This is a genomic window from Photorhabdus heterorhabditis, assembly GCF_001280945.1.
Taxonomy (GTDB): Bacteria; Pseudomonadota; Gammaproteobacteria; order Enterobacterales; family Enterobacteriaceae; genus Photorhabdus; species Photorhabdus heterorhabditis.
Genome location: NZ_LJCS01000009.1, coordinates 57,672 through 100,310 on the forward strand (window position 1 = coordinate 57,672; position 42,639 = coordinate 100,310).

At 41.0% G+C, this 42,639-nt stretch carries 39 protein-coding genes, 1 other RNA gene and 1 pseudogene (1 of these 41 cut by a window edge); 20 read left to right on the plus strand and 21 right to left on the minus strand.

Features of this window, described 5'->3' with window-relative positions; genetic code table 11:
- Positions 1-430, minus strand: the start of a protein-coding gene (locus AM629_RS05510; protein ID WP_054476885.1) for a glycosyltransferase family 9 protein. Its footprint begins 521 nt before the window's first position; the window shows 430 of its 951 coding nt (coding positions 1-430); it begins with the start codon at positions 428-430; the stop codon falls past the left edge of the window.
- A gap of 140 nt (positions 431-570) precedes the next feature.
- Between AM629_RS05510 and AM629_RS21910 the strand changes: the two are divergent.
- A pseudogene (locus tag AM629_RS21910) lies at positions 571-773 on the plus strand (transposase); the annotation flags it as partial.
- 34 nt (positions 774-807) lie between these two features.
- On the opposite strand, the gene pilV reads toward AM629_RS21910, so the two are convergent.
- The 12 genes from pilV to AM629_RS05570 all read right to left on the minus strand — a co-directional run bounded on the left by pilV (position 808) and on the right by AM629_RS05570 (position 12,150).
- Positions 808-2,136, minus strand: a complete 1,329-nt coding sequence (gene pilV, locus AM629_RS05515) for a shufflon system plasmid conjugative transfer pilus tip adhesin PilV (RefSeq protein WP_149616017.1) — start codon at positions 2,134-2,136, stop codon at positions 808-810.
- Between the two features lie 4 nt (positions 2,137-2,140).
- On the minus strand, positions 2,141-2,815 hold the full coding sequence (locus AM629_RS05520) for a prepilin peptidase (RefSeq protein ID WP_054476888.1): 675 nt from the start codon (positions 2,813-2,815) through the stop codon (positions 2,141-2,143).
- Positions 2,812-3,282 carry a lytic transglycosylase domain-containing protein gene (locus AM629_RS05525; protein ID WP_054476890.1) on the minus strand — a complete coding sequence of 157 codons (471 nt, stop codon included), beginning with the start codon at positions 3,280-3,282 and terminating at the stop codon, positions 2,812-2,814. The genes AM629_RS05520 and AM629_RS05525 overlap by 4 nt, the downstream gene beginning before the upstream one ends.
- A gap of 73 nt (positions 3,283-3,355) precedes the next feature.
- On the minus strand, positions 3,356-3,964 hold the full coding sequence (locus AM629_RS05530) for a type 4 pilus major pilin (RefSeq protein WP_235525404.1): 609 nt from the start codon (positions 3,962-3,964) through the stop codon (positions 3,356-3,358).
- 30 nt (positions 3,965-3,994) lie between these two features.
- Positions 3,995-5,095 carry a type II secretion system F family protein gene (locus tag AM629_RS05535; protein WP_054476892.1) on the minus strand — a complete coding sequence of 367 codons (1,101 nt, stop codon included), beginning with the start codon at positions 5,093-5,095 and terminating at the stop codon, positions 3,995-3,997.
- Positions 5,095-6,609: a GspE/PulE family protein gene (locus AM629_RS05540; RefSeq protein WP_054476894.1), complete on the minus strand. Its 1,515-nt coding sequence runs from the start codon at positions 6,607-6,609 to the stop codon at positions 5,095-5,097. Before AM629_RS05540 ends, AM629_RS05535 begins: the two co-directional genes overlap by 1 nt.
- Positions 6,610-6,621: 12 nt before the next feature.
- Positions 6,622-7,119: a type IV pilus biogenesis protein PilP gene (gene pilP / locus AM629_RS05545; RefSeq protein WP_054476896.1), complete on the minus strand. Its 498-nt coding sequence runs from the start codon at positions 7,117-7,119 to the stop codon at positions 6,622-6,624.
- Complete coding sequence (pilO2, locus tag AM629_RS05550) at positions 7,106-8,401, minus strand: type 4b pilus protein PilO2 (protein WP_054476899.1); 1,296 nt, start codon at positions 8,399-8,401, stop codon at positions 7,106-7,108. Before pilO2 ends, pilP begins: the two co-directional genes overlap by 14 nt.
- Positions 8,401-10,020: a PilN family type IVB pilus formation outer membrane protein gene (pilN, locus tag AM629_RS05555; protein ID WP_054476900.1), complete on the minus strand. Its 1,620-nt coding sequence runs from the start codon at positions 10,018-10,020 to the stop codon at positions 8,401-8,403. The genes pilO2 and pilN overlap by 1 nt, the downstream gene beginning before the upstream one ends.
- 16 nt (positions 10,021-10,036) lie before the next feature.
- Positions 10,037-10,483, minus strand: a complete 447-nt coding sequence (gene pilM / locus AM629_RS05560) for a type IV pilus biogenesis protein PilM (RefSeq protein ID WP_054476902.1) — start codon at positions 10,481-10,483, stop codon at positions 10,037-10,039.
- Between the two features lie 9 nt (positions 10,484-10,492).
- On the minus strand, positions 10,493-11,155 hold the full coding sequence (locus AM629_RS05565) for a toxin co-regulated pilus biosynthesis Q family protein (protein WP_054476905.1): 663 nt from the start codon (positions 11,153-11,155) through the stop codon (positions 10,493-10,495).
- Positions 11,156-11,643: 488 nt separating this feature from the next.
- On the minus strand, positions 11,644-12,150 hold the full coding sequence (locus AM629_RS05570) for a transcription termination/antitermination NusG family protein (protein WP_072161817.1): 507 nt from the start codon (positions 12,148-12,150) through the stop codon (positions 11,644-11,646).
- Between the two features lie 159 nt (positions 12,151-12,309).
- On the opposite strand from AM629_RS05570, the gene AM629_RS05575 reads away from it, so the two are divergent.
- On the plus strand, positions 12,310-12,657 hold the full coding sequence (locus AM629_RS05575) for a helix-turn-helix transcriptional regulator (protein WP_072161818.1): 348 nt from the start codon (positions 12,310-12,312) through the stop codon (positions 12,655-12,657).
- Between the two features lie 833 nt (positions 12,658-13,490).
- Here the strand turns inward: AM629_RS05575 and AM629_RS05580 are convergent.
- Positions 13,491-13,976 carry an antirestriction protein gene (locus tag AM629_RS05580; protein WP_054476909.1) on the minus strand — a complete coding sequence of 162 codons (486 nt, stop codon included), beginning with the start codon at positions 13,974-13,976 and terminating at the stop codon, positions 13,491-13,493.
- A 737-nt stretch (positions 13,977-14,713) separates the two neighbouring features.
- On the opposite strand from AM629_RS05580, the gene clpP reads away from it, so the two are divergent.
- The 7 genes from clpP to AM629_RS05615 all read left to right on the plus strand — a co-directional run bounded on the left by clpP (position 14,714) and on the right by AM629_RS05615 (position 22,948).
- Positions 14,714-15,337: an ATP-dependent Clp endopeptidase proteolytic subunit ClpP gene (gene clpP, locus AM629_RS05585; protein WP_054476911.1), complete on the plus strand. Its 624-nt coding sequence runs from the start codon at positions 14,714-14,716 to the stop codon at positions 15,335-15,337.
- Positions 15,338-15,482: 145 nt separating this feature from the next.
- Positions 15,483-16,754 (plus strand): ATP-dependent protease ATP-binding subunit ClpX, encoded by a 1,272-nt coding sequence (gene clpX / locus AM629_RS05590; protein ID WP_054476913.1) that lies wholly within the window; start codon positions 15,483-15,485, stop codon positions 16,752-16,754.
- A 208-nt stretch (positions 16,755-16,962) separates the two neighbouring features.
- Complete coding sequence (gene lon, locus AM629_RS05595; protein WP_054476915.1) at positions 16,963-19,317, plus strand: endopeptidase La; 2,355 nt, start codon at positions 16,963-16,965, stop codon at positions 19,315-19,317.
- Positions 19,318-19,536: 219 nt separating this feature from the next.
- Entirely contained in the window at positions 19,537-19,821 is a 285-nt protein-coding gene (gene hupB, locus AM629_RS05600; protein WP_083451878.1) for a nucleoid-associated protein HU-beta, read from the plus strand.
- A gap of 166 nt (positions 19,822-19,987) precedes the next feature.
- The gene (ppiD, locus tag AM629_RS05605) at positions 19,988-21,859 is read left to right on the plus strand and encodes a peptidylprolyl isomerase (protein WP_054476920.1); all 1,872 of its coding nucleotides are present in this window, start codon (positions 19,988-19,990) and stop codon (positions 21,857-21,859) included.
- Positions 21,860-22,009: 150 nt separating this feature from the next.
- Complete coding sequence (locus tag AM629_RS05610; protein ID WP_054476922.1) at positions 22,010-22,384, plus strand: ComEA family DNA-binding protein; 375 nt, start codon at positions 22,010-22,012, stop codon at positions 22,382-22,384.
- Positions 22,385-22,540: 156 nt separating this feature from the next.
- Positions 22,541-22,948 carry an acyl-CoA thioesterase gene (locus tag AM629_RS05615; RefSeq protein WP_054476924.1) on the plus strand — a complete coding sequence of 136 codons (408 nt, stop codon included), beginning with the start codon at positions 22,541-22,543 and terminating at the stop codon, positions 22,946-22,948.
- 28 nt (positions 22,949-22,976) lie between these two features.
- On the opposite strand, the gene queC is transcribed toward AM629_RS05615, so the two are convergent.
- Both queC and AM629_RS05625 read right to left on the minus strand, forming a co-directional pair.
- Positions 22,977-23,675: a 7-cyano-7-deazaguanine synthase QueC gene (queC, locus tag AM629_RS05620; protein WP_054476927.1), complete on the minus strand. Its 699-nt coding sequence runs from the start codon at positions 23,673-23,675 to the stop codon at positions 22,977-22,979.
- Between the two features lie 32 nt (positions 23,676-23,707).
- Entirely contained in the window at positions 23,708-24,760 is a 1,053-nt protein-coding gene (locus AM629_RS05625; protein ID WP_054476929.1) for a PLP-dependent cysteine synthase family protein, read from the minus strand.
- A gap of 126 nt (positions 24,761-24,886) precedes the next feature.
- Between AM629_RS05625 and AM629_RS05630 the strand changes: the two genes are divergently transcribed.
- The 5 genes from AM629_RS05630 (at position 24,887) to amtB (ending at position 30,809) form a co-directional block, all read left to right on the plus strand.
- On the plus strand, positions 24,887-25,348 hold the full coding sequence (locus AM629_RS05630; protein WP_054476931.1) for an Lrp/AsnC family transcriptional regulator: 462 nt from the start codon (positions 24,887-24,889) through the stop codon (positions 25,346-25,348).
- A gap of 86 nt (positions 25,349-25,434) precedes the next feature.
- A complete protein-coding gene (locus AM629_RS05635) occupies positions 25,435-27,207 on the plus strand; it encodes a SmdA family multidrug ABC transporter permease/ATP-binding protein (protein WP_054476933.1) in 1,773 nt (590 codons plus the stop codon).
- On the plus strand, positions 27,200-28,984 hold the full coding sequence (locus tag AM629_RS05640; RefSeq protein WP_054476935.1) for a SmdB family multidrug efflux ABC transporter permease/ATP-binding protein: 1,785 nt from the start codon (positions 27,200-27,202) through the stop codon (positions 28,982-28,984). The genes AM629_RS05635 and AM629_RS05640 overlap by 8 nt, the downstream gene beginning before the upstream one ends.
- A 180-nt stretch (positions 28,985-29,164) precedes the next feature.
- On the plus strand, positions 29,165-29,503 hold the full coding sequence (gene glnK / locus AM629_RS05645) for a P-II family nitrogen regulator (protein ID WP_054476937.1): 339 nt from the start codon (positions 29,165-29,167) through the stop codon (positions 29,501-29,503).
- Positions 29,504-29,525: 22 nt separating this feature from the next.
- Positions 29,526-30,809 carry an ammonium transporter AmtB gene (gene amtB / locus AM629_RS05650; RefSeq protein ID WP_054476972.1) on the plus strand — a complete coding sequence of 428 codons (1,284 nt, stop codon included), beginning with the start codon at positions 29,526-29,528 and terminating at the stop codon, positions 30,807-30,809.
- 78 nt (positions 30,810-30,887) lie between these two features.
- On the opposite strand, the gene tesB is transcribed toward amtB, so the two are convergent.
- On the minus strand, positions 30,888-31,751 hold the full coding sequence (gene tesB, locus AM629_RS05655; RefSeq protein ID WP_054476942.1) for an acyl-CoA thioesterase II: 864 nt from the start codon (positions 31,749-31,751) through the stop codon (positions 30,888-30,890).
- A 250-nt stretch (positions 31,752-32,001) separates the two neighbouring features.
- Here tesB and AM629_RS05660 point away from each other — a divergent pair, with 250 nt between their 5' ends.
- Together AM629_RS05660 and ffs are read left to right on the plus strand one after the other, a co-directional pair.
- Positions 32,002-32,448 (plus strand): YbaY family lipoprotein, encoded by a 447-nt coding sequence (locus AM629_RS05660; protein WP_054476945.1) that lies wholly within the window; start codon positions 32,002-32,004, stop codon positions 32,446-32,448.
- Positions 32,449-32,578: 130 nt separating this feature from the next.
- Positions 32,579-32,675: signal recognition particle sRNA small type (ffs, locus tag AM629_RS21915), an RNA gene on the plus strand.
- A gap of 85 nt (positions 32,676-32,760) precedes the next feature.
- Here ffs and AM629_RS05665 read toward each other — a convergent pair.
- The 3 genes from AM629_RS05665 to AM629_RS05675 form a co-directional block, all read right to left on the minus strand.
- Entirely contained in the window at positions 32,761-32,964 is a 204-nt protein-coding gene (locus AM629_RS05665; protein WP_011147992.1) for an HHA domain-containing protein, read from the minus strand.
- Between the two features lie 1,042 nt (positions 32,965-34,006).
- Entirely contained in the window at positions 34,007-37,156 is a 3,150-nt protein-coding gene (locus AM629_RS05670; protein ID WP_054476948.1) for an efflux RND transporter permease subunit, read from the minus strand.
- Between the two features lie 18 nt (positions 37,157-37,174).
- Complete coding sequence (locus tag AM629_RS05675; protein WP_054476951.1) at positions 37,175-38,368, minus strand: efflux RND transporter periplasmic adaptor subunit; 1,194 nt, start codon at positions 38,366-38,368, stop codon at positions 37,175-37,177.
- A 129-nt stretch (positions 38,369-38,497) separates the two neighbouring features.
- Between AM629_RS05675 and acrR the strand changes: the two genes are divergently transcribed.
- From acrR to AM629_RS05695, 4 genes are all read left to right on the plus strand, one after another.
- On the plus strand, positions 38,498-39,139 hold the full coding sequence (acrR, locus tag AM629_RS05680) for a multidrug efflux transporter transcriptional repressor AcrR (protein WP_054476954.1): 642 nt from the start codon (positions 38,498-38,500) through the stop codon (positions 39,137-39,139).
- A gap of 455 nt (positions 39,140-39,594) precedes the next feature.
- Positions 39,595-40,269 (plus strand): energy-coupling factor ABC transporter ATP-binding protein, encoded by a 675-nt coding sequence (locus tag AM629_RS05685; protein WP_054476956.1) that lies wholly within the window; start codon positions 39,595-39,597, stop codon positions 40,267-40,269.
- Entirely contained in the window at positions 40,266-40,895 is a 630-nt protein-coding gene (locus tag AM629_RS05690) for an energy-coupling factor transporter transmembrane component T family protein (RefSeq protein WP_054476958.1), read from the plus strand. Before AM629_RS05685 ends, AM629_RS05690 begins: the two co-directional genes overlap by 4 nt.
- A 39-nt stretch (positions 40,896-40,934) precedes the next feature.
- The gene (locus AM629_RS05695) at positions 40,935-41,483 is read left to right on the plus strand and encodes a biotin transporter BioY (RefSeq protein WP_054476960.1); all 549 of its coding nucleotides are present in this window, start codon (positions 40,935-40,937) and stop codon (positions 41,481-41,483) included.
- Here AM629_RS05695 and AM629_RS05700 read toward each other — a convergent pair.
- On the minus strand, positions 41,480-42,385 hold the full coding sequence (locus AM629_RS05700) for a DMT family transporter (RefSeq protein WP_054476962.1): 906 nt from the start codon (positions 42,383-42,385) through the stop codon (positions 41,480-41,482). The genes AM629_RS05695 and AM629_RS05700 overlap by 4 nt on opposite strands.
- Between the last annotated feature and the right edge of the window lie 254 nt (positions 42,386-42,639).

The window sequence follows — 42,639 nt, forward strand, 5'->3', positions numbered from 1 at the left end:
TTTTTGGATCAAAAATCTTTAATAATTTTAGTGATTGATGGAATCCATCAATTCTTCTGAAATCCGTTGGGACATTAATTAATTTCTCATGCCATTTTTTATGGCCTGTTACAGCATAACGTTTTCTTGCATTTACAACCCATAAGAATAAATTATTTAGTTTCATAGGCGAGGTCTTTGCAGAAATCGCCATATCAAATTTTTCTTTTCTCTGTTTTAATGCTGTAGTTAAAAGAGAGGTATATTTATTTCCTTTTGGTATAGTGTGTATTATGACATCAGGACAAAGATATTTAGTCAATTCTTCATTATTGAATTCAATGAATAAATGTATTTCAGATGATGGGTGTTTTAATTTTAGGTAATTTATTAAAGGCTGCGTACATATTAAGTCTCCCAGACCATTCCTTCTCAAAATAGCAATTTTCACCGATTTCTCCTATCTTTATCTGAATAATTGTCTCAAGTTCTGCGCAAAAAATCTGTACAGAGCACACAACATCTTACACATGTTCAATATATCATTTTTAAGTTTATCACAAATAGTTCTAGAGTCTCATGAGGCGTAAGCCACCATACAGCCCAAATTTAAACCCGATAGAGCGATTATGGAAGGTCATGAATGAACATGTTCGAAATAACCGTATTTCGCTAATAAACATGAATTTCGAGACAACGTATTCAAATTTTTCACCACAACACTACCTGATATAGCGGACTCGCTGATGTCTAGAATTAACGACCATTTTCAGGTGATAAAAACTGCATCTTGAAGTTTCTTGGGTATATATGCCCTGATTTTTATCTCTAATAACCTATAGCAATCACGTAAGGTTTTATTTGTGAACCGTAATGATCACCATTTGGAATGACGGTCACACCATTTTTATCAAAATCGTAAATTTGAAAAAACATATCTCCATATGTTCGACTATTTATTCTAGCGGTAACCGATAGAGATAATGTTTTATTTGGGAATGGTATTGGAAATTTAATATATTGCCTTTCTTCTTCTCCTCCTACCCAAATACCATCAGACCATTGATAGATTAATCCCGTTCCTTCATCCTTCCACCATCCTTTTTCGGATAATTGAGCTGTTGTACCACCTGATTTACTCCATTTACCCGCTTGGCAAGCTAAAATAGCTCCTTCTTTATCTCGACTGATTAAACCCTTTGGAGAACACTGCATTCCAACAATTGCAACTTTTTCTAATAACAGATATTCTTCGGTAGTAAGACGTTCTTTTGCTTTAATTTGTCCACCTGAATAAATCCCCTTATTGTTGACGCTACGTATCCAATCTTTATCTGACATATAAAAGCCACCTTCATGGGTGCTGTTCATCCAGCCTTTATTGTTTTGTGTCACAAGCCAACCACTGTTACTTTTAATATCACCTTCTGATATCACATTTTTCGAAAATTGCCCCGTTTTTGCATTAACTTTATCAGCATTGTCCAAATTATTACCATTCATATCAATAGACGTATACATACGATTTAGCTCAGGTCTATTGTTAACATTAAAACGATAAAGGCGGTCGCTTTCCTGTAATGCTGTACCTAACACTTCCGATGAAAGTGCTATTGCAATATGTCCCTTTTTACAATCAATACCAAAATCTTTGGGCTGACTGCTCCAGCCATTATAAGCACCTGTCGCAATATTTTTTTCATCAATATATCCGCCTAACCCTGAAATTTGCGTTGATATCGCCCTTAAGCCTTTGTAGGTAATCTCTGAACCATTGACGCTGCATGTCAAAGCCTGAAGTTTGTTCTTAAGTTTACTGTTTTTAACTACGCCGGTTACATAGCCTTGACCAAAACTGTTTTTCTCCGAAAATCCTTTTTGAAGATAGCCTTCTTTTATCAGTAAGGAGGAAGTGATGCGAAATGGTAAGGGTTTAGTCAAGATTGTATCCGTGTTGTCAGCTATATATTGCTTAGCTGCTTCATTAAACGTGCTGGCGTGTGTAGCTGCTACACTCCATTCTTTTTCATTAAGATATTCACTGTACTTTTCAGCAGCATAAATTGCCCCTAACGAGATGATAGCCAAAGCGGCTAATACTTCCAGCGAGACAAAACCACGATGTGGCATCAATGTAGTAAGAGACTTTTTGTTCACGTTCTCAACCTCGGGTAATCCACGGCAACCACGTTGCCGCGACTCCACATAAGAATGGTGCAAATGGTGCAGTTCGATAAGTTGCTTGTTTCTGCCACCGCAATGGATCACGTATTTTTTTAATCAGCAGAAATAGCGTTCCTATCACCGCAGCGATCCCAATAATCCAAAATAAAAACAGTATAGAAAACCACATTCCTAATCCTGCTATTAGGTATACATCGCCAAGACCGAATAACTCCTGTTCTGCCCATTGGTTATAAGCCGCTCGTACATACCACAGCACGCCAAACAATATCAGGGAGGTGAATGTAGTGAAGAATAATGTGTCTGGATGTATTAAGGAACGATAAACGGTTCCTATCAGCCAGAATGTCACCGTAAAACACTGAGGCAAACAGCGACTGGCACTATCCAAAAAAATAAACAGTGACAGGAATCCGCTACAGATAATGAAGAATAAAAGATGAATTAAAGATATCTCATTCCAGGCCATCATCACGGAAAACAGAGTAAACATTGGAATGACATACTTCACAAAAGGCCAGACCGATGAAAGTGGAGATTCGTTATACATGGATAAAAAGCGTCTTGCTACATATGCAGCTAGCAGTTGCCACTGAATTGACAGAATGCCAGCCAGCACCATATAACCGAATGTTGTCTGCCAGTGATTCATCGCTTTTCTCCCTGCAATGCTGGTAAGTACAAGGCATATATCTTTCTGGCATAATTCATTCGCTTGCTATCATTATCTTTTTTAAATCCTGCGTTGTATGAACCAAGGCATGTCCAGTTAATGCCACATTTCTGTAGATGTTTTGCTAAAATCCAAGCGCCTATTTGTATATTCAGACACGAATTATCTAACAGATCATCTTTAGACTGAATTACTCCCAGAAGTTTTAATTCTGGAATATGCATAGAATTGATTTGCATCAGGCCATAATCGATACTAAGAACCTTGCCCTTTTTATTACGATTGATATTCATTTCTTGTGTGTTAAGGCCGCTTTCCTGTGTTGCGATCGCTTTCAGTAATAAGGGATCAATTCGGTATTTTGCCCCTGCTTCATTAAAACAGAAGGCATGAGTACGAAAACAAAAAATAATAGCTGCAATCAACAATAATGCTTTTATTTTCATCTTTCCCGCCTAAAAAATAGAAAAGGGGAACTTCCCCTTTTCTGTCGGAAAAAGGGTGAATTTTATAATTCAATTAACTGTTTGATTTAAAGATAAGCGTGTTTATGCCAACTGAGCCATTGTCAGCTTTACATTGGGTACCTGCTTTTTCGGCGCTAATAGCACCAATATTATTGGTTCCTGAGATATTCATTTCATGGATCATGGCACTACCACTCAGTTTAGTTACTATCATAGTGCAAGCTTCCTGAGGCACATTCTTATAGGTGATAGAAAACCCTTTATTGTTGGTTGAGCCTTGAACTTTTTCTGGTGAAACGATGACATCACCTCCCCAGCCATTGGCAATTTTGGCATTTCCTGAAGACTTATCCCCATTAATGGTCATGTTGCCGGGTGCTCCACCAAACTGAACCAGTGTCCCTGTCATTTTGGCCGCACTTGTAAATGGATATTCACCTTGTGTTTTCAGCATTCCTCGTGATTGTGTGACCAGCATCTGCACATTAGATATCTCGTCATTGATTGTATTTTTGTTGAACATTCCAGATACAGCCCCTACAGACAGCACAATCGCAACCGCGATAATGGCTAGTACGCCCATCATTTCTAGACTCAGGAATCCCCGGTGCAGAGACATATTTCTCTGTTGTTCAGCTGCTTTTTCTGCATCAATCATCATTATGTGATCCTTTATGTTTACACTCATTGTTTACCCCATTTGATTAACTAGATTGTTCAAATCCTTCGTTGCCAGTAACAGCAGCAACATGTACGAAAACACCAGCAAGAAGCACAGTGCCATTAAATACGCAGCCTTCTTCTTGACCTGTTTAATGGTTTGCTCCAGCCAGCGATCAGCATAATGTTCCAGAATATTTTCGGTGCCACTTTCCTCCGTTAATAACATCATTTGGTTAACACAATCCTTTGATGGAAAGTGGTAACCGGTACTCTTTAAAGCCAGTCCCAGATGTTGGCCCTGATTCATGTAATGCACGGTTTCGTTGATTCGAGTTTCTAGCCAAGGGCTGGCGGTTTCGCCCAACATTTTCACGGCATTTAATACCTGGATATTGACCCGCAATAATGCAGCAATGTTGAGCAAGAAATAGACACCCTGAACAGTTCGGTAAACAGACCAAGGTGGCAGGAGATCGGCAATTTTCCGATGCTGCCAATGTCCCAATGACCAATAAATCAGTCCTGAAAGCAGTAACAGAATGGAAATAATGACTATGCCATGATGAACAAAAAATTCCGAAATATTGGTCAGTTGTTTGAGTGGTCCTTGCCACTTCTCTCGCGGAACTAATTTCGCTAACTGAGGAATAAATTTGTCACACACCAGATTCATCATCAGTACAACAAGGAAAAGCAAAAACGCGGGATACACTACCGCGCCTGTTAACGCTGACGTCATTTCACTTTTCCCTTGTACAATGCGGCTGGCACGACGCAAAGCATCGGCAATATTACCTGCCAACACCCCAGAACCTATTAAGGTAGCTTCCTGAACCGGAATCCAGTCCATCAGCATGGTTTCCAGCGCGTCCTGACCTTTATCCAACGCTTGAATGCAGTCCGTCAGTAGCACGGCAATTGGATGCTTTTTCTTGCCAAAATCCGTTGCTACATTACGCATATCGACCAATGCCTGCCGTAGCGATTTATTGTTATCCAGCAGGAACGCCAGCATGTCGTAAAAGGCAATCCGATCTTTGGCTGAAAAAGTTTTACGGTATATCCAGCGAACAACCGCAGACACCTGAACATCTACGGATAACGCATGTTCTCGCTGTCGCTTAAACACTAGTCCTCCTTCAACAGCGTGTAGCTGTCTTCATCAAGCGGGCAGATAGCATCAGCAGCCAAGGGATCAACCTCTCCGGTATTGATATAATGTAGAACATGCTGATTACGAGTAATTCCTCCTAATGAACGATGCCAATAGGTTTTAGCCGCTGTCGGCCCATCAGTTCGGTACAGTTTGTAAAACTGGGCATCTGGAGAAATTACCTCAGCCACAACAACGCGCCCAATAATGCCTTTGTAGCAGTATTCACAACCGTCACCATGACGCATAAACACCTTTTCAGGTTGGCAGTAGCGTTCTATCAACGCCCGCTCATCGGGGGTCAATTGGGAGGCAACTGATGCATAGGAACGCTTACAGTGCGGACAGATGCGTTGAACCAGACGTTGACTGATTAATCCCATCAATAGTTGAGGGTCGGCGATCAACCGGCCTGGTACACCTTCGGTTTCCAGACGCTCAATAATGTTGATAGGGTTATTAGCATGCAGAGTGGTCATCATCAAGTGCCCAGTCATTGCAGCTTTAATCGCCGCCATCGCCGAGTCATAGTCGCGAATTTCACCGTTCAGAATGGCATCCGGATCAGAGCGTAAGGCATAGGCAATGGAGAGTAACCAGGCGCGACTGACTTCTTGTACATTCTTTTTATCCGCAATTATTGGTGTTTGAATGGCTCCAGGTATACGACCTTCTGGGGGATCTTCAATGGTCAGTAACCGTTTCACTGGTAACCGGTTGGTGTATCCGTTCATCGATAAATAGGCAGCGGATACCGTGCGTAATGTGGTGGATTTCCCTGAACCAGTGGGACCTGACAGGATAATAATTCCTTCCGGCCGACACAGAAGCCTCTTAATGGTACTTATTTGCTGCGGTAGAAATCCCAGCAATTCAAAACTCGGCACTTGAGCACCATCATCTTTAATCAGGCGCATAACGGCATATAACCCGCCGACAGCTGGCATATGTGCGTAACGAGCGCCAAATATTCCTAGCGGTTTCACAAATGCTTCAGCAATCCGACCATCTTGATGCTGGTTTGGGTAGAACTGTTTTTCAGTCACATCACACATCGACAACACGATGGTTGACGCTAGCTCCCAACCTTCCTCTTTATCAATACAATCTAGCACCAGCAATTCACCATGTACCCGTGCTTCGATATAGCAAAAATCGCTGTTATCGCGTCCTATAGTAAAATGCAAATCTGATGATCCAAGCTTAATTGCCTCTCGAAAGTAGCGCAGAACCTTGCTTTGAGTCGATGAAAGTTGTGTCCTATTATTTTGCTGAGCATCATTCAGTTGTACTACTTCATCTAACGAAACAGCTCTACAACGAGTTCGACCAGGGTTAGCTTTCTGTACACGACTAACATAGTTTTGTATCAAGAAATCCCCGCTACGATTTTCTGCGTAGCAAATATCCAGTATGTCATCCTCCTTTGGTGTGACGCAGATATAGCGGGCAATCTCCTGCGGTGGTGATTCAATGACAAAATTTGTCATACCATTCCTCTTTTAATTAAATGGTAAAGAGCGTTCATTTGAGCCGTTGGATACTCGGACTTCGAGTGCCGTGATCGCTTTAATTTTGTACGCTGTACCTGGAATAAATTGCCCTGTTGTGGCTTCAACCCAGCTGCCATCAGGCAATCCTAAGCGGGCAATTAACCGGTTACCTGTTCCGTAGATTTCTTGAATATGAGGTAACTGCTGCATTCTGGGCATGACCGATGAATGCATTTCACTGTCAGTAACAGAGGACATTGTTGTTGTTATATTTTCGCTGACATTTTCAGCAAGTTCTTTTTGCGCCCGTGCTCGTGCTGCTTGCGCTTCTAGGATCACCGTTTCAGCCTGAATTTGTTCCAGCTGATGTAAGGTATAGTTTGTCATCACTGGCGGTTTGGCCTTTTGGGGCATTTCTATTTCGTTATCTGTTGTTGATGCTTTGGCAGGTAGACATGTACTTGAGATTAGAACAACAATAAGGGATAAGTAATTACGGTTTTGCATAGAGTTTTCCTTCAATTTTGTAGTTCAGTCGTCCCTGACTTAACACCAGAGTGATTTGGTTGAGTCGGATACCGATATCATCTATCCCTGCAAACAATTGAGTTGGTGGGATAGTTGTATCGAGTGACAAACTAAATGTCCGCCAAGGCAATACCGATTCCTCTCCTGAGGGAGTCACAATGCGGTTATCCTCTTCCTGAAGAGTGAGAGGTAGTCGCATTTGTTGGGTGAATGTCGTTAATCGCTGGATTTGTACCTCTCCCTTTGGCAATTCGCGTTTATCAGCTGGTGTTTCAAATGAGATGGACTGGTTAAAACCACCAATATCGCCACTCCCCGGTAAATTGAAATAAGGATGCTCAGTAAACGTTTGTTTTACTCGATGGGCAAAATCGCCGACATTGCCTCCATCAGGCAAGGTATAGGCAAAACGGATGGAACCCTCCTGAGAACACTGTGCTTCCTTGAAGATCCAGCCAGCCAGCGATATAGGAGCGGCCTGCCAACGTGCAGCACAGGTATTCACAAAATTTTTCAATCGCGGTTGGGTAATCCATGGAGGAATAATGACAGAACTCGCCGATATATTTTCCTGCTGCTGAGCCAATATCGCCTGACGGACAGCTTCCTGTCGAATCGCTTCTTGGTGGTCACTATAAAGCGTCCAACCGCAGTAACTGACCAGAACCGCAATTCCGAATGTCACCATGCCAAATAGCGTTTTTTTCATGGATGCTGAGTAAAAGCGGCTAGAAGCAGGAAATCGACTCCCATTTAGGAATGCATCAAGATTAAATGGCTGGCTACCGTCAATGTGCCAATCTGTCGGTGCAAAACATTGCCACCCGTCTTTAGGTTCGTGGTTAAATTGCGTAAAGGTTTCTCGTGCTTGTTCGATATGGAGGCGGTTGCCTACTACATCGTTTATCAATACACCATCAATACTGCTGACAAAGGCAAATTTGTCCGTCTCTAATGGCACAATGGTATAGCCACTCTTAATCTGTTGAGAGGCTATCAACAAACCCAATGAGTAGAGTCCCTTTATTTTTCTAGGTAATGTCAGTGTTGATCGACGGACTAGGCCGGCTACAAACTGGGCTTGGCCTTCACTATCACGGTAACGATAAGTCACTACGTGATCGGCACCCAGCCGTCGAGCCAATCCCTTGATATTTCTGCGATCACGCGATGAAACGGGTTCCCAGGTAACACCAGCAAGAAATGCAATATGCCCTCGAATGACAGGCGTGGCTGTCATAGTGTTGTTGTGCTGTTGCATTATACTTCCTGTAAAATCACTGGCGTAATCAGGATCACTAACATTGTGTCTGCATCTTCATTCTGTTGACCACCGCCTAAGCCAAAGAACCAAGGCTGCCCAACTCCCTCTTTTCCCGCTTTTCGGTTAGTCTGCTGGAATCCAGAAAGTACAATGGTTTGCCCTGATTTCATGTTGACGCGTTGATTGACGGTCTTCAATTTAGTATTCAACAGTTCTACCGAACTTCCTCCACTAGTAAATGTCCTGCGAGTTGGTGGATCAGAAAGACTGATTGAAAATTGCAGTTGTAGGTTATTCGCATCCGGCATGATGTATGGCAGCAATGTCATGTTGAATCCGGTTGTAATTGTGGCTGGTTGGATAGAAGTCGATGTTCCGACATTGGCGGTAGACTCGGTAGTCACTTGCGCTACATAATCTTCTTGCTCAGCAACTTGTAGCGGCAGTGATGTCATATTGGTCGTTGCACTAGACTGTTGAGTGACTACACTGACCTTAGCTTGCTCAGAAAGTGCTTTGATAAAGCCTTTTGAACCAGCTAACTTACCATCAACAATAGACAATCCTCCGGTCATGGCGTTTTCAGCTGCTCCGGAAAATCCACTGGTTAACGTCATTCCAACACTGCCGCTGCTAAATATGGCATTCCAGTCAATACCAATTTGATCTTTATTATGTTTTTCAATGCTCAAGACTTCCACATTCAGTACGACTTGACGGTTCAATTCTTTATTACGTTCTGCCACAAATTGTCCTACAACATCCAAAACTTGTGGTGCATCAGTGACCGTCAAATGCCCAGACGAAAGGAACATTCGTCCAACGTTTGGAGTCAACATGGTTTTAATTGAATTCTGCAAATCAGCATACAGAGAAGATTTAATTTCCATTGTGGTCGTTTGTGAGGTATTAGCATCACCTGTAATGGCATTTCCGCTTTGACCACCACTGTTTCCCGCTGTTGATGTCGTACCACTGACGACTTTTGAATTGAATTCTGCTTTAGAATCCATAAACGCAATATTGAAAGATCGCGTTTCCAGGTAGTAGAGATAAATTCGTCCCTTTTCGTAACGCCATGACATCCCTAACCGGCTGGTCACGCTATCAAGCAGCCCTGACAGTGAACCGCTCCAATACAGCCCATTCAGCGTACCAGAAGGATTAGCAGATGAATTTCCCATGGTAGCTAGAGGCACCATACCGTTCGCATCAGGCGATGGGATATTGTTTGTCAGTTGTTGGGTTTTTCCTCCAGTACTGCCTAATACCATTGAAACATCAGGGGTTACCGTCACCGGGATTCGACAAACACCAGCGATGCGTTGAGAGATTTCGTTGAGGGTGATGTTACCTTGCCGATTTAGTGTAATGGTGCAATCAGGTACGGACTTTTGAGTTTGACGTTTTTCAATAATCGGAACAGGGTTAATCCACTGGCTTCTTGCTTCTCCAACCATCGGCCCTGTTGATTTCAGTCGGTTCATTTGCTCTTGTGCTCGGGCGTAATCGTTATCAGCATGTTGCATATTGTTATTGATACGCTCGATACTGGCACAGCCGGATAGAACTAACGCCGCCAATATTGGCGTTAGAACAAATATTTTATTACACATGCTTTTATCCTATTGATTAGTTCAGATAGACAACCGCGCCATCGGGAATTCTTATCGGTACTGGTACGGTCATATCTTTGCCACTGTTGTCGATGAGATGACGTTGCTTAACTGTGCCAAGCAACGCAGAAGATAGAGTTTGTGTTTTGAGAGCATTCATTAACCCACGCTCAGGTTTTTGCCATACATAAATACGCTGCTTAAAAATTACATGATAGATTTCATGATTTGGCTTCATGCCGATCTGGTCAGGTTTTAATACTATCTCATTCGGTGTCGCGTTCACGTCAGGATGATCATAAAGGTAATCATTTATCGCATTGATATACTGAACAGTTTCAGTTGCTCGCTGTGTCATAATCGTTAAGGTTTCAACAACATCCAGCTGTGAATTCTGACGATTTTCATAAAGACTTGTCAGAGTCAATACAACAAGGAAAAAGGAAAGCAGTAGATACCCCATGGCTACACCTCATTGTTCCATAACCTGAATGAGACATTGTGGTGTATTGGTTTCTACATACAGGGGTTTTTGGGCGTATTGGTAGAGACTAAATACGTCATTGAGTGCTGATTTAAAATGACCTTTAAATTGTAACGGGGCATCTATACGATAATTAATCGGGGTTTCCCATATTACCGTCCAATTAATGGAATCTGCCGCTGAGCACATTTCTTTTACTGCCCAAGCCATAATGCCGTCTTTTAATGTTGTTCCTTTTTCAATACGCCATTGTTTTTCAACTGGGGTAACGGGAGGAGGATTCTGCGTTAAATTGATTGGTTTTATAGTCGTTGTACCTTTAAATGTATTCGATGATATAGCCCTTGGCTTAGGAGCTTGCTTTGTGACTTCCATTTTTCCTGCATTTTGTGAAGCAATGACAGGTGTTTTTATGGTTACCTTGGGGGGAGTTAAGGCTGCAATAGTCGTTTTATTTTCATGTCCTTTACCAATATTTTTCATTGCCATATTTTTAGGTGATTTTGCGACACCTTCTAATCCAAGAATTTGTTGCTGCTCAGTAACGACGGTTATTTCTGGGGCCACCTTGGGAGGATTATTTAATACTTGGGTTTGACATCCAGCCAATAATAACACAGCCGCCGATCCAGCAAGAAAATAACGCTTCATGGGTATTCCTATGTCGTTGAGGATAGTGGGTTCGATTTTGTAGCTGATTGCTTAAAGCTATTTTTTAATATTTGGCTATTGATCCGTTTGTTTACCGAAGCTTGCTTTACTTTCGGAGTAGATACGGAACATTCAGATAAAAACACATTTGCAAGTATCACTGTGATCAGAAGAGATCCTTTATGTCCAGAACTACCCCAGTGATTGAAGTTTTTTCTTGAATGTCATTAATAAGAGCTTTCTATTTTGATTACTAAATTGATTAATTAAAAAATGCAAAAGTACTCGGTTTGATATTATTTTTTAGTTAATTAACTAATTTCACGGGTATGATGGCATGACTCCTGATATCGGTGATTACCTACTCAGTAACGACTATTGTAGTGACTTTTCCTTGGTTTCCGTTTTGACATGGAAAATGCCTATTGAGAAAAAAAACGCTAACATAAACGTTAGCGGCTAGATTGAAAAAAATATTTTTTAAAGAATCAGGAAACGCTATAACGGATTTCACAGCTTTCGAGAAAGCGTAAAAATGCGCATTGGCGTTCATGTACTGAAGTAATTTGCGCAATGTGCTGAATTTCAGCAAGAAGTAAAGGAGCTGCGCTAAGACATTCCACAGACTTATCTTGAAGGTTTAATAGAACTTCTTTTGAATGTTCCAATTCGTTAATAATGTGCTGTGGAACAATACAAGGCTCCCCTCCAAAACGGACAAATGCAATAGCTCCTGGAATATTAGTAATTGTTGTTGTGTGAACTTTATGGATATCAAACTGCAGAAAAAGATAATTTGGAAGCATAGGCTTCTGGGTATATCGGAAGGAATTGCAGTCCGTTCTAGGTGAGACTTTTATCAACATAGGCCGAAAAACATTAATACCTAATGCACTGACTCGCCGTGAAATTTTTTCGACATCCTGAACAGTGCAATAGAGCACATACCAGCAGTTCACTCTTTCCTCCTTAGTTTTTAGGGAAGCCGCCCCCATTTCCTATCCGCGAGGTAGGAATATATAAATAAATTTTATGGTTGCTTGAATATCAAGTAATAATACAACAATTTGCTTTATATTCAAGTTTTGCTTTCTAAGCGAACCTCACATTTTTGATTTAATCGTTATGCTAGTGAAAAAGTGAGCGAGGAAAAAATGGTACCGAAACGTTTAAAAGAAGCCCGATTGCACAGAGGGCTGAAGCAGGTAGAGTTGGCAGAACTGCTTGAATTAGATGGTGTTGATATACGAAAAATGATCTCAAATTATGAGACTGGCCGCTATACACCATCCTTTAAAATTGTGGTTGCTATTGCTAAAAAACTTAATTATCCAGAATGCTATTTCTACATTCAAGATGATATCTTTGCAAAGAAAGTATTGAGCCTTTTCTTATCAAATGTTGAAATTGAGAATCTTTACCATTTAGAAATTCAACATATAAAAGATTCAGTGTGCTCACTTTCTGATTTCTTGAAGAAAAATTTCCCTGAATCAAAATGAAGAGCGCGGCTTAATCTTCTCTTAATCAGGAAAGCCGCCGCCAACTGCGAGAAGGTATATTTAGGCTGATTATCACTCGTTTGGTGTAAACCCTTATTTTCGCTAAAGTGCTCTAAGGCATAAGGCATTGTTGTAACATGTCATAATCTTTTTATATGCGGGTTGCTTTATAGTTAATAGGATTGACAGCGATATGTACATGGAGGTTACTAGTATCATGACGAATCGCAGGCAGCATATTGATGCTCGCTTAGGTTTAATTCGCTATTTAGCTCATGCTGACGACCGTCAGAAAAAATGCTTATAAAATAAGTTTAAAATTTGGTGCTGCACTATGTTCGATATAATTGACCAGCTGGTGAAAGATAGCTTGTTTTGTGTTGGTACTACGGAGATGAATTTTCTCACTCATCTGAATCTATCTGTTTAAAGGAACGATCAGTAACCTAAAAAAATAACACCTTATCAGTAGTAGGATTAGATAATACAATAAATTAATATACCCTTTTTCTTTCAAGTTGCTGCTTTGTTGGCTGTTTTGACTTACCCCAGTCACATCGTTATCTATGCTCCTGGGGGCCGTTCACTTGCCGCCGCGCTACAACTTGAAATCTATTGGATATAGTAAGGGAATCTGACCAGTTACCTGGTCAGATTTTATTAATTTGATTTTATAATTTTCCGAATTGTGGGCGCAATTCGATAATGAACTTTACAATAACGAGGTGGCTTATTTCTCGTCAATAATATAAGTCTTTTTTATGACTCCATTTTTTAGTCACCTGTCTGATCGGTTACAAGAAATAATCGGATATAACTAATTGATAGAAAAATTAAGATATAACGGAAATGAGCAGTTTTTGTGTTCTGGTATTAAATGTAGCAATATATTCAAATAAACAATTTTTCATCATTGAGTAGTGTTCATAAAGTAATTCGTCATTTTTCCATTTTGCTAGGTTTTGGAAATATTTTAATGTATAAAAAGTTACAGCTATTCCACACTGTTCGGAATTTAAATAACCTTTAAATTTATTTTTAAGAGAAACCACATAACCATCTGGAGGAGCTACAAAAAAACCTCCATTACTTAACTCAAATATTTCCCAAAATCCGCCTAGATATCCCTCTGCGTTTTCATCCATCCACGAATAAATATAAGTGTTACCTACAACAAATAATTCTTTAAGATATTCAGAAAGAAATTTTTTTCTATCGAAGTGCCAGGTTATTTTCTTTTTGGTTACGAGTGGAATATTTTCAGTTGCGTTTTTTTTACCTACTACACATGGGTTAATTTTTACGAAATTTTGATACATTTAAAATATCTCCTTTTTCCTTTGATGACATCAATTCCAATCAATTAACAAGATTGAATAATTTATTGTTAATGAGAGGCCCAAAGGAGAACTTATGACATTTTCTATGTTTTTAACCAGAAATATCAATCTATTATAAACACAAGTGGCTAATTTTTGGCTTTTATCAAATGGGGTATTTTTTGCGCGATCTTAAAGTATACTGGTAATTCTCCCTGAAAAACGGGTGAAACGAGTCCTTCTTGAACAGATAATTGCCCTGAAATTCAAAATGAAGGTTTGGTTAGTGGGGGGAATTCCAGATTAACTATTAGATAGTATTCAGTGTATCTACTTTACGGACCAGATGGTTCCAGGCGACTACCCCCTACCCTTTGAGGGAGATCGTTTCAGGGATGAAGTTGTGTAGAAGGTGATATCCTTAAACATGAACATGGCAATCAGCTCTTTTTTGTACGATATTTTATTAGAACAAAGTAATGGATAAAAAAACAACGCTCTGTTAATAATCTGACCCGTAGATTTATTTGCAGGTTTTTTTATTCGTGGAAGGCGAGATTTTTCTTGAAAAAAGTGGATTTAACCCCAGATCCTTTTTCATATTATGTATATGATTGCAAAATTTTTCAGGGGAGGTCTTCCCTTGATTGGCTAACTTTGAATCATGGTCATCATCGCTTATCTCAAGTAGAATCGGTTATGAATGGCACCAACATGAATTCTATTAGGAGACGGAAATGTCATATAGCGACAAGCGGGATCAATATGTGCCTCATATGGCTTTGGTGCCGATGGTAATTGAACAGACTGCACGTGGGGAACGTTCGTTCGATATTTATTCACGTCTGTTAAAAGAGCGTATTATTTTTCTGACGGGTCAGGTTGAAGATCATATGGCAAACCTGGTTGTGGCCCAGATGTTGTTCCTTGAGGCAGAAAATCCGGAAAAAGATATTTTCTTATATATAAACTCACCAGGTGGTGTGATTACTGCGGGAATGTCTATTTATGACACTATGCAGTTTATTAAACCAGATGTCAGCACCATCTGTATGGGACAGGCGTGTTCAATGGGGGCATTTTTACTGACCGCTGGTGCAGAAGGAAAACGCTTCTGTTTACCAAATTCCCGGGTCATGATCCATCAACCATTAGGTGGTTTCCAAGGGCAGGCTACAGATATTGAAATTCATGCTCAGGAAATACTTAAGGTTAAAGCGCGTATGAATAGTTTGATGGCTAAGCATACGAGAAAACCTCTCGAAGAAATCGAGAAAGATACAGAACGTGATCGTTTCTTATCAGCAAGTGAAGCCGTAGAATATGGGTTGGTTGATAAGATTTTTACCCATCGCGATTAATTTATTATTCCCGGAAGCTATAATATAAATATTCGCCTTACCATTATCATTTGGTAAGGCAATGTTGTTCTCGGGGTAATAGCAGAAGTTTCCTGCTTTGCCAGACGAATCTGGGGTAGCAGTTGATAAAGTGAGGTTGTGACTGATGACAGATAAGCGCAAAGACGGTTCAGGAAAGCTGCTGTATTGCTCTTTCTGCGGGAAAAGCCAACATGAAGTGCGAAAATTGATTGCTGGCCCGTCAGTGTATATCTGCGATGAATGTGTGGATTTATGTAACGACATCATTCGCGAAGAAATTAAAGAACTTGTACCACATCGTGAGCGTAGTGCATTACCAACTCCTCATGAAATCCGTCAACATCTGGATGATTATGTGATCGGCCAGGAAACGGCGAAAAAGGTGCTGGCAGTTGCTGTTTATAACCATTACAAGCGGTTGCGTAATGGTGATATGAGTAACGGTGTTGAATTAGGTAAAAGTAATATTCTGCTCATTGGACCGACAGGGAGTGGTAAGACGCTGTTGGCTGAAACGCTGGCCCGTTATCTCGATGTCCCTTTTACTATGGCGGATGCGACTACTCTGACTGAAGCGGGATATGTGGGTGAAGACGTAGAAAACATTATTCAGAAATTACTGCAAAAATGTGACTACGATGTGCAAAAAGCCCAGCGCGGTATTGTTTACATCGATGAAATTGACAAAATTTCACGTAAATCTGATAACCCATCGATTACCCGAGATGTTTCTGGTGAAGGTGTACAACAAGCACTATTAAAACTGATTGAAGGTACAATTGCAGCAGTTCCGCCTCAGGGGGGACGTAAACATCCTCAGCAGGAGTTTTTACAGGTAGATACCTCTAAAATCTTATTCATTTGTGGTGGGGCGTTTGCTGGCCTGGATAAAGTAATTGGTCAGCGTCTAAATACCAGTACCGGTATTGGTTTTGGTGCGAAGGTGCAAGGTGAGTCAGAAAAAGCGACTGAAGGTGAACTTCTTGCCCAGGCTGAACCAGAAGATCTGATCAAATTTGGGCTGATTCCTGAATTTATTGGGCGGTTACCTGTTGTTGCTACACTCAGCGAACTGAGTGAAGAAGCGTTGATTCAGATTCTGAAAGAACCTAAAAATGCGTTGACTAAGCAGTATCAGGCGTTGTTTAACCTTGAAGGTGTCGATCTGGAATTCAGAACTGAAGCCCTGACCGCTATTGCTAAGAAAGCAATGGTTCGTAAGACAGGTGCTCGTGGCTTGCGTTCTATTGTTGAAGGTGCATTGCTGGACACTATGTATGATCTGCCATCGATGGAACATGTTGGAAAAGTTGTTGTAGACGAATCTGTTGTCAATGGTCAATCTGCACCATTACTGATTTACAGCAAACCGGATGCTCAGGTTTCTGGTGAGTGATTGAGATCAGGACAGGGAATTCATTAAACTGGGTATTATTGAATAAAATGAGGGGGTTACCCTCATTTTGTTTTTATTGGCGTACTGTACCATTGAATGTCAAATTCCTGTCCCCATATATTTTATATTCTATGATGTGAAACTCGTGAGAACCGTGTTTCACGAGATTCCCTAAAAACTGGCGAAAGCTAAACGAAGAGAGAGCTCTATGAATCCTGAGCGTTCCGAACGCATAGAAATCCCTGTATTGCCTTTGCGCGATGTGGTGGTTTACCCACATATGGTGATCCCACTGTTTGTAGGGCGTGAAAAATCTATTCACTGCCTGGAAGCAGCAATGGATCATGACAAACAGATCATGTTAGTTGCGCAAAAAGAAGCTTCAACTGATGAGCCAGGGGTTAATGACCTTTTCTCCGTTGGTACAGTAGCTTCTATTTTACAGATGTTAAAACTGCCTGATGGTACTGTAAAAGTACTCGTTGAAGGGTTGAAACGTGCTCGTATCACGACTCTGGCTGATAATGGTGAACATTTTTCTGCTCAGGCTGAGTATCTTGATTCACCGATCGTTGATGAGCGTGAGCAGGAAGTTTTGATAAGGACAGCTATTAATCAGTTTGAAGGTTACATTAAGCTAAATAAGAAAATTCCACCAGAGGTTCTGACCTCGTTACACAGTATTGAAGATGCAGCTAAACTAGCTGATACAATTGCTGCGCATATGCCACTGAAACTCAATGATAAACAGACTGTTCTGGAAATGTCTGATGTCGTTGAGCGCCTTGAATATCTGATGGCAATGATGGAATCAGAAATTGATCTGTTACAGGTAGAAAAACGAATCCGTAACCGCGTGAAGAAACAAATGGAAAAAAGCCAGCGCGAGTACTACCTGAATGAGCAAATGAAAGCAATTCAGAAAGAATTGGGTGAAATGGATGATGCGCCTGATGAGTATGAAACTCTCAAGCGCAAAATTGAAGCGGCAAAAATGCCAAAGGAAGCCCGTGAAAAAGCGGAAGCTGAATTGCAAAAGCTGAAAATGATGTCGCCTATGTCAGCGGAAGCAACTGTTGTCCGTAGTTACATCGATTGGATGGTACAGGTTCCGTGGGTTACTCGCAGTAAGGTTAAAAAAGATCTAGTTAACGCCCAGGAAACTTTGGATACCGACCATTATGGTCTGGAGCGTGTTAAAGAGCGTATTCTTGAGTATCTAGCAGTACAAAGCAGAATCAGCAAAATTAAAGGGCCAATTTTATGTTTAGTTGGCCCTCCTGGGGTAGGTAAAACCTCTTTAGGCCAGTCTATTGCGCGAGCGACTGGGCGGAAATATGTGCGTATGGCACTGGGTGGGGTCCGTGATGAAGCTGAAATCCGTGGTCACCGCCGTACCTATATTGGATCTATGCCGGGCAAATTGATTCAAAAAATGTCCAAAGTTGGGGTGAAAAACCCACTGTTCTTGCTGGATGAAATTGACAAAATGTCATCTGATATGCGTGGTGATCCAGCTTCTGCTTTACTGGAAGTTTTGGACCCGGAACAGAATGTGGCATTTAATGACCATTATTTGGAAGTTGATTACGATCTGTCAGATGTCATGTTTGTTGCAACATCCAACTCCATGAATATTCCTGCACCATTATTGGATCGTATGGAGATTATTCGTCTGTCCGGTTATACCGAAGATGAAAAACTGAATATTGCCAAACGTCATTTGCTGCCTAAGCAGATTGAGCGTAATGCTCTGAAAAAACATGAATTAACTATTGATGACAGTGCCATCATTGGCATTATCCGTTATTACACCCGTGAGGCTGGGGTGCGTAGCTTAGAGCGAGAAATTTCTAAGCTGTGCCGTAAGACGGTGAAGACATTGCTAATGGATAAGAGTTTGAAACACATTGAGATCAGTGCAGATAACCTAAAAGATTATCTGGGTGTTCAACGTGTAGACTATGGCCGTGCAGATACAGAAAACCGCATTGGTCAGGTTACAGGACTTGCATGGACTGAGGTCGGTGGTGATTTACTGACAATTGAAACCGCGTGTGTTCCAGGAAAAGGTAAACTGACCTATACCGGTTCACTGGGCGAAGTCATGCAGGAATCGATTCAGGCAGCATTAACCGTTGTTCGGGCCCGTGCTGATAAGTTGGGTATCAACTCTGATTTCTATGAGAAACGGGATATCCATGTCCATGTTCCGGAAGGGGCGACACCTAAAGATGGTCCAAGTGCAGGTATCGCTATGTGTACAGCATTGGTTTCCTGTCTGACAGGCAATCCAGTTCGTGCTGATGTTGCTATGACAGGTGAAATTACACTTCGTGGTTTGGTTCTGCCGATTGGTGGTTTGAAAGAGAAACTATTGGCTGCTCATCGAGGTGGGATTAAAACGGTCTTAATTCCAGAAGAGAATAAACGCGATCTGGAAGAGATTCCACAGAATATTATTGCAGATCTACAGATCCATCCGGTTAAGCGTATTGAAGATGTTTTAACTATTACATTGCAGAACCCAGTGTTTGGTGCAGAATTGGTGTCAGTGAAGTAATATAAAATAGTGAACGATTTCAAGAGTTATGGATGAAATATAAGCTGGTAAGTTAACTCAGACTTGCCAGCTTTTTTGTATCGATGAACTGTCTGATAAATATTTGGCTGTCTTATGATTTCTTGCCAATATTGGAAAGGATTGATATAACGGCACTGCTATCGGGTTATCCGCTAGGGTTCTGATGCGATAGTAAAATACTATATGGGGATGATAAGAGTGAATAAATCACAATTGATCGACAAAATTGCTGCTGACTCTAATATTTCTAAAGCAGCTGCAGGGCGTGTAGTAGATGCATTCATTTCTTCTGTAACGGGTGCATTGAAGGATGGTGATGATGTTGCTCTGGTAGGGTTCGGTACTTTTGCTGTTCGTGAACGTTCTGCACGTACTGGTCGTAACCCTCAGACAGGTAAAGAGCTCAAAATTGCTGCGGCTAGAGTACCTGCTTTCCGTCCAGGTAAGAGTTTGAAAGATGCTGTTAACGGTAACACAAACTAAATATTGTTTGTCAGTGCTTGTTATATCGGCAAACTAAACTGACGAGACAGATTTGGTAAGTTAGAATAGAAGCGCATCAATTGATTGGTGTGCTTTTTTTCTCTTAGCGCTTGAATTAGCGTAATATGGTAGTTTCAATTTCACCAAAGCGGAGTTTTGCCTCTTTATGATGGACAACCTACGCACGGCGGCAAACAGTCCTGTGCTTAAAATCGTGCTGGCTCTCATTATTTTGTCTTTTGTACTGACTGGTGTTGGGGGCTATCTGACAAGTGGAACTGGTAGTTATGCTGCCGAAGTGAATGGCCAGACTATCAGTCGTGCTCAATTAGAGCAGGCATTTCAGCAAGAGAGAAACATGTTGCAAGAACAACTAGGAGATCAATTCTCTGTGTTGGCGAGTAATGAACAAAGCATGAAGCAGATTCGTAGTCAGGCTTTAGAACGCCTGGTTAATAATGCGTTGATTGATCAATATTCCCGTGAGTTGGGTTTGTCTGCTAGCGATGAGCAGGTTAAGGATTCCATCCGAAATACCCCTTATTTTCAGACAAACGGTAAATTTGATAACAACAAATATTTGGAACTGCTCAATCGTTTGAATTTTAGTCCGGATGTTTTTGCTGAACAAACACGCCAGAATTTAATTAATCAGCAATTAATTATGGCTTTTTCTGATAGTGAAGTCGTACTGCCTGGTGAAGTAAAACTCAATGCTGAGCTGCTTCTGCAACAACGAACCGTTCGTTTGGTGACATTGGAGCTAAAGAAAATTCAGGCTCAGCAAGAAGTAACAGATAAAGAATTACAAGATTACTACAATCTGAAAAAGGACGGTTTTATTGCTCCTGAAGAAGTGAAAGTCAGCTATATCAAAATGGATGCCGCAGATGAAATAGATAAAGTTTCTGTCACATCAGTTGATATTGATACTTACTATGAGCATAACCTGAAGCGCTATACTCAGCCAGAACAGAAAAAGTATAGCCTGATTCAGCTTGCAACTGAAGCTGAAGCCAAAGTAGTGCTTGATGAGCTGAATAAAGGTGCTGATTTTGGCAAATTGGCGGCTAAAAAATCCACAGATAAGTTTTCAGCAAAAAATAATGGTGAGATTGGCTGGATGGAAGAGGATTCTCTTCCTGAAGAGATGAAAAAAGCTAATTTGAAAGAGAAGGGCCAAATTTCTTCCGTTATTAAGGTTCCTAATGGCTTCGCCATTTTCCATTTGGATGATGTTAAGCCTCAAATAACCAAACCTTTGTCTGAAGTTCGCTCTGAAATTGAGAAAACGGTTAAGCAGGAAAAAGCGGTAGATGCTTTCTATGCTCTACAACAGAAAGTTAGTGATGCGGCTACTAACGATAATGAATCCTTAGTTGCTGCTGAGGAGGTTTCAGGTACTAAGGTTGTGACAACGGGATGGTTTGATCGTAACAATGTGCCAGCAGAGATTAACTTTGGTTCTGTTATTCATGAAATTTTTGAAGGTAATCTTGTTGATGGACAAGGACCAACAGGTGTTAACTCTGATGTGATCTCCGTTGAAGGTGATCGTGCCTTTGTTCTGCGTGTAGATAACTACAAACCGGAAATAGTGCAACCATTTGAGAAAGTTAAAGAACAGGTTACCGAACTAGTTAAGCGTCAGAAAGCTGAAAAACAGCTTCAAGTTGAAAGTGAGAGATTGTTAGCCGCTTTAAAAGAAGGCAAAGGTGAACAAGTCTTGAAAGATGCTGGTATTAAGTTTGGTGAGTCTCAGGTTATTCAACGTACACCTCAGAATAATGCATTGGTTGATGCAGTATTTGCTTTACCACAGCCAAAAGAAGATAAAGCCGAGTATGGTTTAGTGAAAAATAGTCTGGATGACATTGTTCTGATTCAATTGGATAAAGTTACTTCAGGTGTTATATCGGAAGAGCAAATTAAAGGTATGACTGATAGTTACCAGAATGAGATAGGTAACGCTATGCTGGAGTCTTTACTGATTAACCTGCGTGAAAAGGCTAAAATTAAGTTAGGTCATATCGAATAAAGTTTGCGGGGAATATCGCAAATATCTTTGTAATTATCTTGCTAATCAAGGCCGCTTTCGCGGCCTTTCGCATATCTGATACTTGCTCATTGTGCTTAAATTTATCTGTGGCAATCTTCTCGGCGTCAAATAAAACATGGAGGGATTGATATGAAAAAATCGGGAGTTTTATCTATTTTACTTGCTAGCTTGCTTTATGTGTGTGGGGGACAATTTGCAATTGCTGCCGAGCAAGTAAAAGACAAAGTAGCTAAAACAGCCAATACTACCAATAATTCTTCATCAGAAAAGCAGTTACAGCGTCAAGACACTTTGAAAGTAGAAGAAAAGGGGGTGGTAAATATTAATACTGCAAGTGCAGAGGAGTTAGCAAAAGCACTGAGTGGTATTGGGGTAAAAAAAGCACAGGGAATTGTTGAATATCGTGAAAAACATGGTGCGTTTACTACAGTGGAACAATTACAGGAGGTTCAGGGAATAGGGCCGGTTTTCATTGAGCGGAACCGAAGTAAGTTGAGTTACTAGCGTATCATCCAGCATCCTCATTCATAACTTGTTTTGTGATTGAGGATGTTGTGAAGTAGATCACATATAAATTACTTTAATTAATGTCAATTTTTTGTTTTGCTATTGTTAAATCAATCTGGTCAGATGAGTGACTTTAACATTAAAGGCAATATTATGAGTTCAATTATAAAAGTTCATGGCTATCATATAGATTTATTTCAACATGTGAACAATGCTCGCTATCTGGAGTTTATGGAAAGTGCCCGCTGGGAATGGTTGCACAAATATTCTATAGTGGAATGGATACAGAAAAATGATGTTGGGTTCGCGGTGGTTAACATTAATATTAATTATCGTAGTTCAGCAGTTCTTGGTGATGAATTAGAGGTGGATTGCCGATTAACGGAGTTGAGAAATAGAAGTGGTGTGTTTTCTCAGCAGATAATACGTAGAAAGGATAATCAACCTATTGCAGATGCGAAAACTACGTTTGTTTGGATTGATAGACAAACGCAGAAAGCGTTGTCTATTGAAGGTGAACTACGTGAAATAATGAAAGCTTTGGTGAAAACAGGACAATGAGAGCAAAAGGCTCCCATTGCCATTTGCATTAGGCTAAATGTGTTTTTGCTTTCATTTCAGTCATTATTTTTTCAGGCGCATCCAGATATTGTTCTAGCCCGTTAGCTCTGAGATGGCAAGCAGCACATGTACCACAACCATTACCTTGAACGCCATTGTAACAAGTTAGTGTCTGGCTACGAACAAAGTCTAAATGCTGATAGTAGTCAGACAACGCCCAAGTTTCAGCTTTGTTGAGCCACATCAATGGGGTTTCAAAACGGATATCACGGGCAATGCCAAGGTTTACAGCTTTATTCAGGGCTTTGACAAATTCATCACGGCAATCAGGATAGCCGGAGAAATCAGTCTCGCATACGCCAGTAATGACTGCCTCAGCTTCAACTTGATAAGCATATATAGCAGCTAGAGTCAGGAATAAGATATTGCGACCAGGAACGAATGTGTTGGGTATGGTACTTTTTTCACTTTCATTATAGTCAGGAACAGGGATGTTATCACGAGTCAGACTGCTAAGAGCGAGTTCGTTAAGCAATGTGACATCCAGAACTTTATGCGCAACAACATTAAGAGAATGGCTGATATAACGTGCGACATCGATTTCAGCACGGTGGCGCTGACCATAATCAAAAGTGACACAGTGTACTTCGTCATATTGATTAATCGCCTGAATAAGGCATGTGGTGGAGTCTTGTCCACCACTGAATACAACAACAGCTCGTCTCATTGTAACATCCTCATTGAAATAAAACGGTTATGTTACTTATAACTACAGAGATTGGGTAGTTGCTTGAGGTAAAGTGAAATATCACCAATATTGCTTTTTACCCAATCTGGGTTGTAATAAGTGTCAAGATAGCGTTCACCACTGTCACACAGCAAAGTTACTATCGATCCCTGTTCTCCACGTTCATGCATTTGTTTAGCGAGAAAGAGGGCTCCCCAGATATTGGTCCCTGTAGATGCACCCACTTTTCTGCCTAGTAGTTTTTCTAGCCAATAAATTGTTGCAATGCTGGCACAATCGGGTACTTGTATCATGTCATCAATAACTGAGGGAATAAAAGAAGGTTCTGCCCGAGGACGGCCAATACCCTCAATCTTGCTGCTACAATTGCTAAGAGTGTCACAACAATTTTGACGGTAACAGTCATAAAATACAGAATTTTCCGGATCAACAACGATCAACTTGGTGTTGTGCCCTTGGTAACGGATATAGCGTCCTAAAGTAGCAGAAGTACCGCCAGTGCCAGCACTCATAACGATGTAATTTGGTTCAGGAAATGGTTCCATTTGCATCTGACGGAAAATACTTTCAGCAATATTGTTATTACCTCGCCAGTCTGTTGCACGCTCGGCATAAGTAAATTGATCCATATAATGACCATTAAGCTCTTTTGCTAGTCGCTCTGATTCAGCATAAATTTGTGCTGAATGGTCGACAAAATGGCATTTTCCTCCATAAAACTCAATTTCCTGAATTTTACGTTTCGCAGTATATGACGGCATAACAGCAATAAAAGGTAATCCAAGCAGACGGGCAAAATAGGCTTCTGATACAGCAGTACTACCAGATGAGGACTCGATAATTGGAGTACCTTCCTTGATCCAACCATTGCTGAGTGCATAAAGGAATAAGGAACGGGCAAGCCTGTGTTTCAGGCTACCGGTTGGGTGAGTACTTTCATCTTTTAGGTATAAATGGATACCAGGAAAAGCCAGTAAATTAAGGCGGATAAGGTGAGTATCAGAACTGCGTTGATAGTCTGCCTGAATCTCTTTGATTGCTTTGGTAGTCCAGTTGTGTGACATAAATTACTAACTCTTGATTAGAATATAATTGATGATGAGTAGATTAACTTTATACTGGGAGAAATGGATTATTATTTTTCTTAATATGTGGTTTCTTTATGGAAAAATTTTCTATAAGAGGTGGATATGTTAGACAAAACAGACCGCAAATTGCTTAAGTTATTACAGAAAGATTGCAGCTTGTCACTGAATGCATTGGCGGAAGCAGTTAATCTTACCTCCACACCTTGCTGGAAACGGCTAAAACGGCTTGAAGATGAAGGATATATCGTTGGCAAAGTTGCTCTGCTTGACAGTGAAAAGTTAGGATTAGGATTGACAGTGATTGTGATGATAAGAACGCAGCAGCATAACAGTGGTTGGTATGAGCAATTTGTGGCATTTATAAAGCAGATGCCAGAAGTTTTAGCTTTTTACCGGATGGCTGGTGAATGTGATTATCTAATGCATGTAGAAGTTGTGGATATGAAAAGTTATGATCTGTTCTATAAGCGTATGGTTAACGGTATTCCTGGATTGATTGATGTTACATCTAGCTTTGCGATGGAAAAAATAAAATATACTACTGCATTGCCGATACCAGAATAACTGATTATTATTTAGAAAATTAGTTCAATCACTCTGAATTTTGATCGATATTTACATTATTTATTTCTACTTCGGGATATACACGTGTGAGATTGTTTTCTCAATTAAGTTGGTACTTCCGCAGCGAGTGGCGTCGCTATCTTGGAGCAGTGACTCTGCTTATTATTATCTCTATTTTGCTACTGATTCCTCCATACCTAGTGGGTGCAATTGTTGACGGTATTAGTACCGGATCTATGTCATCTAACCAATTGATGGTATGGGTTGGTGTTATGCTGGTCGTTGCATTGATGGTTTATATTCTGCGTTATATATGGCGTTTATGGTTGTTTGGGGCGTCATATCAATTAGCGATTAAATTACGCAATAATTTTTACCGGCAGCTTAGCCGTCAAAATCCCGAATTTTATCTGCGTCACCGTACGGGGGATTTGATGGCCCGTGCTACTAATGATGTGGATCGTGTAGTATTTGCTGCGGGTGAAGGTGTTCTTACTTTAGTTGACTCGTTGGTTATGGGTTGCTCAGTGATGATTATGATGAGTGTACAAATCAGCTGGCAGTTAACTCTGCTATCTTTGTTACCTATGCCTATTATGGCAATTATCATTAAACGATATGGTGATCAGCTTCATGGCCGTTTCAAATCCGCACAAGGTGCATTTTCTGCTCTGAATAACCAAGTCCAAGAGAGTTTGAGCAGTATCCGAATGATCAAGGCATTTGGCCTTGAAGATCTGCAATCAAATCAGTTTGAACAGGTTGCTGTGGAAGCTGGCCGTAAGAATATGTATGTTGCTAAAGTGGATGCCAGATTTGATCCGACAATTTTTATTGCGATCGGTATGTCAAATTTTTTGGCTATAGGTGGTGGTAGCTGGATGGTGTTGAATGGTGTTTTGACACTTGGTGAACTCACTAGTTTCGTGATGTATCTCGGCCTGATGATTTGGCCAATGTTGGCGTTGGCGTGGATGTTTAATATTGTTGAACGGGGAAGTGCTGCATACAGCCGTATCCGTAGTTTGTTGCAAGAGCCGCCGGTCATTGAGGATGGTACCCGCCATTTATCGCCTGAACGTAGTACTTTGAATGTAAATATCAAAGCGTTTAATTATCCACAAAGTAACAAGACTGTTCTGAGTCAGATTAATTTCTGTTTAGCTCCCGGGCAGTTGCTGGGGATTTGTGGTCCGACCGGCTCAGGTAAGAGCACGCTACTTGCGCTGATACAAAGACAGTTTGATGTGACTGATGGGGAAATTCTTTTCCAATCGATAAAAATTACTGATATCCGGTTAGATGAGTGGCGAGCGCGGTTTGCTGTTGTAAATCAAACACCTTTTCTATTTTCAGATACAGTTGCTAGGAATATTGCTTTGGGATGTCCAGATGCAACACAGGAACAAATTGAAGAGGTTGCCCGTCTTGCCAATGTCCATGAAGATATTCTTAGTTTACCTGAGGGATATCAAACGGAAGTGGGTGAGCGTGGTGTGATGCTATCTGGTGGACAGAAACAACGCATTTCTATTGCCAGGGCTTTACTTTTAGATGCAGAGATTTTAATTCTGGATGATTCTTTATCGGCAGTTGATGGGCAAACTGAGTACAATATTTTGCAAAACCTTAGCCAATGGAGGCAACAACGCACCGTTATTATCAGTGCTCACCGCCTATCTGCATTAACTGATGCAGATAATATTCTGGTGATGCAGCAAGGTTCTGTTATACATCAAGGGCGGCACCAACAATTGGTAGAACAGCCAGGATGGTATCGTGATATGTATCATTATCAGCAACTTGAAGCAGCACTAGATGACGAGGATGGAGTAGTAGAAGGAAATAAAGATGACTAAGGTTCGTCAATTGTGGCCTTCTCTGAAACGTCTGTTAGTTTATGGAAAAAATTATCGTAAACCATTAGGGCTGGCGGTACTGATGCTGTGGGGGGCTGCAATTGCGGAAGTAAGCGGCCCGGTTTTAATTAGTTATTTTATCGATAATATGGTTGCAACGGGTAATATGCCTGTTGAAGTGGTTACAGGGCTAGCTATAACCTTTGTTGTTTTGCAACTGATTACAGCTGCATTGCATTATTTTCAAGCTTTATTATTTAATCAAGTGTCAGTTGATGTAGTTCAGCAACTTCGTACTGATGTGATGAATGCAGCATTGCGCCAGCCTTTAAGTGCTTTTGATAATCAACCGGTCGGGCAATTGATTTCCCGTGTAACGAACGATACTGAAGTTATTAAAGATCTTTATGTCAATGTGGTTCCAGCAGTATTCCACAGTATAGCACTAATTGGCGCGATGCTGATTGCTATGTTTATGCTGGAATGGCGTATGGCATTGGTTGCTATTCTTATTTTCCCTGTTGTGTTGATTGTCATGGCAATATATCAGCACTTGAGTACACCTATTATTCGGCGGGTACGTAGTTATCTGGCTGATATTAATGATAACTTTAACGAGATCATCAATGGAATGCATGTTGTTCAGCAATTCAGGCAACAGGCTCGTTTTGGTGAGCGTATATTGTTGACTAACCGTGCTCATTATAAAGTGAGAATGCAGGCACTACGGTTGGATGGGATTTTATTGAGGCCATTACTGAGTTTGTTATCGGCTATGGTGTTGTGTGGTCTTATAGTGCTGTTTGGATTCAGTGGATCAGGAGTGATTGGTGTTGGGGTATTGTATGCTTTTATTAATTACTTGGGGCGACTGAATGAACCACTAATCGAACTGGCTGCTCAGCAATCTATCCTGCAACAAGCTGTAGTTTCTGGTGAGAGGATATTTGAGTTAATGGATAGTCCTCAACAAGGTTATGGCATAGATAGTCAGCCGTTATCCAGCGGTCGGATTGAAATAGAAAATTTGAGTTTTTCTTACCGAGATAACAAAGTAGTGTTACAAGATATCAATGTGCAGATTCCGACCCACGGTTTTGTTGCTTTGGTTGGGCATACTGGCAGTGGTAAAAGTACGTTGGCAAATTTACTGATGGGGTATTACCCGTGGCAGAAGGGGGAAATTTACCTTGACGGACGATCTGTATCATCCTTGTCTCATTCGGTGTTACGTAATGGAGTGGCAATAGTTCAGCAGGACCCGGTTGTTCTTGTTGACTCTTTCTTTGGTAATATTACGCTTGGTCGGAATATCTCAGAAGAGAAAGTCTGGCAGGTATTGGAAACAGTACAATTAGCTGAATTAGTACGTTCATTGTCTAATGGTCTTCATACTATCTTGGGAGAGCAGGGTAATACGTTGTCAGCAGGGCAAAAACAATTGCTTGCTATGGCGAGGGTGTTAGTGCAAACACCACAAATTTTAATCCTTGATGAAGCGACAGCAAATATCGATTCAGGTACAGAACAAGCGATACAACAGGCTTTGAGATTGATTCGTCAGCAAACGACTTTGATTGTTATTGCTCACCGTTTGTCCACTATTGTAGAAGCCGATACTATTCTAGTGCTGCATCGTGGTGCAATTATTGAACAAGGACGCCATCAGCAGTTATTGGCGGAATGTGGGCGTTATTATCAGATGTATCAGCTACAACAAGTAGGTGATACATTAAATGAATGCGGCGCAATTTCTGAGAAAGAGATATTGATTTAACCTTATTTGCACTAATCTAGTGCGCTAATGGGGGAGTACATTCGTTGCTCTCCCTTTCTTCCTCTCCCCGTAATTTGTATTTTCTTTATTATTATTTGATTTTTATATGTTTTTAATTTCTGGCACATCCCTTGCTATCTACTTAATTGCAAACACAATAACCGAGTGGTAGGAGGATATATGAAGCTCATTACGACAATTATAAAGCCATTCAAACTGGAGGATATAAGGGGGGCTCTTTCTGGTCTAGGTGTTCAGGGGCTGACTATAACAGAAGTAAAAGGATTTGGTCGTCAGAAAGGGCATGCCGAGCTTTATCGTGGAGCTGAATACAGCCTTAACTTTTTACCTAAAGTAAAGATAGATATCGCTGTAGCAGATGAATTAGTTGAGGAGGTAATTCATGCTATTCAGCAATCCGCTTTCACTGGAAAAGTTGGTGACGGTAAGATTTTTGTTATCGAATTACAGCAAGTTATTCGTATCAGAACAGGCGAAACCAATGATGCAGCACTATAAGTCACTGATAGAGATAATATATATGAAAAGACAATTCTCTGTGGCTGTCGGTATTGCAGCCAGTTGTTTACCATCATTATCTCAAGCGGCAGAAAGTGTTGCCGACAAAGCAGATAATACTTTTATGATGATTTGTACAGTACTTGTTTTGTTTATGACAATTCCGGGCATTGCTCTGTTTTACGGTGGATTGTTGCGGAGCAAAAATGTTTTATCTCTGATGGCTCAGGTTATGGTGAGTTTTGCTCTGGTATGTGTGTTGTGGATAATTTACGGTTACAGCTTGGCTTTTGAACCGGGAAATGGTTTCTTCGGTAGTTTTAGTCAGATGATGTTGAAGAACTTGGTATTGACTGATTTAACTGGCAGTTTTTATCAATTAATTCATGTGGCATTTCAAGGGTCTTTTGCTTGTATTACAGTCGCCTTGATTACTGGTGCCTTAGGGGAACGTATTCGCTTTCCAGCTTTATTGATTTTCAGTGTGTTATGGTTGACGTTTTCTTATCTACCTATGGCGCATATGGTTTGGGGAGGGGGGATACTTTCACAAGATGGGGCGCTAGATTTTGCTGGTGGCACGGTTGTGCATATTAACGCGGCTGTAGCAGGGCTGGTTGGTGCTTATTTATTGGGAAAACGTACTGGTTTTGGGAAAGAAGCATTCAAGCCACATAATCTACCAATGGTTTTCATCGGTACAGCTGTACTTTATATCGGTTGGTTTGGTTTTAATGCAGGTTCTGCTGGTGAAGCTAATGAGATAGCTGCTCTAGCATTTTTGAATACAGTTGTGGCGACAGCCGCTGCTATTTTATCGTGGATTTTCGCTGAATGGTTCTTCCGTAATAAGCCATCACTTTTGGGTGCCTGTTCAGGCTGTATTGCTGGGCTGGTTGGTGTTACACCGGCTGCGGGAACGGTTGGTGTCGGTGGGGCTCTTATCATTGGTCTGATAGCAGGTTTTGCAGGACTTTGGGGAGTCGTGATCCTGAAAAGGTGGTTACGTGCTGATGATGTGTGTGATGTATTTGGTATACACGGCGTATGTGGGATAGTTGGTTGTCTTTTGACCGGGATTTTTACAGCTAAGTCGTTGGGAGGAACCGGTTATTCTGAAGGAATAGCTATGTTGGAGCAAGTTAGTATCCAAGCTTTCAGCATATTAGTTTGTGTAGTTTGGTCAGTAATCGTTGCGTTTATTGCTTTCAAAATAGCGGATCTACTGGTAGGGCTGCGGGTTACTGTTGAAACTGAAAGAGAAGGATTGGATATTAATGCTCACGGCGAAAGTGCTTATAACTAATCTGTAATATAAACGAAACGGCAGCGGTAAGGCCATAAAGTGTGATATTGGTTTCTTATTTGCTGCCTTTGTTACATTTTATTTGGTTCGCTTTCTAATCAGTCCTTCTTGTACAGTCGAGGCGATAAGTACCCCTTCGCGGTTGTAAATCTGTCCACGAACAAAGCCACGGGCCCCAGAGGCTGATGGGCTGTCTATAGCATATAGTAACCAGTCGTCCAGTTTAAATGGGCGGTGGAACCACATGGAATGGTCAATAGTTGCTATCTGGATATTTTTCTCAAGAAATCCAACACCATGAGGCTGCAATGCTGTTGGTAGAAAGTTAAAATCAGAGGCATAGCCAAGTAAGTATTGATGAATTAAAGGATTAGCAGGCATATCACCATTACTGCGAAACCAGACATAGCGTATAGGTTCTTCTGGTGGACAATTAAACGGGCTGTAATATTTTACGGGCCTCATTTCAAACGGGCATGGGTAGAGAAAAATATTTTGCATTCTTTGGGGTAATAGGTGAGATATTTTCTTCGCAATTTCATCTTGAGGGGTGAGTTCTTCTGGATATGGTACATCTGGCATCATATTTTGGTGTTCGAAACCTTCTTCATAGCTTTGGAATGAGGCTGTCATATAAAAGATAGGTTTGCCATTTTGAATCGCGCTCACTCGTCGGGCGCTGAAACTTCCTCCATCACGTAAAATTTCAACGTCATAGACGATAGGTTTACTACTGTCTCCGGGACGTAAGAAATAGCTGTGGAAAGAATTACTGATCCGATTATCTGCGACAGTTTGTGTGGCAGCATAGAGTGCTTGACCGATCACTTGCCCTCCGAAAACCTGAGGAAAACCTAAGTCTTTACTTTGACCCCGGTAAATGCCTTCTTCAATTTTTTCTAGATTCATCAAATTGATCAGATTGTGTAATGACTTACTCATAATATGCCTTTGTTTTTTATTGGGTTATTAGAAATATAACAGGTGATTATTGTCCCATTAATGAATGATAAATAAATAACTAAATTGTAAATGTTTCAGGCCCTGATAGTAGTGCAATAAAGAATATGAGATTTATCTGGGACTTATATTCATTTTTCTAATCTATAATTTAGGTGGCTTAGATTTAATGGTTTGATATTCAAATTCATTTTATTATTTATATAGATCAGTTAAGAATGGAGAAGTGTGTATGAAATTATGGCAAATATCTACGAGTGTATTACTGGCAGCTGCTTTGGTTGGGTGTAATAGCAAAGGCACCGAGACAGTAGATACTCGGGTAGAGCAGATTGAAAATCCAGTAAAACAGCATTATGTTAAAGGCAATATCAATATCTTACAGCGTATTGCATTGCCAGCGGATGCTATTCTGACAGTGTCTTTATCTGATGTATCTCTGGCTGATGCACCCTCAATTACTTTATCCCAGAAGAGAGAACGCTTAGACGGAAAACAATCACCTTTTCATTTTGTTCTGCCTTATCGTCCAAGCGACGTTAAGCCAAATGCGCGTATTGTCGTCAGTGCTTCTGTTTCTCTACATAATCGTTTAATGTTTGTTACAGATACTGCATATGAAGTAATTAATAATGGGAAGACTAAAGATATCGAAATTATACTAAAAGCGGTTAGATAATACATGTTCTTGAGTATTTATTCTCAATGTATAAGAAATCATCATTCGAACCTGCTTGTCTTGCTATTTAGACAGGTATGAATGATAATGGCGCCGCTTTGAAGCCAAAGCAATCAGTCAATGGGGGCTCTGTTGGTTCTCCCGCAACGCTAACTTGTTAACTTGGTCAGGTCCGGAAGGAAGCAGCTATAGCAAGGGATGTGTGTGCCGGGATGTCGCTGGCAGAGCCCTCGCCAATTTTGTTGATAGCTGACCTAATAAGCCGATAGCACTTTACCGGCCCGGATCGTTTTTTGTCTGATGAAGACTACTTTAGCGAACGTATTTCCATACTGAAGGTGGAATTCTGTCATACAGTTTATTCATGGTCAGCTCAGCCAGGCGATGATCCGCAGCAGAGTAGAATAGTTCAAGTTCGTCTCCTGAAAGTTCATATTTGTTTTTTTCAATCACACGCTCTAGTGTATCAATCGTGGTGCATTTTCTTAAACGCATCAGATAATCAGTTTTAGTCATAGTTGCCTTTCTTATTAACATATATAAAAAATTATTTAAGGAAATATCAGCCAAATTTTTCTCAAGGAACAATTTAAGTCATACAACAAAATGCTGGTTAAACGTTCATTAGTTTTGGGGCATTCTGTAAGTTTAGAAAAACTAATCTCATTGCTTACAAACAAAGTATAGGTATATGTACCATCAAAATATTCATCAATTCAAGCAAGAAGGCTGAAATCATCAGAATATTTGATTTTAACGTGCTAAACGAAAGTTGATATGTACTCAATCAATTCATTTAGCTTTAAATTGTCCTGAGACGTAAATGTTATTTACACAACCAGTATCGGTGTACTCTAACACTGGAAGTAACTTCTTGTCTTAGATTCTCACATAAGCATTTTAATTCAGCAATATCATATCATCCTAGTGAATTATTCATCCATGCCATGTTGATCCCCCTGTATATGCTATTACTTAATTTGAGTCAAAGGCGCTAAACATATACATGTATTATAGAAACTCTTTTTCGAGAGATTATTATTATGTGCCTATAATCGTTCTTTGGGATTATTTATCTTTTTTACAGATGATTCTGGTTTGCTTTTGGTAAAGCAAAATCATCTCTTAACAAAAATTCATACCCTTAACGCAATAAACTATAAATATCGGCCAGTATATGTGAATTAATATGTAGGCTTATATAAAATAGTACTACCCTCAGACGCTAGTAACAGCAGATTATAGCCTGATGGCTACAATAATCAACGAATATAACATCATTATTACATAAGTCACTATGTGCTGGTATTGTTTTTTGTCATTTAATGTAAAAAAGATAAAGCAGTTCTTGCCCAACAACTTTCCCAATAATTTTATTAAAGTTAGTAATGTGCGGATTTTTAAGGATATTTTCTACTCATAAAGGGTGGTTTTAATTAAATTTGAACGAAATTATGCAAAAGTTAAGCGGATAGGTTGATGATCAGAATCTGCTTAATGGAAGCAACTATTATATTAAGAAGGCCGTTAAACGGCCTTCCGATTATTGTTAGTTGCATTAGTGAGATTCTGATGCTGGTTCAATCTCCTCTGCTTTCTTACTGAAACGTCGTTTGATAACCACAAAGAATACCGGTACGAAAAAGATAGCTAGCGAAGTAGCGGCAATCATTCCACCTAATACCCCGGTACCTACTGCGTTTTGAGAGCCGGAACCTGCTCCGTTACTCAGTACCAGAGGGATGACACCCAGCATAAATGCCAATGATGTCATCAGAATAGGACGAAGACGCATTCTTACTGCATCTAACGTAGCTTCTATCAGCCCTTTGCCTTCTTTTTCCATCAAATCCTTAGCAAATTCAACGATTAGGATTGCATTTTTTGCTGACAAGCCGATGGTGGTTAACAAGCCAACTTTGAAATAAACGTCGTTATCGAGATCTCGGAATGTCGTTGCTAACAAAGCTCCAATGATACCCAATGGCACTACCAACATGACTGAGAATGGAATTGACCAGCTTTCATACAGTGCAGCTAGGCAGAGGAATACCACTATCAATGACAATGCATACAGAGCAGGCGCCTGATTACCTGACAGGCGTTCTTGATAAGACATACCTGTCCAGTCAAAACCGATGCCATTTGGTAATTGGGATGCCAATTCTTCCATCAAGGCCATTGCATCACCAGTACTTTTGCCTGGAGCTGCTTCACCTAGAATTTCCATTGATGGTAGACCGTTATAGCGCTCCAAACGTGGTGAGCCATACGACCATGGTTCTTTAGATGTATCTGCAAAGGCAGAGAATGGAACCATTTCACCTTGTTTGTTACGGACATATAGTTTGTAGATGTCACTTGGCAGCATACGATAAGGTGCTTCTGACTGAACGTAAACTTTTTTGACACGACCACGGTCGATAAAGTCGTTCACATAGTGGCTACCAAACATCGTGCTTAGCGTTGAATTGATATCAGAGATGGAAACACCTAAAGCTTCAGCCTTTTCCTGATCAATCCTAACCCGATATTGAGGAGTATCTTCCTGACCATTAGGGCGAACACCTACTAACATATCTGGGCGTTGTTGTATCATGCCAAGCAATTGGTTACGGGCTTCGGTCAGTTTGTCATGCCCAAGGTTTGCTTTGTCCATTAATTCGAAATCAAAACCGGTTGCTGAGCCTAACTCTACGATTGCAGGGACGTTAAACGCAAAAACCATGCCTTCTTTGATTTGCTGGAAGTGAGCACTTGCCCTGGCAACAATAGCAGGTACTTTATTTTCAGAGCCAGGACGCTCACTCCAGTCTTTCAGGCTCATAAATGCCAGACCGGTATTTTGCCCCTGACCATTGAAACCAAAGCCATTTACTGTAAATACAGAAACTACACGATCTTTTTCTTCTGTACGGAAATAGTGACTTACTTTATCCAAAACTTTCTGTGTCTGTTCTTGTGTTGCACCTGCTGGCAATTGAACCATTGTCAACAATACGCCTTGATCTTCTTCAGGAAGGAAAGAAGATGGCAGACGAGTAAACATGACAGCCATACCCGCAACCAGCAATACATAAATCACCAAATAACGGCCTGTATTGCGTAGAATGCGGCCGACACTGTCAGTGTAGTGGTGGGTACTTTTATCAAACATTCGGTTAAACCAGCCAAAGATTCCGGTTTGTTTACCGTGGCTACCTTTAGCAACTGGTTTCAGCATGGTAGCACACAGAGCAGGCGTCAGGATTAATGCTACTAATACAGACAGTACCATTGAAGATACGATGGTGATTGAGAACTGACGATAAATTGCACCGGTTGAGCCGCCAAAGAAAGCCATTGGAACAAATACGGCAGACAGTACCATAGCGATACCAACCAAGGCGCTTTGGATTTGCCCCATTGATTTCTTGGTTGCTTCTTTCGGCGATAGTCCTTCTTCTTGCATAACGCGTTCAACGTTTTCTACAACAACAATGGCATCATCTACCAGTAAGCCAATGGCGAGTACCATAGCGAACATGGTCAATGTATTTATTGAATAGCCAAATGCGGCGAGTATCGCAAATGTTCCCAACAATACGACTGGGACCGCAATGGTAGGAATAAGTGTTGCGCGGAAGTTTTGCAAGAATAGATACATTACCACGAACACCAGCATAATGGCTTCAACTAGTGTTTTTACTACTTCGTTAATAGAAATTTTAACAAATGGGGTGGTGTCATATGGATATACGATTTTCAGCCCGTGAGGGAAGAACGGTTCCATATTTTTTAGGGCTTCTTTTACCGCTTTAGATGTATCCAGAGCGTTAGCACCTGTTGCTAGTTTGATACCGATACCCGCAGCAGGTTTGCCGTTAAAGCGGCCAATGAGGTTGTAGTTTTCTGCACCTAGCTCCACTTTTGCTACATCTTTCAGACGGATCTGAGAACCGTCTGTATTGATACGTAGAAGAATATTACTGAACTCTTCAGGTGAAGTCAGGCGGGTTTGGGCAATAATTGAAGCATTCAACCGTTGACCTGGAACTGGGGGAGTTCCCCCTAATTGGCCGGCTGCTATCTGATTATTTTGTGCTTTAATTGCATTTATTACATCCAGAGTCGTCATTTTGTAGTTAATGAGCTTGTCTGGATTCAACCAAATACGCATGGCATATTGGTTACCGAATAGCATTGCATCACCTACACCAGTTACACGGCTCAGAGGATCTTTAATGTTTGCACCTACATAGTCAGAGATATCTTCCTGAGACATGGTTCCATCTTCAGAGGTGAATCCTGTGACCATCAGGAAGGCGTTGGTGGACTTATCAACACGTATCCCTTGCTGCTGTACTTCCTGAGGTAACAGAGGCATAGCCAGTTGCAGTTTGTTTTGTACCTGTACCTGTGCAATATCAGGGTTAGTGCCTGCTTCAAAGGTTAGTGTAATGTTCATGTTCCCAGCAGAGTCACTGTCGGAAGACATATAAACCAAGTTATCGATACCATTCATATTTTGTTCGATAACTTGGGTAACTGTGTTTTGCACAGTAGTCGCATCAGCACCGGGATAAGTTGCGGAGATAGAAATCGCCGGTGGTGCGATAGTAGGGTACTGCGCCACAGGTAATTTTATAATTGCCAGCAGCCCAGCCAGCATGGTGATGATTGCGATTACCCATGCAAATATTGGCCGATCTATAAAAAACTTAGGCATGAATCACCGACTCCTTAATTAAGACTTTTTCGCAGGCTCAGCCTGGTTTGCAGCAGGTTTTGCGTTTAAATCCACTTCTTCTGCTTTGACCGGTATACCGGGCTTAATTTTTTGTAAACCAGTGACGATAACCCGATCACCTGTTTTCAGGCCGGAAGTTACTAGCCATTTATCACCAATAGCTTGATTTGCAGTGATAATGCGTAGTTCGACATTTTCACCTTTACCAACTACCATGACGCTAGCTTCGCCACGAGGTGTACGGGTAACTCCTTGTTGGGGAACCAATATTGAGTCATGACGAACACCATCTTCCAGTTTTGCACGAACAAACATACCTGGCAGTAATTCTTCTTTCGGATTAGGGAATACTGCACGGATATTAATAGAACCCGTTGTTTCATCTACCGTAATATCGGAGAATTCCAGATAGCCTGTTTCACTGTATTCTTTACCGTTTTCCATGATCAGATGAACTTTAGGTTTACTGTTCTCTTTCAGCACAATACCTTTGGCGATTTCATTTTTGAGGCGCAGATAATCATCGCTTGACTGAGTGACATCCACATAAATTGGGTCCAACTGTTGAATAGTCGTCAGTGCTGTTGGTTGACCAACAGAGACCAGAGCACCCTCTGTAATAGTCGATTTGCCGGAGCGGCCACTAATCGGTGCGGTCACTTTAGTATAGGCCAAATTGATACGTGCAGTTTCTACAGCCGCTTTTGCTGCCTGTACTGCTGCATTCGCCTGTGCATAATCAGCATTGGCTTTATCAAACTCCTGTTGACTAATGTAGTTTGTTCCTAACAGTGGCTTATAGCGGTTTACTGTCAGGCGCGCAATCTCTGCATTAGCTTGAGCTTTTGCTAAGTCAGCTTTTGCACTGTCATAGGCAGCCTGGTAAGTCGCTGGATCTATTTGGTATAAGGATGTCCCTGTTTTTACATCGCTTCCTTCTTCATAATTGCGTTGCAGAATGATACCACCTACTTGCGGACGGACTTCTGCAATACGGAAAGCTGATGTTCGGCCTGGTAGTTCGGTCGTGACCATCAGAGGTTCAGTTTTCAGCGTCACGATACCGACTTCAGGAGCCTGTTGGTTCCCAGCAGCTTGCTGAGAGTCTTTGTCGTTACATCCTGAAAGAGCTAAGCTGCCTGAGAGTACCAGTACTGTAGCCAGAGGCAAAACTCCCCTGTTTGTTCGCATAAGTAAACCTCAATATTTTTAAATGTTAATCTTTCAATCCGTAAAACCATTACTCCATTGATAACAGCATGCTATAATACAAACATACATGAATGTATGTAAATCAACTTCAGGCTAAAAACAGAGTATATGGCACGAAAAACTAAACAACAGGCTGAGGAGACCCGGCAACAGATTATAGACGCGGCTATAAAAGAGTTCTCTGAGCGTGGTGTCTCGGCTACTTCACTGACAGATATTGCCACAGCGGCTGGGGTAACCCGAGGAGCAATTTACTGGCACTTTAAAAATAAAGTAGACCTGTTTTCTGAAGCTTGTAAAATGTCAGATTCTAAGATTGATGAATTAGAAAAAGAGTATCAAGCAAAATATTCTAATAATCCACTCCTGATTTTAAGAACTTTCATAATTCATATTTTGACGTCGGTTGTTGACGATCCGAAAAGTCGACTATTGATGGAGATTTTTTTCCACAAATGTGAGTTTGTTGGTGAAATGTCTGCCTTGGTGGAAGCTCGTCAGGAACTGTGTGTTGCAGACTATGTTCGTATTGAAGAGTCACTTTCTAATTGCATTGCATCAGGTCAGCTTCCTTATAATCTGAATCTGAGGCGAGCCGCTATCATGTTGAGAGGGTTGATAACCGGTTTGCTGGAGAATTGGTTGTTTGCACCAGATAGTTTTGATATTCAGAAAGAAGCTGAATTGTTAACGGATAGCTTTATCGATGTGCTTAAATATAGTGAGTATATGAAAATTGTTGAAAAATGAAGAATCAGAATATAGAGGAATTCTATTTTGGTAATTGCTTAATTGCTTAATTGCTTAATTGCTTAATTGCTTAATTGCTTAATTGCTTAATAGCTTGGCTAATGGTCAAAAGTCATTATCTTGTGCTCTTCGTTTATCTATAAAAAGAACAATACCTAGAAGCTGGCCCAAAGTTATATCTAATATCAGATACTATTGCTACTAGCCTTAAGAGTGTAACCCTAAGGAAAGTTATAACCTAAAGCAAATTCTGGAGATTCTGACTGTGCAAAATATACCGGAAGAATTCAGCAAGACTGATACAGATGTTTGTGATACCAGCGAATTGAAATTGGTTGATGGTGCTGAAATCAGTACATTGGTTGAGATTGCCTGGTAGGTTTTGCGATCAGGCATAGTTCTGAGTTGATACAGCATTACGTAGTTGGTCGGTAACTTTTGAGGGATAACTATCTATGCTGGAAATACAAAATGTAACGCATGCCTACGGCCAGCGTGTGATATTAAAAGACTTAAATTTGCAGCTGAAGGAAAAAAGAATTGCCATCATAGGTAGTAACGGCTGTGGCAAGAGTACATTCGTGCGTCTTCTCAATGGATTATTGGTACCGAAAAGTGGTGATGTTCTGGTGGATGGTTTGAACACTAGAACAGATGGTAAAGCGATCCGGCGCAAGGTCGGCTTTGTATTCCAGAATCCTGACAATCAGATCGTTTTTCCCGTTGTTGAAGAGGATTTGGCCTTTGGAATGAAAAATCTCGGTTTTACCAAAGACACGATTCAGCAGAGAATTCAGGAGACACTTTCACGATATGATTTACTTCAGTTTAGGGGGCATCCTGCCCATCTTTTAAGTGGCGGTCAGAAACAACTCCTTGCAATCTCAGGTGTTCTTGTGATGGACCCCGCTTACATAATTTTCGATGAGCCTACAACTTTGCTTGATTTGAGAAATAAGCGCCGTGTTGCCGAAGCAATCGATAACTTATCTCAAACTGTGATTGTGGTATCTCATGACCTTGAGTTTTTGGCGGGGTTTGATCGCGTACTTGTTTTTGATGATGGTCAGGTGGTTGTCGATGACATTCCCACTATCGCTATTCCTGAATATATAAGGATGATGTCATGAGTTTGTCTGGGTATGAGCATGGTTCATCATTTGTGCATCGAGCCAGCCCAGGGCTCAAGATTGTTTCTTTGATTATTTTGGGAACATTACTTTTCGTTGTTCCGCGTATTGAGCTTTCAGTTGCAGCTTTGGCAGGCATCATACTTTTATATTTGTTAGCCAGAATCTCATTGAAAACAGCTTGGGCGCAACTGCGGCCTGCTATATGGGTTCTGTTACTTATTTTTATCGTCCAAGTGTTTTTGCATCATTGGACTGTTGGTGTTCTTGTGGTAGTTCGCCTTGTTTCACTTTTGCTGCTGGCTTCGTTGGTTACTTTCACTACTCGTACCTCTGATATGATTGACGCATTGGAAAAGGGTTTTGGGTGGTTGTACTATTTTGGTGTTAATCCTGGAAAAGTGAGCTTGGCATTATCGCTTGCTTTACGATTTATCCCTGTTCTAGCGTCAATTACAGGGGAGGTACGGGAAGCGCAGAAGGCAAGAGGTCTTGACAAGAGTGTCATAGCAATTGCGGTGCCCGTTATTGTAAGAACGCTTAAGATGGCAGATGATATCTCCGCTGCTATCGACGCCCGCTCCTATGATCCCGGGTTTGAGAAAAAAAAATCAAACAGTAAATAAAGCACAATTTGTAGCCTTATCGAAAAGAAAGAGGATCAAATGTCCACGAAAGATATTGTTTATATCGCATTATTTGCTGCACTAACCGCAGCGCTGGGTTTATTTCCACCATTAGCACTTCCTGTTGTGGGCGTTCCGATAACGGCTCAATCAATGGGAGCGATGCTCGCTGGTGCTATTGTTGGTGCAAAACGCGGGGGATTAGCATTGCTGCTTTTTTGTGTGCTCGTTGCAATTGGATTACCGGTAATGGCTGGAGGTATGGGGGGATTTGGGGTATTTCTCAGTCCGAGTGGTGGTTTTGTTTTGGCATGGCCGATTGCAGCTTTTGTCATCGGCTATTTGTATGAACAGAATCTTGCAAAGCTGAATGTTTTTAAAGAATCTGGATTTCTTGCCTTTGGTGGGATAGTGCTTGTTTACGTGATTGGCATTCCATGGGTTGCAGTATTTGCCAATATCAACCTTTGGCAAGCAACCGTAGGTTCGGTTGGATTCATACCAGGAGATATTATCAAAGTCATATTGGTTATCTTGATTGCTAAAACTGTTCGTCGGGCTTACCCCACTCATGAGTCACATTTTTAAACGTTGGTCTTTGTGACTGGTTGATACTTGGTTGTGAGCACCCAATAGTTGCCGCTAAGAGTCATCATTGTACCGATGATGGCCCAGATAGTTGGACGATAGCCTTCTGTCACGCTGGAGATGGCTAATGCGACAAGTGGAACGAGAAGCATCGTATAAGCTCCTCGTTCTGCACCCAAACGGCCAACAACAGCGAAATAAGTTGTGTATCCAATCACAGAAGGAAACAGGATCAAATAGCATAGAGATGCTACATAGACTGGTGACGGATCAAAACCAAATGTCTGCTTGGTTAATAAAGCATAGCTGAGCAGGAATATAGCGCCATATCCCATAGAAATACCGGTCATTGGTAGAACAGTGATACCTTTTCTTTGTAATTGAACTGCGGAAATGTTGGCGAATGAGAACGCGAGAGTTGCGGAGATGGCGTAACCGAATCCCACCCAATTCCACTCATTATTAAAAAATTCTGGACTGAAGACTAAAATTATCCCTGCCAGACCGACTAGCGCACCTACCAGAACTGTTCGTGAAGTTGATTGTCGCAGGAAGAGAGTGGTATTCACGGAATTGAATAATATGACTAAAGAGTAGGTGAGAGCGATTAAACCGGTGGTGATCAAGGCCGCAGCTTTGTAAATTAGTAAGAATGCAACAGCAAATCCGCACGCTCCGAGCGAAGCGAAGGAAAGGTGATCGCGCCAGGTATATGTGAGTTTTTCCCGCGAAATTGCCGCTATCAGAAGTAACAATCCTGATGCACACCCAAAACGATAAATCAGAGATATTACAGGTGAAACGTCAGTTAATTGCAGTTTTGCTGCATACCACGATGTTCCTCCCGTGATGATCGTCACGATGTACAGAACAGCAGTAGCGTAAGAAAAGGGCATCTTCATGCTTAGACTCCAGCATCTTATCAAAATGCATTACGACCATAGGATCAGATACTTCTCACTTAATAGACCGATGAAAGAGCCTGTGGCGATCCGATTGCCTCCCGCAGGCAAGACGATATGAGGATTACTAGTACTACAGCCGTAGATATTGTGTAATAATGCGCCAAGTTCTCATGCCAACATAGCGAAAGATTCGATGCAAACACCGTTGACCCTGTGGACACAGGAACTGGATACATTACACGCCCGTTTAG

What these genes read in the sequence shown, in the direction of transcription:
- glnK (WP_054476937.1), top strand. Translation starts at nt 29,165, where the DNA reads ATGAAGCTCATTACGACAATTATAAAGCCATTCAAACTGGAGGATATA.
- queC (WP_054476927.1), bottom strand. Translation starts at nt 23,675, where the DNA reads ATGAGACGAGCTGTTGTTGTATTCAGTGGTGGACAAGACTCCACCACA.
- AM629_RS05690 (WP_054476958.1), top strand. Translation starts at nt 40,266, where the DNA reads ATGAGTTTGTCTGGGTATGAGCATGGTTCATCATTTGTGCATCGAGCC.
- AM629_RS05530 (WP_235525404.1), bottom strand. Translation starts at nt 3,964, where the DNA reads ATGATGATTGATGCAGAAAAAGCAGCTGAACAACAGAGAAATATGTCT.
- AM629_RS05630 (WP_054476931.1), top strand. Translation starts at nt 24,887, where the DNA reads ATGTTAGACAAAACAGACCGCAAATTGCTTAAGTTATTACAGAAAGAT.
- AM629_RS05525 (WP_054476890.1), bottom strand. Translation starts at nt 3,282, where the DNA reads ATGAAAATAAAAGCATTATTGTTGATTGCAGCTATTATTTTTTGTTTT.
- lon (WP_054476915.1), top strand. Translation starts at nt 16,963, where the DNA reads ATGAATCCTGAGCGTTCCGAACGCATAGAAATCCCTGTATTGCCTTTG.
- pilO2 (WP_054476899.1), bottom strand. Translation starts at nt 8,401, where the DNA reads ATGCAACAGCACAACAACACTATGACAGCCACGCCTGTCATTCGAGGG.
- pilM (WP_054476902.1), bottom strand. Translation starts at nt 10,483, where the DNA reads ATGGGGTATCTACTGCTTTCCTTTTTCCTTGTTGTATTGACTCTGACA.
- AM629_RS05660 (WP_054476945.1), top strand. Translation starts at nt 32,002, where the DNA reads ATGAAATTATGGCAAATATCTACGAGTGTATTACTGGCAGCTGCTTTG.
- pilN (WP_054476900.1), bottom strand. Translation starts at nt 10,020, where the DNA reads ATGTGTAATAAAATATTTGTTCTAACGCCAATATTGGCGGCGTTAGTT.
- AM629_RS05625 (WP_054476929.1), bottom strand. Translation starts at nt 24,760, where the DNA reads ATGTCACACAACTGGACTACCAAAGCAATCAAAGAGATTCAGGCAGAC.
- AM629_RS05570 (WP_072161817.1), bottom strand. Translation starts at nt 12,150, where the DNA reads ATGGGGGCGGCTTCCCTAAAAACTAAGGAGGAAAGAGTGAACTGCTGG.
- AM629_RS05575 (WP_072161818.1), top strand. Translation starts at nt 12,310, where the DNA reads ATGGTACCGAAACGTTTAAAAGAAGCCCGATTGCACAGAGGGCTGAAG.
- AM629_RS05675 (WP_054476951.1), bottom strand. Translation starts at nt 38,368, where the DNA reads ATGCGAACAAACAGGGGAGTTTTGCCTCTGGCTACAGTACTGGTACTC.
- AM629_RS05610 (WP_054476922.1), top strand. Translation starts at nt 22,010, where the DNA reads ATGAAAAAATCGGGAGTTTTATCTATTTTACTTGCTAGCTTGCTTTAT.
- AM629_RS05685 (WP_054476956.1), top strand. Translation starts at nt 39,595, where the DNA reads ATGCTGGAAATACAAAATGTAACGCATGCCTACGGCCAGCGTGTGATA.
- clpP (WP_054476911.1), top strand. Translation starts at nt 14,714, where the DNA reads ATGTCATATAGCGACAAGCGGGATCAATATGTGCCTCATATGGCTTTG.
- AM629_RS05540 (WP_054476894.1), bottom strand. Translation starts at nt 6,609, where the DNA reads ATGACAAATTTTGTCATTGAATCACCACCGCAGGAGATTGCCCGCTAT.
- AM629_RS05665 (WP_011147992.1), bottom strand. Translation starts at nt 32,964, where the DNA reads ATGACTAAAACTGATTATCTGATGCGTTTAAGAAAATGCACCACGATT.
- clpX (WP_054476913.1), top strand. Translation starts at nt 15,483, where the DNA reads ATGACAGATAAGCGCAAAGACGGTTCAGGAAAGCTGCTGTATTGCTCT.
- AM629_RS05640 (WP_054476935.1), top strand. Translation starts at nt 27,200, where the DNA reads ATGACTAAGGTTCGTCAATTGTGGCCTTCTCTGAAACGTCTGTTAGTT.
- AM629_RS05615 (WP_054476924.1), top strand. Translation starts at nt 22,541, where the DNA reads ATGAGTTCAATTATAAAAGTTCATGGCTATCATATAGATTTATTTCAA.
- AM629_RS05580 (WP_054476909.1), bottom strand. Translation starts at nt 13,976, where the DNA reads ATGTATCAAAATTTCGTAAAAATTAACCCATGTGTAGTAGGTAAAAAA.
- AM629_RS05565 (WP_054476905.1), bottom strand. Translation starts at nt 11,155, where the DNA reads ATGAAGCGTTATTTTCTTGCTGGATCGGCGGCTGTGTTATTATTGGCT.
- ppiD (WP_054476920.1), top strand. Translation starts at nt 19,988, where the DNA reads ATGATGGACAACCTACGCACGGCGGCAAACAGTCCTGTGCTTAAAATC.
- amtB (WP_054476972.1), top strand. Translation starts at nt 29,526, where the DNA reads ATGAAAAGACAATTCTCTGTGGCTGTCGGTATTGCAGCCAGTTGTTTA.
- AM629_RS05520 (WP_054476888.1), bottom strand. Translation starts at nt 2,815, where the DNA reads ATGAATCACTGGCAGACAACATTCGGTTATATGGTGCTGGCTGGCATT.
- AM629_RS05700 (WP_054476962.1), bottom strand. Translation starts at nt 42,385, where the DNA reads ATGAAGATGCCCTTTTCTTACGCTACTGCTGTTCTGTACATCGTGACG.
- acrR (WP_054476954.1), top strand. Translation starts at nt 38,498, where the DNA reads ATGGCACGAAAAACTAAACAACAGGCTGAGGAGACCCGGCAACAGATT.
- AM629_RS05695 (WP_054476960.1), top strand. Translation starts at nt 40,935, where the DNA reads ATGTCCACGAAAGATATTGTTTATATCGCATTATTTGCTGCACTAACC.
- tesB (WP_054476942.1), bottom strand. Translation starts at nt 31,751, where the DNA reads ATGAGTAAGTCATTACACAATCTGATCAATTTGATGAATCTAGAAAAA.
- pilP (WP_054476896.1), bottom strand. Translation starts at nt 7,119, where the DNA reads ATGCAAAACCGTAATTACTTATCCCTTATTGTTGTTCTAATCTCAAGT.
- AM629_RS05670 (WP_054476948.1), bottom strand. Translation starts at nt 37,156, where the DNA reads ATGCCTAAGTTTTTTATAGATCGGCCAATATTTGCATGGGTAATCGCA.